The sequence below is a fragment of the Streptomyces sp. NPDC059718 genome (genome assembly GCF_042733315.1).
GTDB lineage: Bacteria > Actinomycetota > Actinomycetes > Streptomycetales > Streptomycetaceae > Actinacidiphila.
The window spans coordinates 1-55,271 of record NZ_JBHWGA010000053.1 but is presented as its reverse complement, the minus strand read 5'-3'; the positions used below and the strand labels follow the sequence as shown (position 1 = coordinate 55,271).

Below are 55,271 nucleotides of genomic sequence, written 5' to 3'. Positions count from 1 at the left end.
CCGGGACGACGCGGATCCACAGGTCGCGGTCGCCGCCCGCCCAGGGTCCGGCGTACTCGCGCTCCGCCAGCCGGCGCACGGCCCCCGGGTCGGTGACGGCGGAGGCGACACCGCGGACGAGCACGCTCCAGCCCTGGCTGAGGCCCTCGTCGACCTGGTCGACCTCGAAGGCGCACCTGGTGTCCGCGGCCGCCGCGGGCGTGGCCCCGGGATGGGTGCGGAAGGCGATCACGCCCTCGGCGACCGTGTAGTTGACCGGCAGGATCGCCAGCCCGTCGGGCGTGTCCAGCCCGATCCTGCCGACCCCGTGCGTGGACAGCAGCGCCCAGCACTCCCCGGGGCCGAGTTCCACCAGTGACGCCCGGCCCGCCGCGCGTCCCCGGCCGGGCGGCAGCTCCGCCTCGCCGCCGCTCAGCGCGGACACGCTCGTCCCCAGCGCCGTGGCCAGCCCGTGCAGGGTGGAGCTGCCCGGCGCCGCGGTCGGCTCCTGCTCCACGTACCGCAGATAGCCCGGGGCGATGCCGGCGCGTTCCGCCGTCTCCTCCAGGGACAGACCCAGTTCCTCCCGGCGGCTCGCGATCCGGCGCCCGATGTCCCCGGCCGCGGCGGCCGCGTCCTGCTGCGTCATGACCGGTCACGTCCTTCCGTACGTCGCGGATGCGTCCCCTCCAGGGTCCCGCGGCCGGCGCGGCGGCGCCGCCGAGACGGCGTCCGGGCCGGACCGACGGCACAGGTACGGCCGCCACCCCCGGCGACCGCGCCGGTACACGCCCCGTACGCTTGATCACAGCGGTGACCTGCTCCCACTGTCCCGGGCGGCGCATGCCCTCGCCCATGGGCCGGTCGGCCCCCGGACGGGCCCGGCGGGCCCCTGCCGGAGGCCCGTCGCCGGCGGGAAGCTGGGGGCGAACAGCCCACGCCCTTCGTCCCGTTCGCCAGGAGGCACGTCATGTCCCGTACGGTCACCGCCGGTCTCGACGGATCACCCGAGAGCCTGGCCGCCGCGGACTGGGCCGCCCGCGAGGCACTGCGCCGCGGACTGCCCCTGAGGCTCGTGCACGTCCACGACTGGCAGCCGTACACGTCCGCCTACGCCCCGCTGGCCGGGGCGGTGGCCGCGGTGGACCCCGACGTCCAGCGGCAGTGGGCCGAGTCCGTGCCGCGCGACGCCGCGGACGAACTCGCCGGGCGTCACCCGGACCTGGAGATCTCCGCCGGACTCGTGAGCGGGCAGCCCGCGGCGGCCCTCGCGGCCGCCGCCGAGGAGTCGGAGCTGCTGGTGCTCGGCTCCCGGGGCCTCGGCGCGCTCGCCGGTTTCCTCGTCGGCTCCGTGGCCTCCGCGACCGTCGCGCAGGCCGTCCGCCCCGTCGTCCTCGTACGGGCCGGTGAGACGGGCAAGGACGAGCACCGTCCGGACCTCGACGGGCTGGTCTCGGAGTACACGCCCTTCCGTGACGTGGTGCTCGGCATCGACCTCGCCCGTCCCCACGACGATCTGCTGGCCTTCGCCTTCGAGGCCGCCGTGCTGCGCGGGACGGGCCTGCGCGTCGTCCACGGCTGGAACCTGCCGGGCTCCTACGGTTACAACCCCGCGGCGATCGCCCTGGACCTGGAGCACGAGCTGACCGACGCCCAGGCGAAGGCGCTCACCCAGGCGCTGGCGCCGTGGCGGGCCAAGTACCCCGCCGTCGAGGTCCTGGAGCACTCCCTGGTCGGCGGGGCGGCGCACCATCTGGTCGAGGCGGCGGCCGACGCCTCACTGGTCGTCGTCGGCCGCCGTGTCCGCCACGCGGTTGCCGGCCTGCACATCGGCCCGGTGACCCATGCGGTGCTGCACCATGCCAAGGCGCCCGTGGCGGTCGTCCCGCACGACTGACGGTCGTCACGCCCGAGGCCGTCCCGGGTCAGCGGCTGGGGCGGCCCACCGCGTCGATGAGCGCCGTCTCCTCGTCCGTCAGCCGCAGCGCACCCGCCGCCAGGTTGTCCGCCAGGTGCTCCGGATCGCCGGTCCCCGGGATGGCGAGCACGTGGTCGCCCTGCGCGAGCGTCCACGCCAGCCGCACCTGCGCCGGCGAGACACCGTGGGCGGCCGCGACGTCGAGCACCGCGTCGCTCTCGGCACCGCCGGCGCCGGGCCCCTGCTCGCGGCCCCCGCCGGCGATGGAGAAGAAGGGCACGAAGGCGATGCCCTGGGCACCGCACTCCCGCAGCAGGTCATCGCTCTCGCGCGCGTCGACGCCGTAGCGGTTCTGGACGCACACCACGGGGGCGATGGCCCGTGCCTCGGCCAGGTGCTCGGGACGGACGTTGGACAGCCCCAGGTGGCGGACGAGCCCGGCCTCACGCAGCTCGGCCAGGGCGCCGAAGTGCTCGGCGACGGAAGTGCCGCCCATGAAGCGGAGGTTGACCAGGTCGAGGTGCTCGCGGCCGAGCTGCCGCAGGTTCTCCTCGACCTGGCCGCGCAGCTGGTCGGGGCGGGCGGCGGTGGCCCACTCCCCGGAGGCGTCCCGTGCGGGCCCCACCTTGGTGGCGATGACCAGGTCCTCCGGGTACGGCGCCAGGGCCGAGTTGATGAGCTCGTTGGCCGAACGCAGCCGTGAGAAGTAGAAGGCGGCGGTGTCGATGTGGTCGACGCCGAGCTCGACGGCGCGGCGCAGCACGCCGATCGCGTGGTCCCGGTCGCTGGGCGTGCCGAGGTGGAAGGCGGCGCTGCCGGTCAGCCGCATCGCGCCGAAGCCGATCCGGTTCACCTTCATGTCGCCGAGGAGCCAGGTGCCGGCGGCGGCCGCGGAGATCCTGCCAGTGGTCATGGGTGACTGTTTCCTTTCGCCGGCCTGGAGTATCCCCCGACGCCTTCCGTCGCCGGTGAGCGGGCCGGGACGGCCACCGCCACCCGCGAACCCCTGGTGCGGCGCACTGACCGCGCTTGCCGTCCCGCCTCCGTTCTTGAACGATTCAGTACATGACGGGGAGGAACATACGCGGCGGTGGCCACCGCGACAAGACGCCCGGCACCTGAAGCCGCTGTCCCGCCCTCGCGGGACGGCTTGCTGTCGCCCTGTCACCCCTTCTGCAAGGGTTTGTGATGGTCCGTCGGCAGCCTGGTCCCCGCAGGCAGTGGTTTGGCCTGCCGCTCTTGACGGTCTCCGCGGAGTCACCCTAGGTTGCCGCTGGCTCTAAAAACGATTCATTCGCTCTCAGGCCAGTGGCCGGGCATCGGGCTGCCCGGCAACCGCGTTCCACGGCCGCATGCCGCCGGACAACCGCCGACCGGTGGTACTCCTCCGCGCCCGGAAGGAGTTCCGAGAATGTCCGCACCACCTCCGTCCCAGCCGTCCCGCCGCAACGTGCTGACTGCCGGCATCGCCGCGGCCGCGACCCTCACGGCTGCCACGCAGGCCGTCCAGGCGACCCCGGCCGCCGCCGCGCCGAGCGCCCCCGAGCGGGCGGGCGACGTCCGGAGCGGGCCGACGCCCGCGGCGGGTCCGAAGCTCGACCCTCTGCCGCTGTCCGCCGTGCGCCTGCTGGACGGCCCGTTCCTCGACAACATGCGGCGCACCTGCGCCTACCTGCGCTTCGTCGACGCCGACCGGCTCCTGCACACCTTCCGCCGCAACGTCGGACTGCCCTCGTCCGCCGAGCCCTGCGGCGGCTGGGAGGCCCCGGACGTCCAACTGCGCGGCCACACCACCGGGCACCTGCTGTCCGCGCTCGCCCAGGCCCACGCCCAGACCGGCGACCAGGTCTACGCCGACAAGGCCCGCGTCCTCGTCGCCGCGCTCGCCGAGTGCCAGGCGGCCGCGCCCGCCGCCGGGTTCCACGACGGCTACCTGTCGGCCTTCCCCGAGTCGGTCTTCGACAGCCTGGAGGCGGGCGGCAAGCCCTGGGCGCCGTACTACACCCTGCACAAGATCATGGCCGGGCTGCTCGACCAGTACACCCTCAGCGGCAACCGGCAGGCCATGACCGTGCTGCTGGGGATGGCCGCCTGGGCGGACGCGCGGACCGCACCGCTGCCGTACGAGCGCATGCAGTCCGTGCTCAAGGTGGAGTTCGGCGGGATGAACGACGTCCTGACCCGCCTCCACCTCGTCAGCGGCGACCCCGCGCACCTGCGCACCGCCCGCCGCTTCGACCACGAGGAGCTCTACGCGCCGCTCGCCGCCGGACGCGACGAACTCGCCGGCCGCCACGCCAACACCGAGATCGCCAAGGTCGTCGGTGCGCCGTTCGGCTACGAGGCGACCGGGGAGCGCCGCTACCTCGACATCGCGCGCACCTTCTGGCACACCGTCGTGGAGCACCACACGTACGCCATCGGCGGCAACTCCAACCTGGAGTTCTTCGGGCCCCCGGACGAGATCGTCAGCCGTCTGTCGGAGAACACCTGCGAGAACTGCAACAGCTACAACATGCTCAAGCTCGGCCGGCAGCTGTTCCTGCACGAGCCGTCCCGCACCGCCTACATGGACCACTACGAGTGGACCCTGCACAACCAGATGCTGGGCGAGCAGGACCCCGACTCCGAGCACGGCTTCGTCACGTACTACACCGGGCTGTGGGCCGGTTCCCACCGGCAGCCCAAGGGCGGGCTCGGCGCGGCGCCCGGCAGCTACAGCGGCGACTACGACAACTTCTCCTGCGACCACGGCACCGGTCTGGAGACCCACACCAAGTTCGCGGACAGCATCTACTTCCAGTCCCGCGACGCGCTCTCGGTCAACCTCTTCATCCCCTCCGAGGCGGCCTGGCGGCCCCACGGGGCGACGGACGGGGTGACGATCCGTCAGCACGCCGTCTCCGAGGACACCGTGCGCATCACCGTCGCCGAGGGCGGCGGCCGCTTCGCGCTCAAGGTCCGCATACCGGGCTGGCTGGCGGACGGCCGGGGGCGGGCCGGGGTACGCGTGGCCGGACACCCCTACACGGGCCGCGTCGAGCCCGGCACCTACCTCACCCTCGACCGGCGCTGGCGGGCCGGGGACACCGTCGAACTCACCCTGCCCCGCGAACCCGTGTGGCGCCCCGCGCCCGACAACCCGCAGGTGCGCTCGGTGTCGTACGGTCCGCTCGTCCTGGCCGGCACCTACGGCCCGACGGAGCTGAACACCATCCCCGAGATCCGGCCGGAGTCCCTGCGGCCCGTGCGCGGCGGCGACGGCGCGTTCACCGCCGAGGCGGCCGGCGGCGCGGTCACCCTGAAGCCGTTCCACCAGGTCCACCACGAGAACTACACGGTCTACTGGGCGGTCGCCCCCGGCGCCGGCCGCGAGCGGGACGTCGCCCGCTACCCCCTCGACGAGGGCACCGGCACCAGCGCCGCCGACGCCACCCGGACCTTCGCCCCCGCGACGCTCACCGCGGGCGCCTCCTGGACCGCGGACGGGCCGGGCGGCCGGACCGCCGTCGCCCTCGACGGCGCCGGGGGCCACGTCGCGCTGGCCCCCGCCCTGCCCGCCGGGCTGTCCGAGCTGACCGTCAGCATGTGGGTACGGGTGGACGCCCTGGTCAACTCCGCCCGCGTCTTCGACCTGGGCTACCACAAGGACACCTATCTGTTCCTCACCCCGCGCACCGGCGCGGGACGCGCCCGGGCCGCCCTGAAGATCGCCGGCATGGAGGCCGAGGACGTCATCGACGCCGCCGCACCCCTGCCCACCGGCCGCTGGACCCACGTCGCGCTCACCCTCGGCGACGGCACCGGCATCCTCTACGTCGACGGCGCCGAAGCCGGCCGCAACGCGGCGATGGCCGCGAGTCCGCTGCTGCTCGGCACGACCACGCACAACTACCTCGGCCGTTCCCAGAACCCCACGCACCCCTACCTCACCGGTGCGGTCGCCGGCTTCCGGCTGCACAACCGCGCCCTGGCGCCCGCCGACGTCGCAGCCCTCGCGGCCCCCTGACACGGCCGGCGCGAGCGCCACGGCCCGCCCATCCGCCTGCACCCGCCCTCACCTCACGGAGTACCGCCATGCCTGAACTCCCCCTGTCCAGACGCCGTTTCGTGGCCGCAGCAGGGGTGACCGGAGCCGCGCTGGCGTCCGGCCTGCCCCTCCCGGCGTACGCCGCTGCGCAGCACCACGGCGCGACGGGGACGACCTGGTCGCCCGCCGACTTCGCCGACCCCGCCAAGGACAGCCGCCCGACGGTCTACTGGTACTGGAACGGCCCCGTCACCCCGGAACTCGTCGACGCCCAGATGGCGGACCTGCGGGACAAGGGGATGTACGAGGTCGTCCTCTTCCCGTTCGACAACGCGGAGATGCAGCCGGTCTTCTTCACCGAGGAATGGTTCGCGATCGTCGGCCACGTCCTGCAGACCGCAGAGAAGACCGGCATGCGGGTATGGATCTTCAACGACGACCACTTCCCCAGCGGCCGATCCGGCGAGTACATCGTCAAGGGCGGCCAGGTCGGCTCGCGCACCTACGAGCCCCGACCCGACCTGCGGCTCAAGGCCCTGTGGCGGTCCAGCGCGGTCGTCTCCGGACCCGCCACCGTCGACCTGCGCACCACCACCGGCGTCGGCGTGGACACCACCTCGCTGGTCGCCGACGCCGCGGTCCTGGGCGGCGCGGCCGTGCTGCGCAGGGGAGAGGGGTGGCGCGACTACACCGTCACCGGCAGCGGCCGGGCCGACCAGGTGTCCGCCGGAGTCGTCGTCCGCGCCGCCGCCGACGGCACCGCGGGCTACGCCGTCGAGTTCGACCAGACCGGCGTGGTCACCGTGTCGCTCCTCGCGAAGGACCGGGACCCCGTCGAACTCGCCCGCTCCACCCGCACCGACGGCTTCAACAAGACCAAGTTCCACACCCTCGCCGTGACCGTCAGCGGCTCCACCCTGACCGTGACCCTCGACGGCAAGGCCAAGGGCACCGTCACCGACACCACCCACCCCGCCGGCGGCGCCGGCGTCCGTGCCACCGGGACGGAGCGCGCCCTGTGGGCGAGCCTGGTCGTGACCGCGGCCGACGGCACCGCCCTCTACACCCGGACCGCCTTCGGCGACCCCGCCGCCGCGGGCGACTTCCCCGCCCGGATCCCGCCCGCCGGCGCCGCGACCCCCGCCGCGGCCGCCGCCCGCCCGGTCGGCGCCACCTCCAGCGACCAGGTCGTCGAACTCACCGGGGAACTCGGCGAAGGCCGCACCTGGCGCGTCCCCGAAGGCGACTGGCTGATCGACGTGTTCGGCGGCACCCCGCTGGTCGACGACTCCCAGGGCTACAGCCGCAGCTACGTCGACCTCCTCGACGACGAGCCGGTGGAGCTGTTCCTCGACATCGTGCCCGGCGAGTACCACCGCAGGTTCGCCCGCTACTTCGGCAACGTCATCCCCGGCTTCTGGGACGACGAGCCGTTCTTCGCCTCCGCCGAGGCGCACTTCAAGCGCCTCCCGTGGTCGCCCACCCTGGCCGCGGCCCTGCGGAAGACCGGCACCGAGCCCGGCACCGCCTACGCGACGGCCTTCGACGACCTCGGCCGCACCGGCCGCATCACCCGGGGCCGCTACTGGCAGGCCGTCTCGGACCGCTTCGCCGGCTACTTCCGCAAGCAGTCCCAGTGGTACGCCGAGCGCGGCGTCGCGCTCATCACCAACCCGCTGTACGACGAGACCTCGCCCTCCAAGCGGATCGTCTCCACCGGCGACCTGCACAAGGTCCACCAGTGGGCGCAGGTGCCCGGCGGCGACATCATCACCGCCGAGTACGTGGCCGGACAGCCCACCATGATCCCCCGCAACCCGGTCAGCGTCGCCCACCAGATGGGCCGCGACCGGGCCCTGCTGGAGTGCTTCGGCAACATGGGCTGGCAGGTCGCGCCCGACTTCGTGCGGGCGCTGGTCGGCGCCAACGCCGCCCGCGGCGTCAACCTCACCGTGCTGCACGCCCTGTGGACCGACGAGCAACGTGTCTTCTTCCCGCCGCCGTTCGGTCCGCGCGCACCCTGGTGGTGGGCGATGGAGCCGATCGCCGACTGGATCGGCCGCGTCATGGAGGTCGCCCGCGGCACCTCCGGCGTCCGCACCGCCCTGATCCAGCCGCAGCGGGCCGCCGAGCAGTGGCGCGGCACCACCCGCCAGGGCGAGGTCGACGGCGCCTTCACCGACGCGGCGTACGCGCTGGAGAGCGCCCAGGTCGACTTCGACCTCGTCCACGAGGGCGCCCTCTCCGGGGACCCGGAGCTGCTCGCCCACGCCCGCGTCCACCAGGGACGGCTCGTCGTCGGCGAGGCCGGCTACGACCTGGCCGTCCTCCCCGTCACCCCGACCCTCGACGCCGCCGCCGTCACCCGCCTCGAAGCCTTCGCCCGGCAGGGCGGCACCGTCGTCGCCGTCGGCACCCTGCCCCAGGAGGACGCCGGCGGACGCGACCGCACCCTGGAGCGCGCGCTGAACGGCCTCTTCGGCGACGCCGTCCCCGGCACCCACCGCGTCGGCGCGGGAACCGCCGTCCGTGTCGCGGACACCGCCGCCCTCGGGGACGCGGCGCGGGACGCGGGAGTCGCCGCGGCCGTCCTCGAACCGCGGGCACCGGCCGTACGGGTGCTGCGCACCACCCGCGGCAAGGACGTCGCCTTCCTCCTCAACAACGAGAGCGCCGCGCAGGTCGACACCGTCGCCGTGCTCCCCGCCACCGGCGCCCCCGAACTCTGGGACCCCGTCACCGGCACCGTGCGCCCCGCGCCCGTCCACCGGGAGCAGAAGCACGGTGGCATCCGCCTGCCGCTGCGGCTCGCCCCGTACGAGACCCTCGCCGTCGTCGTGCGCGCCGGCGCGAAGGAAGGTCCGCACCTCACGGACAGCACCCTGCCCGCCGCGTCCATCACCTCCGTCAAGGCCGCCGGTCAGACCCTGCGCGTCACCGCCGTCCTCGACGCACCCGGCGACCACGTCCTCACCGGCACCGACGGCGGCCGTACCTACCGGGGCACGGTACGCGTCACCGACCCGCTCGCCCCGCTCCCCGTGGACGGCGACTGGACGCTCACCCTGCAGCGCGCCGGAGCCACGCCGGTCACGGGCCCGCTGGGCAGCTGGACGACGGTGGAACCGCTGTTCTCCGGCAGCGGCACCTACACCACCGAACTCGTCCTCGACGCCGGGACCCTCGACGGCCGGGGCTTCCGCCTCGACCTCGGCCAGGTCAGGGAGGTCGCCTCGGTCACCGTCAACGGAACCGAACTGCCCCCGCTGCCGTGGGCCCCGTACACCACCGACGTGACGGAGCTGCTGCGCGCGGGCCGGAACACCCTCACGGTGCGGGTGTCCAACACCCTCTCGAACGAGCGCAACAAGCCCCTGCCGTCCGGACTCCTCGGCCCGGTGACCCTGCGGCCGTACCGCGAGGTCACCGCCACCCTGCGGCGGATCTGACGTGCCGTCCCCCGCAGCGACGAACCCGCAGCACCCGCCCACCGCACCGCCGTCAAGGAGCACCCGCATGCCCCGACCCCCGCGCGCAGGCACCCGGCGTACCCCGGCCCTCGCCGTCGCGACCGGTCTCACCGCGCTCGTCACGATCCTGCCCACCGCCGTCACCGCGGAGGCCGGCGCGCCCGCGTCGCTGACCGCGACCACCCTGCGCACCCAGAAGCTCACCCAGGCCCTCGGCATCGACGACACCACCCCCGAACTGAGCTGGGCCCTCACCGGCCGCTCACCGGGGCTCGTCCAGACCGCCTACCGGGTCCAGGCCGCCACCTCGCCCACCAGGCTCCGGCAGGGCCGCCCCGACCTGTGGGACTCCGGCAAGGTCGCCTCCGCCGTCCCGCAGACCGTCTACGCCGGCAAGCAGCTCGGCTCCCGCACCCGGGTCTACTGGCGCGTCATGCTCTGGTCCGCCGCGGGCTCCCACGGCGCGGACCACGCCGCCGACTGGAGCACGCCCGCGTCCTTCGAGACGGGCCTGACCAAAAACAGCGACTGGCAGGCCGACTGGATCACCAACACCGACTGGCAGCTGGGCAAGCGCGACGTCACCCCCGTGGTCGTCAAACTGCCCCGCACCACCGCCCGCTACCTCCGCCTGGACGTCACCCGCCTCGGCCTGCCCCTGCAGGAGGACTTCCCGGGCCGCACCTGGCGCCTGCAGCTCGGCGAGATCGACGTCCGCGACGCGGACGCCGGCACCTCGGGCCTCGCCAAGGGCGCCGCCGTCACCGCATCCGAGTCCAACACCCTCCGCAAGACCTGGGAACCGGCCCTCGCCGTGGACGGCCTACCCAACAGCGCCCTCCAGACCGCCGCCGGCTACTCCAGCGCCGCGCACACCGGACCGGACGTCTCCCAGCAGCCCGTGACGCTCACCCTCGACCTGAAGTCCGTGAAGACCTTCGACGAGATCGCCCTCTACCCCCGCGCCGACGTCCTCACCGACGACGGCCGCGTCCCCGGCTTCCCCACCGACTACACCCTCGCCACCGCCGACACCCCCACCGGGCCCTTCACCCAGGCCGCGGCCGTCACCGGCCAGCAGCCGCCGAAGCCCTGGCTGCCGTCCGGACTGCCCCTGTTCACCAAGGACTTCGCCCTGCCGAAGCACGTGCGCAGCGCCCGCCTCTACGTCTCGGGCCTCGGCATCTACGACGCCACCATCAACGGCAGACAGGTCGGCGACGCCGTCCTCGAACCGGCCAACACCACCTTCACCAAGCGCGTCCAGTACGCCACCTACGACGTCACCGACCTGCTGCGCACCGGCGGTAACACCGTCGGAGTCTCCCTCGGCAACGGCATCTCCAACGTCGTCAGCACCGCGGACCGCTACCGCAAGCTCTACGGGAACATCAGCGACCCCAAGCTGATCGCCCAGCTGGAGGTCACCCTCGCCGACGGCACCGTCCGCCGCATCAGCAGCGGCGACGACTGGCGGACCACGCTCGGCCCCACCACCTCCTCCAACTGGTACGGCGGCGAGGACTACGACGCGCGCCGCGCCGTCCCGCACTGGGACGAACCCCGCGGCAGCCGCGCCGGCTGGGACAAGGCCGTGACCGTCGCCGGTCCCGGCACCGCCGACGCGCCCGCCCGGCTCAGCGCCCGCGAGACCGAACCGATCCGGGTCGTCGAGACCCTCACCGGCACGGAAGTGCCCGGCGCCGAGGGCAGCCGGGTCTTCGACCTGGGCAGGAACATCGCCGGCTGGCCCGAGGTCACGGTGCGGGCACCCGCCGGCACCACCGTCCGCATCGTGCCCGCCGAGAGCCTGAAGGACGGTCACGCCTTCCAGTCCATCAGCAACGTCGGCGGGCCGCTGTGGGACAGCTACACCACCGGCGGCTCCGGTGCCGAGACCTGGCACCCCGAGTACGGCTACCACGGCTTCCGCTACCTGGAGCTGAAGGGCCTGCCCGCCGGGGCCACGGTGACCGTCCGCGGCAAGGTCCTGCACACCGACAACACCTCGGCCGGTGACTTCACCAGCTCCAACGACCTGGTCAACGGAATCCACTCCATCATCCGCCGCTCCATCGAGGGCAACATGATGAGCGTCCTCACCGACTGCCCGAGCCGCGAGAAGCTCGGCTGGCTGGAGCAGGACCAGCTCGTCTTCCCCACCCTCGCCGCGAACTACGACATGGAGTCCCAGCTCCGGAAGATCGTCCGCGACATGGCCGACGGCCAGACCCCCGAGGGCCTGATCACCTCCACCACCCCGGAGTACACGGCCCTGCCCGGCGGCTACCGCAACGACTCCAACTGGGGCGGTGCCTTCGTCCTGGTGCCGTGGCAGCTCTACACCACCTACGGCGACCAGGAGACCCTCGCCACCTACTACCCGCAGATGCGGAAGTACGTGACCTTCCTGGAGGAGAAGGTCTCCGGCGGCATCCTCGACTACGGCCTCGGCGACTGGTTCACCCCGGACACCACCTTCCCCCGCGCGGTGGCGGGCACCTACGGCTACTGGCGCGTCGTCGACGCCATGAGCCGCATCGCCGCGCTCCTCGGTGACCAGGACGCCGCGGCCGGGTACCGGGCCAAGGCCGACGCCAGCGCCAAGGCCCTCGCGGACAAGTACTACGACCCCGCGAAGGGCACCTTCGGCGGCGGCGGACACGGCGCGGAGGCGCTCGCCCTCGACATGGGAGCCGTCCCGGCCGACCAGCGCGACCGGCTGCTCGGCCACTTCGTCGCGAGCGTCGAGGCGGCGGACTTCCACCTGAACCTGGGGGAGATCTCGCTGCCCGCCGCCTTCCGGGTGCTCTCGGAGTCCGGGCACGACGACGTCGTCGGCCGGATCGCCACCCAGACCACCAGTCCCAGCTACGGCTACCAGGTGCTGCACGGCAACACCACGCTCGGCGAGAGCTGGGACGGCGGCCCCGGCCAGTCCCAGAACCACTTCATGCTGGGCGCGATCGACGCCTGGTTCACCGCCCGCCTCGCGGGCATCCAGCAGGCGCCCGGCTCCATCGGCTACCGCGAACTCCTCGTCGACCCGGCCCTCGTCGCCGGCCTCACCTCCGCCTCCGGCTCGTACCGCACCCCGTACGGCACCGTCAGCACCTCCTGGCGCCTGGACGGGGACGCGTACCGGCTGCGGCTCACCGTGCCCGCGGGCACCACGGCCGAGGTGCACGTGCCGGTGACCTCCGGTGAGGTGGCCGCGCCCCAGGGCGCCCGCTTCGTCCGCTCCGCCGACGGGGAGCGGATCTACGAAGTCGGCTCCGGCGACTGGACGTTCACCTCGACCTACCGCGCCGGCACCTGACCCCGGCCCGTACGACGCGCCCCGGCCGGCCGCACATCCCCATGCGGCCGGCCGGGGCGGCGGCGTTCAGCAGTGGTCCTCGACGTAGACCATGCGGCGGCCCGCCTCGGTCCGGAACTCATGGGCCAGGTAGCGGCCGGTCGCCCAGGTCCCGCCGGGGCCCTTGTACGCGCCCTTGACCAGGCCCCACAGCCCGGGACGTTCGGCCGCGGTCGTCGGCCGTGGGCTGATGCCGCCCATGTCCCCCCAGACGAGGGGGATCGCCGCATCCCCGACGAGCCGGCGGACGGCGCGCAGGTCCAGGCGCTTGCGGTGGAGAACCCAGCAGGTCCCCTCTTCGTCGACGAGCGTCACGGGGCCGTTCTTGAGGCTGTCGGGGTTCGAGGGGAATCGCCGCATGCGCCGAGTCTCCCAGCCGGTGGGCCGGTCGGCGAGGTCTATGCCCTCGCTGGCCGGGGCAGCAGCGACGCCGGGAGCAGGCCGAGCGCGGCGAGCCCGGCGAGGAGGACGAGGGTGGTGCTCATCGTCGGGCCCGGCATCCCGGCCGTGCCCGTCGTGCCGGCCGCGACCGCGATGCCGAGGGTCGGGCCGACGTTCATCGCCGTCTGCTTCAGGCCCCCGACGACCCCGGCGTACCCGGGTGGCGCGTCGCCGACGACGGAGGCGGTGGCGGTCACCATGACGGTGGCGAAGCCCGCGCCGAGCACGGCGAACGCGGCAGCCATGGCGGCCCACGCGCTGCCCGGCCCGGACCGCGAGAGCAGCGTGATGCCCAGGACGACCAGGAGCGTGCCGCACAGGGCGGTACGGCGCGGGCCGTAGCGGCGCAGCGCGGCACTCGCGGCGGGTGCGCCGAGCACCATGAGCGCCGTCAGCGGGAGCACCCTCAGGCCCGTGGCCAGCGGGTCGAGACGCAGCACGTCCTGAAGGTAGAACGTGGCCCGGAACAACGTGCCGAACAGCCCCGCGGTCGTCACCAGCAAGATGGCGACGGACGCCGTCACGGGTACCGAACGGGCCACCGCGCGGGGCACGTTGGGATGCCGTGCGCGCCGCTCGTACACGATGAGCACCGCGACGGCGCCCGCCACGGCGAGGAGTTCGAGCACCGTACCGGCACCCGTCCACCCCCGCTCGGGTATGCCCGCCAGCGCGTGCACGAGGGCCGCGAGCGCCAGCGCGAGCAGGGCCGCCCCGGCCGTGCCGACCCTCCCTCCGCCCCCGTCCGGCCGCGGCGGCACGGGCACCCGGACGGCGAGCGTGAGCACGGCGATCGCGAGCGCGAGGGGGACGTTGATCCAGAACACCGCGCGCCATCCCAGGTGCGCCACGACGAGCCCGCCGAGGACGGGACCGGCACCCGCGGCCACCGCGAGCGCGCTCGTGCGGACGGCGATCGGCCGTCCCAGCCGGTCCTCGGGGTAGGCCAGCCGCAGCAGCGCGAGCGTCGCGGGCTGCAGGAGCGCACCGAACACGCCCTGGGCCACGCGCAGCGCGATGACCCAGCCGACGCCGCCCGCGACGGCGATCCCGGCCGACGCCGCCCCGAAACCCAGCACCCCGGCGCAGAGCAGGCGCCGGTGCCCGTAGCGGTCCCCGAGCCGGCCCGCGAGCACGAGCAGTGCCGCCACCGCCACCAGGTAGCCCGTGCTGGTCCACTGGACCTCGGCGACGCCCGCACCGAGATCCCGCTGCAGGCTGGGCTGCGCCACCAGCAGGACGCCACCGTCCAGGGTGACGATCGCGGCCCCTGCGACGCTCGCCGCCAGCGCGAGCCGCTGCCGCGCGGGGGAGATCACGCGGGCACCGGCCCGAGGTGGGCGTCGAGGACGGCCGTGAGGAGTTGCTCGTGGCGCAGCGACTCCTCGTCCGGGTCTTCGGCGCCCAGGACGACCTGGAGGCTGCCCCAGGTCCACAACTGGACGAGCCCGTGCAGGTTCGACCAAAGGGCGGCGGCCGTCACCGGGGCGGGCGGCGCGGTGGCCACCACGGCGGCGTCCTGCTCGGCCCGGCACCGGGTGACGAGCTCGACGAGGGCCCCGAAGAGGGGCAGTGACGTCTCCCGCAGCCGCGGACCGCCGGCCCCCTGCGGCGCGCCGTCCAGCAGGTCGTGGCGGAACATCAGCTCGAACATGCCGCGGTGGTCCAGCGCGTACCCGACGTACGCCCGTGCGGCGGCCGCCAGTTGGGCACGCGGCGCTGCCGCGTCCGCGGTGGCGGTCGCGGTCGCGAAACGCGCCTGCAGGTCCTCGAATCCGCGCCGGGCGATCGCCGACAGCAGTGAATCGTGCGTGGGGAAGTGGCGCCGCGGCGCGCCGTGCGACACCCCGGCCCTCCGTGCGATCTCGCGCAGCCCCACCGACGCGGTGCCCCCGGCCAGCACGAGGTCCACGCCGGCATCGACAAGTCGCTCCCGCAGGGAGCCGCCATCGGTCATGGGGAGTGTCTACCAGTAGCCCGTAGACACTGTCTACGGCAATGGCCGCGAACAGCTCCAACCTCTGGTCCGTTTCACGGCCTTGTCGGTGGCGGCAGGCAGACTGTGATGCATGACCTCGGCGACCGCACAGGACTACGCATGGATACGTTCCTCTCCGCTGTTCGGCTACGCGCTGGAGTGCGGGTACACCCTGACCCTGGCGCGGGGTGTCACCCCGGGGGAGGTGCTGCGGGTGATGGGGGCGGAGCCGCAGGGCACATGTACGGGAGCCGACGCGCTGATCGAGCGGCAGGACGAACTGCGCGACCCGATGGACTACTGGGACGACTCCTTCGTCGCGGGCGCGTTCACCGTCCCGGGCGAAGGCGGCGACTGGACGCTCGTCCTGCACGTCGGAGAGGGGGGCACGGGGATGCAGCCGCGCTTCCTGGAGGCCCTGTCGACGGGCGGGCGCGCCGTGGTGCACTCCAGCAACGGAGGCAAGCCCATGGACTTCTTCCACTGGTATGAGGACGGGGAACTCCGGACCACGTTCGAGCGGCCCGCAGTCAGGGCTGGCAGCACCCCCGATGCCCTCAACTCGTCGATCCTCGAGGTCGGATGGGCACTGTCGGAGGACGAACACGGGACAGGCGGGGGCGTCGACACCAAGGCCGCGGCCTTTGCCCTCGCCGAGCGGCTGACCGGGGTCCGGGTGACGGAGGAACTGCTCCGGGACGCCGAATACCAGCTCGGTCATGTACCCGAGGAGCCCGCCGAGGAGTGGACCGGCATCGTCATCGACATCACCGACGCCCATGGGGAACGCTTTTACCTGGAAGTCACGCGTGACCAGGTGGAGAGCGCCTCGGCCCGTGCCCGGGCCGAGGCCGCGAAACCGATGGTCATCCGCGGGCCTTCGTCACCCGCTCCCTGACCCGTAGTGAGCCGTGCCTGGGCCCGTGAGCCCGGGCTGGGTGACGAGCCGTCGCTCCGTCGCGATCGCCGCGTGGTCGCTCACCGGCCGCCCTCCGTCCCTTTCCGCGCGCCGGAGAACTCGGCGCGAACGGCGTCCGTGTGCTCGCCCAGCGCCGGAACCGAACCCATCAGGGCCTCGCGTCCGCGTACCGTCACCGGCGGCAGCAGCCCGCGCAGCGGGCCGGACGGCGTGCCGAACTGCCGCCAGCGGTCGCGGGCTTCTAGCTGTGGGTGGGCCGCGAACTCCGCGACCGACCGCAGCCGGGCGTTCGCGATCCCGGCGCCGTCCAGGCGCTCCAGGACCTCGTCGGCTGTGAAGGCGGCGAAGTGCTCCTCGAGGATCGCGGTGAGCTCGTCGTCGTGGGCGTGGCGCAGCGGATTGTCCGCGAACCGCGGATCACGGACCAGCCCGGGCCGCTCCAGCACCTTCTCGCACAGGGCGACCCAGTCGCGGTCGCTCTGCACGCTGACGAAGACCTCCCCGCCGTCGCCCGCCCGGTAGTGGCCGTACGGCGAGATCGACGGGTGCCGGGCGCCGCTGCGGGTCAGCGGCGCGCTCCCGTACAGGCCGTGGAAGAGGGGCTGCCCCAGCCACTCGCCGAGCGCGTCGAGCATCGCCACGCCGAAGGCGCTGCCCTCGCCGGTGCGTTCACGCTCGTACAGCGCGGTCAGGACGCCGGTGTACGCGTACATCCCGGCCGCGATGTCGGCGATGGAGATCCCGGCCCGCGCGGGGCTGCCCGGCGTGCCCGTCAGCGACACCAGCCCCGACTCGCACTGCACCAGCAGGTCGAACGCCTTCTTCGCCGCGTAGGGCCCGTCGTCGCCGTAGCCCGACACACCGCACCAGATCAGCCGCGGATGCCGCGCGCGCAGCGCCTCCGCGCCCAGGCCCAGCCGCTCGGCGGCACCGGGGGCGAGGTTCTGCACGAAGACGTCGGCCTCCGCCAGGATCCGGTCGAGCAGAGCGCGGTCGCCCTCCTCCTTGAGGTCCAGGACCACGCTCTCCTTGCCGCGGTTGCACCAGACGAAGTACGCGGACTCACCCTTGGCGGCCTTGTCGTACTCCCGCGCGAAGTCGCCGCCCGGCCGCTCGACCTTGATCACCCGTGCGCCGAGGTCCGCCAGCTGACGGGTCGCGAACGGCGCGGCGACGGCCTGCTCCAGGGAGACGACGGTGACGCCGTCCAGTGGCTGCCGCTGTGCCCCGTGCTGTGACGGTTGCTGTGGCTGCTGCAAGGCTCGCGCTCCTTGTCTGTGCGGTCGGGAACGGTCAAACGTCCACGGTCGTGCCCAGTCCCTCCGCACGCGCGACGGCGTGGACGACATGGGCGGCGGCCACGTCCAGCGCCGCGTGCCCCGTGGACTTGAAGACGGTCAGCCCGCCGGCCTCGCCGCGTCCGGGGTGGTCACCGGCGAGCACGGAGCCGAGCAGGACGACCTCGCGGCCGGGGGAGAGCCCCTGCAGTTCGTGGGCCCCGGCCGGGGGAGGGGAGCCTGCGGCGCCGGGCCACTCGGCGAACAGCGCGGCGGGTGTAGGCGGGATCGACAGCAATCACGCTGAGACCGGACTCGGCGCACATCGACAGCAGCCGGGCGCGGAGTTTGCCTGTGGGAATGCTGGAGACGAGTTGTCGGAACCGCTTCCTGCGGCCGTGTTTCTCGCGAGTCCTGGAGTTGGTGAAGTCCAGGTCTTCGATCGCGATGGCCTGCACGCCTGTGCTCTTGGCCCAGTGCAGGAGGCGGGTGAGGGCGTGGCGGAGCTGGGCATCACGTCGGGTGGCCGACCCGGACATGTTGTAGTCGAAGCGGGGAGGTGCGCCGACGGGGTTTCCGTACTCGTCGAGCTGCCACGCGGCGAGGTGATCGGCGTTCATGTCCACCCCGACCGCGCCATCGGCCCGCAGGATATCGAGGGGGACGACGGGCAGGTCTTTGCGGGTCCAGGACGCATCCAGGTACCAACGCCCGGTGTGGGCGTTGAGGTGGATGCGGTAGGCCACGGCCCGGTTCGTCGAGACACGGTCGCGCCACTCCTCGCCCCGATGTGGGAAGCCGACTCGGGCAGCGAGGGTATACCGGCCGTGCTTCGCGTTGGCTAGGTGGGCCAGCGGAGCGGGCAGCTTGATCGAAACTTCGCCGTCCGGGGTGACGCGGATCGTCTCGTTGCCGTACCGCTTTCCGGACTCGCCGTCAGCCGCCAGGAACCAGCGGGATGCCTCCCAGTGCTTCTTCCATGCAGCCTCGGTCAGATTCGCGGCGGTCAGGTTGTGCCGGGTGTTCGCCAGTTTCCGGCCTCCGCGCACTACCTTGACACGCCCGGTTTCCCGCTCGGCCGACAGGCGGCCGTAGGTGGCCTCAAGGATCGCCAGGCGCCGAGACTTGTGGAACCACTCATGGCGGGACCGGTATCCGCCTGGTCTGCCACGGCTGCCCTTCTCCCCGACGGGGAGAGACAAGCGATGCCGGATCATGCGGGTACCCGCATCGAGTGACTGCAGGTGCGCTACTTGAGCGCGCCGGGACAAGCCCCACTGGTCATGGGCGTTGGCTGCGATCGATCCGGCCCACCGGGACGACGACTGAGCAGTCAACTCCCGCTTGCGTTCGGCCCATGTATCCGTGGAGTGGTCCAGGCCGTCCCGGCACCTGCGGGCCAGATCACGCGAGGCCAGCGCGCCTAGGTGCGTGCCCACCATCCGCAGCATCTTCTCGTCCTCGGCCGTGAGGCCCCCCAGCCGGTCACGGATGGTGACGCCGGACGGTCCGTCAGCGACGTACGACCGCGCGATCGCGCGCAGCGGCATGCGCTGATCAGCCATGCTCGGCGGCCTCCAACGCCTTACGAGCGCGGTTCTTCGCCAGGCCGATGTCGCTGACCGCTTCGGGTGTAGCGTTGCCCTCCACCCTTACGGGGATCGTGCGTGGTCCCAGCCGCTCCGCCAGAACCGGCAACGTGCCCTGACGAAACGAGCGATACGCCGTATGGGGACTGGCCCCCTGCGCTTGTGCCCAGTCCATCAGATTCACGCAGAGATCATAACGGCCTATAAGGCAGCTATGTGCGCTCCTGCATACTTTAGAACGAGTGGTTCACAACCCCCGGAGAGTGCGAGTGGCCTCTCAGCAGCCCCTCACCTATGAAGCGTTCGTCGAACTCGCGACCGCCGACCCGGCTGTCGTCGGACTCGTCCTCAAGGGCTCACGGGCCCACGAGGGCATGACCACGGAACACTCCGACCACGACCTGTACGTCGTGGTCGCCGACGGCGCGACGACGGCTCTCACGCGCTTCGCGGGGCACCGCACACCGGAGCTGGACCTCGTCATCGTCTCCATCGAGGAGTTCCGCGCCGCCGGGATGCCGGGGTTCGAGCGGTACGCGCTCGCGCGCGCCCGGACCGTGCTCGACCGGCTCGGGGGCGGGATCGCTGGGATCGTGGCCGCCAAGGCGCGGCTCGACGCCGGCGAGGCGTCCCGGGACGCGGGCCGGTGGCTCGACGCCTACGCCAACTCCCTCTACCGCTCGGTCAAGAACGACCGCGACGGACACGCGCTCGCGGCGCGGCTCGACGCCGCCGACAGCATCGGGTTCCTGCTGGAACTGCTCTTCGCCCTCGACCGGCGCCCCCGCCCGTACAACAAGTACCTGGAGTGGGAACTCGCCCGGTTTCCCCTGCCCGGCTGGGACGCCCGCATGCTGCTCGACGCCGCGGAGACCATCTCGGCGACCGGGGACGTGTCCGCGCAGCGGGAGCTCTTCGCCCGCGTCGAGGCGGCGGCCCGCCGCGCCGGGCACGGCGCCGTGCTGGACGCGTGGGGCGAGGACCTGGCACTGATGCGACCGCGGGAGGCCTGACAGCGGCGGCGCACGGAACGGGGCGTGCCCGCGTCGTGGCCGAGCCTTCGGGCAGGGGGGAGGCGGCCGGCGCGTCGAGCGCCCGCGCGGCTGACCGGATCGCTCCGGCGACCCCCAGGGGTCAACCGCCGCACACGGCGGCGGGTTCGCGCACCATGAACACGTCGACCGGATCCTCGGTGTCGACGGTGAACCCGTGCCGCTCGTACAGCCGCCGGGCCGCGCTGCCCCGCAGCACGTTCAGCCTGACCGGGACGCCGTCCCGGTCGCACCGCTCCAGCAGCTCCCGCAGTACGGCCGTGCCGATGCCGCCGCCCTGCAGACGCGGGTCCAGGTAGAAGTGCTCCAGCCAGTGGGCGTCCCCGGCGGGCCGCAGGGCGACGCAGCCGGCGACAGCGCCGCCCACGTCGATGACCCAGGTGTGCTCCGGCGCGAAGGCGTCCCGCAGGCGCTGCCGCACGCGGTGCTCGTCGTACCGCCCGAGTCGCTCCAGGTCGGCCCGCATCACCACGGCGCGCAGCTCCGCCACCGCCTCGACGTCCGTGGCCGCAGCCGGCCGTATGTCCCAGTCCGCCATGATCGAAAGGCTATCGCGTCCCGCGCGGGGGCCCTACGCTGCGGTGATGCCCGATCACGTGCCCGAGGAGCTGCTGAGCGTCGCCGCGGCCCTGCTGCCGGGACGCGACCTGCGCGGCGCGGCCCTCGCGGTCGGTGGCTCGCACCATGTGGTGCTGCTTCCGGGCGTCGCGGTCGTGCGCGTCGCCAGGAACCCCACCGCGGTCGCGGCGCTGTCCCGGCGCATGGAGCTGCTGCGCCGCCTGGGCGCCCTGGACCTGCCCTTCGCCGTGCCGCGCCCGCTGTCCGACGTGGTCCCGGTGGCGGGGCACACCGCTGTCGCGCTGTCCTGGGTGGGAGGAACGCCCGCACCACGGGGCGGGGGCGGGGAGCCGGAACACCTCGCGGGGCTGCTGCGGGCACTGAAGGACGTGGACTGCCGCGACCTCCAGGGCCTGCTGGGCGCCGCGCACGAATACGCGGGCGGCGACCGGTGGGCCGAGATGATGGAGCGCGACGTCGTCCCCCGGTTGCCGCGCACGTGGCGGTCCGAGGCGCGCCGCCGCGTGGGCGCCGCCCTGGACCTTCCCCCGGTCGAACCGTCCCTGGTCCACGGCGACCTGGCCGGCGGCAACCTGCACTGGAGCGACGACGGCCGCGTGGTCGGCGTGCTGGACTGGGACCTCGCCCAGCCGTTCGACCCGGCCGTCGACGCCGCCTGCCTGGCCTGGCACGGCTGGGACAAGGTGGCGGCGGCCGTCGACCGGCCGACCCTGCACCGCGCGTGGACGTGGTACCTCACCTTCGGCCTGGAGCAGGTGGCCTTCGCCCTCCTCAACGGGGAACCGGAGGACGTCGTCGAGCGACACGGCTCGCTCACGGCCGCCTGGCTGGAGCGCACGGCACGGATGACGCGACCCGGCGGCTGACGCCGTCTCAGGGGACGATGGCGTCCACGCAGCCCCCGTCGACGCGGACGGCGCCGCCGGTGGTGGCCGAGGCGAGGTCGGAGCTGAGGTAGACCACCATGTTGGCGATCTCCGCCGGCTCGATGAGGCGTTGCAGCAGCGACTGCGGGCGGTGCTCGCGCATGAAGACGCGCTGCGCCTCCTCCCAGGGCAACTCGCTGCCGACGAGCCCCTGGACGAACTCCTCCACCCCCGCGGTACGGGTCGGGCCGACCAGGACCGAGTTCACCGTGACGCCCGAACCCGCTGCCTTCTTGGCGAAGCCGCGCCCGAGGGCGAGCATCGCCGTCTTCGTCATGCCGTACTGGATCATCTCGACGGGGATCGCCACTCCGGACTCGCTGGAGATGTACTGGATGCGGCCCCAGTCCCGCTCCAGCATCCGCGGCATGTACATCCGGGTCAGGCGGACGGCGGACAGGACGTTGACGTCGAAGTACCGGCGCCACTCGGCGTCGTCGATCTCCAGGGCGTCCCTGGCGCCGTAGACGCCGAGGTTGTTGATGAGGATGTCGACGTCCGGCACGGCCTCGCGGGCCCGTTCGGCGCCCTCGTCGGTGGCCACGTCGGCTCCGACGGCGACGAACTCCCCGTCCGGCACCTCGTCCCGCAGCTGCTTGAGGGCCTGGTCCACCCGGTCCGGGTCGCGGCCGTTGACGCCCACGCGCGCTCCCGCCCGTGCGAGCCCGGCCGCGATGGCCGCTCCGATGCCCTGCGTCGATGCCGTCACCAAGGCGGTCCGTCCGGTGAGGTCGATGCGCATGTCCGCTCCCTGGGGCGACCCGGTCGACGATCACGGCGGCACGACCGTGCTCCTCCCAGTCTCCGCCAGGCGGCATCCCGCCGCTCGGCGAGCGACTGCCGTCGTCACCGGGCCCTGACGGCACGCCGCTCGGCGAGGAAACGGTGGACGGCCCAGGCCGCGCCGGCCGCCGCGGCCGTCCAGACCAGGGCCTCGGCGACGGCGATCGCCGGGGTCACCGTCACATGCGGCCGGGGCGGCAGCACGACCATCTGGACGGCGGCACCGACCGGCACCGTCAACGCGGCCAGGAGGCCGGTCAGGCCGGGCCGCCGGATGGCCGCGCCCGTCATGCCGAGGAACGGTCCGAAGAACACCGCGACCACCGCCCAGAGGAGGACATCGTTGCCCGCGTTCACGAGGAGGTGGTCCATCGCGGAGTACGTCGCCGTGGCGGCGATCAGCGACAGCGGTCCGGCCGGCACGCCGCCGGCGGGGGTCCCGGCGAGAAGGCCCGCGGCCAACGCCAGCGCGGCCCACGACCAGCCCGCGTCCAGCAGCAGGCTCAGCACCTTGGCCGCTCCGCCCCAGAGGGTGCCGGTGATGGGGGCCCCGAGTCCGGAGTACGGCGAGGACAGCGCGTTGACGAGCGAGGTGACCGCCCCGAAGACGGCCCCGACCGCCACACCCCCCATGATCTTCATGGCGGGAGGTTACCGAACGCGCCCTGCGCGCACGGCTGTTCGGCGATCTTCGCCCCGTCGCTCAGCCGCCCCGCCGCTCAGCCGGCGGAGGCCTTCCGGAGGGCGGCGAAGACCGCGCGGGCCTCGGTGCCGTCCGGCTGCTGCCAGCGGGCGTCGACGTGACCGAGCGCGCCGTCCGCGGTGCCGTCGGCAGCGGCGGGGCGCAGGGCGCGCGTCACGCGGAGGACCAGGCGCCCGGCCGGTCCTGCGTCGACGGTGACGTCGGTCGTGGCCTCCGGGCCTTCGGCCACGGATCCGGTGACGGACACGGCGGCGTCCACCGGTCCGGCGTAGTGCCGGGCGACGGTCGGGTCGGGAGTGTCGCTGAGGCTCTGGGCCTGTGCCTCGGTCTCACCGCGCACCAGGGCGGTCAACTGGGCCACCACGACCGGGTCGTGCGCGCCGTCGTAGATCCAGCGCTTGCCCAGCACCCCGTGCTCCGTGGTGCCGATGAGCGCGTCCTCGGCGCCGGCCAGCGGCGCGCCGCGGTAGCCCATGGGCACGTGGTACGCGGCGCCGTCCTGGTCGGTGACCACCATGAACTCCACCCCGACCTCGCCCAAGGGGTCGTCCAGGCGGAAGCCGCCTGCCTTCACGAGCTCGGGCGCCCGCCCCGCGCCCGCGTACCAGGGCTGCCGGGGGAGCCACTGCGTGAGCAGCTCCAGCTTGGTCGGCGTCAGCGTCGTGTGGTGGATGAGCGACATGGCCGGTGCAGCCTTCCCCTGAGTCCGAACGTGCGGGGGACATCGTCCCATCCGGGTCCGACACGTGGTCGTCCAGTCGGGTGACGATCGTCCCCCGTGCGGCCATACATCGGTATGGTGACCGTATGGCGAAGCAGAAGGTCACCATCACCCTCGACGAGGACACCGTCGCCGCGGTCGACAAGCTGGCCGGTGGCCCCGGCGGCAACCGGTCCGCGTTCATCGAGGCGGCCGTCACCGAACGGCTCCAGCGCACCGAACGCGCCCTGCGCGCCGTCGACTGGCTCGCCGCACGGGCCCGTCAGGACCACCCCGGCGAGTGGGAGGCCGCCCTCGAGGCCGTCGCCTCCGCCGACGCGCGGCGCGGCTTCGAGACCGCTCCTCCCGCGGACCCGGGTCAGGCGGCGTGAGCGGCGGGTACATCCTCGACCACACCGCCGTCCGGGCCCTCGCCCTGGGGCGGCCGTACATGGTCGCCCGGGTCATCCGCTCGGCGCAGACCGCGGTGCCGCTGTACGTCCCGGCGGTGCCCTTCGCGCAGGGCCTGACCGAGTCGGTCCTCGGCGAGGTGTACGAACGCCTCCAGGACGCCCTGGCGGCGCCGTGCTTCGTCTTCCGGGCGCTCGGCGAGGCCACCTGCTGGTCCGTCGCGCAGATCGCCCACGAGCGCGCGACGGACATCGCCACCGCCCACGCCGCGCACCTGGCGCTGTCCACCGGCCTTCCGGTGCTCACCCAGCAGCCCGACGCCTACAAGCGCGTGGACGCCCGGATCGACACCGAGCAGATCGTCTGACCCGCCCCGTCGCACGCTCCTGGACCGCGTGACCAGGGCGTTCCGGGCCGCTCGTACCGTCCCGCGTGAATCTCCACGTCTCGACCGCCGCATCGTGGGTAAGTGTGGGGTGAAACGTCCGAAATGAGTGGGGATGGTTTAGATGGCCTCTACGCGACCGAGTATCGAGCAGCACCCCGACCTGCTGGCGCTGCGCGCGGAGTACGAACGGACGACCGCCACCAACCGGGGCCAGGCGATCGAGGCCATGGGCCTGGTGACCGGCACCTACCTGGCGGCGTCCCCCTGGATCGTGGGCTTCAACGGCCTGTCGACGATAGCCGTCGGCAACCTGATAGCCGGCATCGCGTACGCCATGCTCATGGGCGGCGTGGGCAGGGCGTTCGAGCGCACGCACTCCATGGCGTGGGCCGCCGCCATCATCGGCCTGTGGACGATCATCTCGCCGTGGTGCATCGCGGGGAACGTCAGCACGACGCGCACGATCGTCAACAACGTGGTGGTCGGCGTCATCGCTCTGGCGCTCGCGCTGGCGGCGTCCTCGATGCGGCCGGGCACGGGCCGGGGGAAGTCCTCGGACATGAGGGGCCCCACCGGAGGCTCACGCATCTGACCGGCTCCCGCCGAATCCGCCCGCCGGGCGAGCCTTCTGCACGGCTCGCCCGGTGGTACGCGTGCGGGGGCGTCCGGTGCCCGGTCCGGATGCCCCTGCCCTCAGCCGACGGAGGACCCGAAGGTGACGGGCAGCCGAGAGGGGCCGCGCAGCACACGCGGCCGCCAGTGCAGCTCGTCGGGCGGAACGGCCAAGGCGAGGCCGGGCAGACGGCGCAGGGCGGTGCCGATGGCGATCCTGCCCTCCAGCCGGGCCAGCGGCGCCCCCAGGCAGTAGTGGATGCCGTGCCCGAAGGCGAGGTGGGCGTTGTCCTCCCGGGTGATGTCCAGGCGGTCCGGGTCGCCGAACCGCGCCGGGTCGCGGTCGGCGATGGCGGAGGCGACCACCACCGTCGCGCCGCGCGGGATCGCGACCCCCGCGATGGTCAGGTCCTCGCGGGCGAAGCGCGCGATGCCGGGGTTGACCGGCCCGTCGTACCGCAGGAACTCCTCGATCGCACCGGGCAGCAGCTCCGGGTCCTCGCGCAGCATGCGCAGCTGGTCCGGGTGGGTGAGCAGGGCCGCGATGCCGTTGCCGATGAGGTTGACGGTGGTGATGTACCCGGCGACCAGGAGCAGGAAGGCCATCGAGATCAGTTCGTGCCGGTCCAGCCGCTGCTCGTCGTCGTGGGTGGCGATCAGCGCGCTGAGCAGGTCGTCCCCGGGGTGTGCCCGCTTGGCGTCCAGCAGGGCGGTGAGGTAGCCGTGCATCTGTTTCCAGGCCGCCTCGATCTTGGCCGGGTCCGGCGGCTGGGGGCCCTGGAGGACCATGTCGTCGGTCCACCGCTGGAAGTCGTAGCGGTCGGAGACGGGCACGCCGAGCAGTTCGCTGATGACCGTGACGGGTAGCGGCAGCGCGAAGTCCTCGACCAGGTCGGCGCGCCCGGCCGGGACGATCGCGTCGAGGAGCTCGTCGGTGACGGCCTGGACGCGCGGCTCCAGCTCGGCCACGCGGCGGGCGGTGAACGCCTTGGAGACCAGCCGGCGCAGCCGGGTGTGGTCGGGCGGGTCGGCGCGCAGCATCGTGCGGATCATCGACTCGCGCTCGGTGGTGGGCAGTCGCGCCATGAGCCGCGGGTCCGCGGCGTCGCGGACGTCGCTGCTCAGCCGTGGATCGGTCAGGGCCGCCAGGCCGTCCTCGTACCGGGTGACCAGCCAGGCCTCCAGCTCGCCCTGGATGACCGCGCGGCGTACCGGGCCCTCCTGGCGTAGCTCCTGGTACAGGGGGAAGGGATCGGCGACGAAGGCCGGATCGGTGAAGGGCAGGGTGACCGGCTGCTGGCTCATCAGGCCTCCGGGAGTGCGTGGCACCTCATGACGGCATCAATGTGCACCGTTCAAGGATAATATGTCCCGTTATATCGGGGCCGGGATGCGGATGACGGCGGAGGGCGGGCTGCGATGGAACGGACCACGTGCTGCGTGGTGGGCGGCGGCCCGGCGGGCATGGTGCTCGCCCTGCTGCTGGCCAGGGCGGGGGTGGAGGTCACCGTCCTGGAGAAGCACGGCGACTTCCTGCGCGACTTCCGCGGCGACACCGTGCACCCCTCGACCCTCGCCCTGCTGGACGAACTCGGCCTCGCCGAGCGCTTCGCCGCCCTGCCGCAACGCCGTGTCACCACCGTCCAGTTGCCGATCGGCCCCGGGCGGTCCCTGGTCACCGTCTCGGACGTCGGCACGCTGCGGGGCCCGTACAACTACGTGGCGATGGTGCCGCAGTGGGACCTGCTCGCCCTCCTCGCGGACGAGGCCCGCCGCGAGCCGACGTTCACCCTGCGCATGGGCACCGAGGCGACCTCCTTCCTGGAGGAGCGCGGCCGGATCACCGGCGTGCGGTACCGCACCGCGGACGGCGCCGGTGGCGAACTGCGGGCCACCCTGACCGTGGCCTGCGACGGCCGCGGGTCACTGGCACGGTCGCGGCCGGAACTGGGCCTGCGGGAATTCGGCTGTCCGATGGACGCGTGGTGGTTCCGGGTGCCGCGGCACCCGGGCGACCCCCAGGGGCTGGTGGCGGGAGTCGGCGACCGCTTCCTCACCGCGATGATCGACCGGGGGGAGTACTGGCAGTGCGCCGCGCTGATCCCCAAGGGCAGCGACGCCGACCGCCGTGCCGCGGGCCTCGACCGGTTCCTCGCGGCGTACTCGGCCGCGGTGCCGTGGCTGGGCGACCGCGTGCGCGCGGTGCGCTCCTGGGACGAGGTGAAGCTCCTCGACGTGCGCTGCGACCGGCTGGAGCGCTGGCACCGCCCGGGGTTGCTGTGCATCGGCGACGCCGCCCACGCGATGTCCCCGGTGTTCGGGATCGGCATCAACCTCGCCGTCGAGGACGCCGTCGCCACCGCGCGCCATCTCGTGGAGCCGCTGCGCCGCGGCAGCGTCGGGCTGCGGGACGTCCGCGGCGTACAGCTCCGCCGGTGGCCGACCACGGCCGCCACGCAGGCCCTGCAGCGCCTGGCCCACCGCCGCTTCGTCGCCCCGGTGCTGGCCGGACGCTCCCCGCTCGGCGACGCCGACCGCGCGGGGCGGCTCGCCGGCCTGCTCAACTCCACGCCCTGGCTCAAGCGGGTGCCGGCGTACTTCATCGGCTACGGCGCCCTGCGCGAGCGCCCGCCGGCGGCGTCGGTGCGGTAGGTGCGGTGTCCCGGCCGGCCCGCCGGGCAGGCCCGCAGACGGCAGGCCGGCCCGGCGCCAGGCGCGACCGCTCCGGGTGTCCGGGCTCAGGCGGTGGCCCTGGCGGCGTTGCGGGCGATCGCGTCGACGACCGCCGGCCACACCTGCTCCGGCAGGTCGTGGCCCATGCCCGGGATCAGCAGCAGTTCGCTGCCGGGGACCGCGGCCGCCGTCGCCCGGCCGCCGCTGTGGTCGATCAAAGGGTCCTGCTCGCCGTGCACGACCACCGTCGGTACCGCCACCGACCGCAGGCCCGGCGTGCGGTCCGGAGAGGCGAGGATCGCGGCGTACTGGCGCACGTAGCCCTCCGGGCGGTACGCGCGGTCGTAGTCGGCGGTCATGCGCTCGCGCAACTCCCGCGGAGCCGGCGGGTAGGCGGGGGAGCCGATCACGGCCGACCTGCGCACCCCCTCGTCGATGACGGCCTCGCGCGTCAGGGGGACGCCGTTCGAGCCGGGCATCGCCGCGACGGCCTCCGCCGAGGCGCGGCCCACCGACCGATCGCCGGTGGTGGACATGATCGAGCACAGCGACAGCACCCGGTCGGGGTGGTCGATCGTCAGCTGCTGGGCGATCATGCCGCCCATCGAGGCGCCGACGACGTGCGCGGCCGGGATGTCCAGCGCGTCCAGCAGCCCCACGGCGTCGTCCGCCATGTCGCCCAGCAGATAGGGGACGCTGGAGGGGTCGCCCGACAGTACGGCGCCGATGTCCGGGACGGGGTGCTCGTCGAGACCGGTCGACAGGCCCGCGTCGCGGTTGTCGTAGCGCACGACGAAGAAGCCGCGGTCCGCGAGCGCGGAGCAGAACTCCGGCCGCCACAGGGTCATTTGCGCACCGAGGCCCATGACGAGCAGCAGCGCCGGATCGCCGGCGCTGCCGAAGGTGTCGTACTCGAGCTCTATACCGTTGGACTTCGCGCGCGGCATGCGGGGCTCCTTGGGGGCTCGCGGGGGATCGGCTCATACCGTCCAGTCGGTACGATAGCTGCGCCGTCCCCGCTCGGCACCCCCACCGGCGCGGCGCCCGCGCCCTCGTGGGAGAGGCGTCCGCGTGGTGAAGTGAGGGCCCATTACATTACACTTATGTAATGTAATGCCCGCAATCGATGGCATGGGGCCGTGTCCGGGCACAGAGAGGACCGCGGATGAGCGGCGACGACCGCACCGGAAGCGCCAAGGACGGCAAGGGGGCCGACCGCGGCGCCGGCTCGCGGGCCGGTGGCCGGCCGCGGGACCCGGCGATCGAGGAGGCGATCATCCGGGCGACGCGCAAGCGGCTGGTCGCCGACGGGTACGCGCAGATGACCATCGGGGACATCGTCGCCGACGCCGGGGTCACCCGGCCCACGCTGTACCGCCGTTGGGCGAACAAGTACGACCTGGTCGTCGACGCCCTCCGGTACGGACTGCGCGCCCAGCGCGAGGCGTACCCGGACGTCGACATGGACGCGCTGACCGCGGTCGAGGCGTTCCGTGAGGCCGTGCGCCGCCTCGACCCGCGGTACCACAACAAGGGCGCGATGGCCCTGCACGGCAACTTCATGGCGGAGGTCGAACGCGCGCCCGGCCTGCTGGAGCAGCTGCGCGAGCACGGAGTGGGGCCCCGGTGCGACGAGTTGGCGCAGACCCTGCGGCGGCTCCGCGAGCGCGGCGAGGTCCGTGAGGACGTCGACCTCGACACCGTCGTGACCCTCTGCTTCGGCAGCTACTTCGCGGACTACCTGCGCACCGGCGGTTCCGGTGCGGACATCCCGGACCGCCTCGTCGCCACCGTCTGGCCCGCCATCGCGGTGCGCCCCGCCGGCTCCGCCTGATCCGGCCGGGCGCGGTGCTGCGGGCCGGGGCGGTCCGCGGCGCGGGCGGGTGGTATCCGTTCGTGTTACAGTAAACATCTGTAACGTAACTGCCGCTCGCGCCCTGGGAGTTGACCGGTGGACGTCTACGAAGCGCTCTACACGACCCGGATCATGCGGCGCATGAAACCGGACCCCATCCCGATGGAGAGCCAGTGCCGGATCCTGGACGCCGCGATCCGGGCGCCCAACGGCGGCAACACACAACGCTGGCACTTCCTCGCCGTCGACGACCCCGGGCTCAAGGCACGGCTCGCCGAGCTCTACGCGTCCTGCCGGCAGCGGGAGTACGCCGACATCGAGGCCGGCAGGCTCGGTACGGCACCGCACGAGGACCCCGCACGGCGGGCGCAGTCCCTGGGGCGCATCAAGAGCTCCGGGGACCACTTCGTCGAGCACTTCGCCGAGATACCCCTGCTGCTCTTCGTCTTCGCGGTGGACGACCACGGCGGCGCGAACATCTACCCGGCCATCTGGAGTTCGCTGCTGGCCGCGCGGGCCGAGGGCATCGGCAGCGTGCTGACCACGGTCCTGCGCTACGAGGCCGACACCGTGTGCGACCTGCTGGGCGTGCCCACCGCGGACGGCTGGCGGATGATCGCGATGCTGGCGTTCGGATATCCCCTGGGCCGCTGGGGGGTCGCCGCCAACCGGCGTCCGGTCCACGAGGTCTCGTCGCGCAACCGGTGGGGCGCGTCGTTCGGGGCCCGGGTGCCCGAGCCCCTGTGGCCGCCGGACGCGGACGGTGCCCGCATCGAGCCGGACGACCCGGCTTCCTGAGCGGGACGGCGCAGCCACGCGTCAGCCGGCGGGCAGGCACTGCACGGCCACCAGCGCCACGTCGTCGTTGAGCCGCCCGTCCGTGTGGCGGAGCAGGTCCGCCAGGACTTCCTGGAGCAGGGATTCCGGGTCGCACAGGGCTGTGTCACGGGGGATCCCGCGGTCGGTCACGGAGTAGAAGGCGCCCGAGCGGTCCCGGGCCTCGGCGAGGCCGTCGGTGTAGAGCAGGAGCAGGTCGCCCGGGGCGAGCGGGAAGAAGGCCACGCGGTACGCGGCGGGGTCGAGGCCGGCCAGCCCGAGCGGCGGCGCGGGCGCCGGGCCCGCGAGGGCGGTGATGCGGCCGTCACGCAGCAGCAGGGGCAACGGGTGCCCGCAACTGACCGTGCGCACGAGGCCCCCGCCGGCCGGGAACTCCACCAGCAGTGCGGTGATGAACCGCTCCGGCGCGTCGGCGTCGGCCTCGGACGCCTCGGCCACGTGCCGGCGCACGCTGCCCTCCAGGGCCGCGGCCAGGCCGGGCAGGGTGGGGTGCTGGTGCACCGCCTCGCGGAAGGCGCCGAGCAGCGCCGCCGTGTCGTCGAGCGCCTGCAGGCCCTTGCCCTTGACGTCACCGATGAGGAGCCGGGTGCCGTACGGCGTCCGAGCCGCGGCGTACAGGTCGCCTCCGACCTCGGCCATCGTCTCGGCCGCCCGGTACACCGAGGCGACCCGCAGGCCCTCGATCCGTCGGGGGAGGGGCCGCAGGACGACCTGCTGCGCCGCCTCGGAGACCACCCGCAGCCGGCTCGCCTCCCGGCGGTTGCGGTCGCGGGTGCCGCAGAAGGCGACGAGGAACCCGGAGACCACCAGCAGGGCGGCGACATGCGTCGGCAGGATGGGGGAGCGGAGCAGGCCGTCGTGGACGTCGCAGGTCACCGCGGCCACCAGTGACAGCGCGGCCACCGCGGTGGTGGCGCGCGCCGTCGAGATCGCCGCCATCAGGGCGGGCGCGGCGATGAGCAGGGAAGCCAGGTGCACGTCGGAGGGCGCGAGGAAACCCATCGTCGTGATGATCAGCACGAGTGCGACGGGGGTGCCGACCTCGGACAGCCGCCATCCCCGCCACGCCCGCCAGGACCGCTTGATGGGCTCGTGCACGGGCCTCGCCTCCTCGGCCGGCCCGCCGCCCCACGACGGGGGAGACGGGTCGCAGCGGAAAATTCATTACAGATAGGAACTGTAACGCTGATCGACGTGCGGGGATTCGGACCGGTGTTTCGTTACAGCTATTGACTATAACGAAACTCGCCGCCAAGCTGGCATCGACGGGGTGCGACGGCCACCCCGGGCGCCGGGAGGACGGACGGATGGATCACCAACGCGAGCTCGTCGAGCGCAGCATCCCGTTCCTGGACGCGGTCAGGAACCGCACCGCGGGCAAGGAACTCGAAGGCTGGCTGAACGACACCCACGGTCCGCACAGCGAGCTGTACGGACACCTCTCGCGCCTGATCAAGCTCGGCGTCGAGGAGGGCTGGGCCGCGAACGCCGAGATCGACGGCCCGAACTACCGGCGCAGCCTCATCGCACCGCCCTCGGCTGAGACGCAGTACTTCAGCATCACCGCTGTGTACATGAACAGCCAGGCCCGCTACCGGGGCCAGTACCACGCCCACCCCTACGGCGAGATCAACCTCGTGGCGCCCGTCGACCGGGACGCGCAGCTCGCCGGTCCCAGCGGCTGGCAGGGGCCGGGCTGGACCGCCCCCGCCCCCGGCAGCCACCACTACCCCGAGGTCCGCGGCGGCGCCCTCATCGCGCTGTTCTACCTGCCCGCCGGGCGCATCTCGTACGACGTCACCGCGCCGCGCGGGCACTAGGGTGCGGGTGTGGATCCCGGGGAACTCCGACGACGTCAGGCGACCGCCGGGCATGTACGGCGGCACGCCGCGCCCGATGATCCGGCGACCATCCCGGCGCGCCCGGTCGGCGCGGCCGAACTGCCCGGCGCCGCCGCGGTGACGGGCGGCCACGGGCTGCTGCGGCATCCCGGCGGCGTGCACCACGCGCTGCTGCACCAGGACGACGTCATCGTGCTGGTCGACCTGGAGGCCGCGTTCGCCGGCCGGCCGGCCGTACTCGCCTCCGTCGCGGACCCCTGGCCCGGGTGGCGGAACAGTGCCTGCGCGGCGCGTGCCGACGGCGGCCTCGTCGTGCTCTCCGGGCAGCGCTCGGTGCTGGCCGTGGACTCCGACGGCCTCACCCGATGGGAGTACCGGCACGGCTGCTGGGGCGACGGGCCCCACCGGCACGACAGCCCCGAGCCGTGCCCGGGCCACGCCAGTGGATCCGTGCAGGTCGGCGCGGACGGCCGGCTCGTCTGGGCGCACGTTCTGCCGGACATCGACCACGGGGACCCGGAGGCCGACTCGTACGAGCAGTGGGTCGTCCTGGACGCCGCCGGCGGCACCGTCCTCGGCCACGCCCGGGTCGAGGGCGGCTCCCAGGGCTCGCACCAGCTCCCGCACCCCGACGCCTCCCGGATGATCCTCGCGACAGGCCAGGGCCAGGACGGCTCCCCGGCCTACGCCGGCCACTGGGACGGGTCGGCGCTCACCGTCGGGGAGGTCGGCGACGGCTTCCGCGTCCCCGTCGCCGTGCACCCCGGCGGCCGGGCGTTCCTGAGCACACCGCACGGCCACGACCCGCTCCTGCTGCACCGCTTCCCGGACGGCCGTGTCCTCATGGACCGGGACGCCGCGGACCTCGCGGGCGACGACGGGAACACCGGCGACGACGGGCCCGAACCGGCCTGGGACTTCGTCGCGGGCTTCGTCGACGGACACACCGTGATCGCCGGTGCCTACGACGCCCGCCACCACCGGGAAGCGTCCCGGCACTGGCTGCTGGACGCGCTGACCCTGCGCCCGCTCGGCCCGGTCGCCTACCCGGACCAGGATCCGGACCGGGATCCGGACCAGGGCGACCACCCCGTCGCGCTGGGCGACGGCACCTGGCTCACCCTGGCCGCGGACGGCACCACCCTCAACCGCTGGGCCCCGCACCGCGCGTGACCAGCGGGGCCGGTCCGACCCCGCCGGGTCCGCGCAGGTCGGCGGCCCTACCATGTGCGTCATGCACACAAGTGGGCGAGCGGTGAGCGCCCGGCCGTACGCACCCTGGCGGTGAACCCATGCAGCAGAACGTCCTGGACCCGGCCGAGACGGCCACCTCGTTCACGGAACTGCTGACCCTGGAGCGGCTGGAGGAGAACCTCTACCGCGGCTTCTGCCACGCCGGGATGCCGCTCCGGGCCTTCGGCGGCCAGGTCGCGGCGCAGTCGCTGATCGCGGCGGGCTCGACCCTGCCCGCCCCCGACCTGCTCGTCCACTCCCTGCACGGCTACTTCATCCGCGCGGGCCGCACCGACCGGCCCATCGTCTACGAGGTCGACCGGACCCGGGACGGACGCTCCTTCGCCACCCGGCGGGTGGTCGCGATCCAGGACGGCGAGGCCATCTTCAGCCTCTCCGCCTCCTTCCACCGCCCGGAGGACAGCGACGAGCACCAGGCGGACGCGCCCGAGGCGCCCGGGCCCGAGGGACTGCCCGAACTGTGGGAGCTCGGGCGTGCGCGCCGGAGAGCGTCCGTCTTCGAGGCCGTCCTGGAGTCCCGCTGCGTGGGCGACCCCGACAAGGGACTGCCCAGCATCGGGCAGGGACCGCGCCAGCAGTTGTGGGTCCGCACCCGCGACGCCCTGCCAGGGGGGCCGTTGCTGCACGCCTGCGCCCTGACCTACTTCTCCGACATCCGGCTGCTCGCGACGGCCGGCCTGCCCTACGCCGACCACCCCGGCGTGCGGCAGGCCGCATCGCTCGACCACGCCGTGTGGTTCCACCGGCCGTTCCGCGCCGACGAGTGGCTGCTGTTCGCCATGGAGAGCCCGACGTACGCGTCGTCCCGGGGCCTGGCCCGGGGTCAGTTCTTCACCCGGGACGGCCGCCTGGTCGCCTCCGTCGTGCAGGAGGGGCTGTACCGGCGGCGCCCGCCCCGCTGAAGGGCCGCCCTCCGAGGAAGGAACGACACGATGCAGCAGCAGCAGCCGACCGACCGTCCGACCGCCGACGCCTGGGAGGCCCTCGGCGGCGCCCCCGAGCGGGCGGAACACGTGGCGTACCGGGAGGTGGCCGGGGTGCTGCCCGCCCGGCTGCCGGTACGCCGGATGGCCCGGGCCACGGTCGGGGTCTGCTCCCTCGCCGCCGCCGAGCTGCTCGCGCTGCGCTCCGGCGGGGCGCCGCCCCCGGTGCTGGTCGACGAGGGGGCGGTGGCCACCGCGTTCGTGAGCGAGCGGCATCTGCGGATCGACGGCCGGGCGGCCACGTCCTTCGCTCCGCTGTCCGGCTTCTGGCGCACCGCGGACGGGTGGGTGCGCACCCACGCCAACTACCCGCACCACCGTGTCCGGTTGACCGCCGCCTTCGGCCTTCCCGGCGGTGGCGAAGGCGGCGACGAGGAGGCTCTGGCCCGACGGCTGGCGGACGAGCTGGCCGGGCGCACGGCCGCGGAGGTCGAGGAGACCGTCTACGCGGCGGGCGGACTGGCCGTCGCCGTACGGGACCCGGGCCCGGCGACGCAGCCGCTCGTGGAGACCGAGCGCACCGACGACGCTGCGGTGCGCCCCCTGCCTCCGGCGGGGCTGCCCGCGGCGGGCGTGCGCGTGCTCGACCTGACGCGGGTCATCGCCGGACCGGTCGCCACGCGCACGCTGGCGCTGCTGGGCGCGGACGTGCTGCGGGTGGACAACCCCCTTCTGCCGGAGGACGAGTCGGCCCACGCCGACACCGGCTTCGGGAAGCGGTCGGCGCGGCTCGACCTCTCCGGTCCCGACCGGACGGTCCTCGAGGAACTCCTCGCCTCCGCCGACGTGGTCGTGACCGGCTACCGCCCCGGCGCACTGGACCGATTCGGCCTCTCGCCGGAGGCGCTGCGCGAGCGACGGCCGGGGCTGGTCGTCGCCCAGCTCCGCGCCTGGGAGCGGTCCGGTCCCTGGGCGGGGCGGCGCGGCTTCGACAGCCTGGTGCAGGCGCGCTGCGGCATCGCCTCGACCGAGGCCGGACCGGACGGCCGCCCGGGCGTCCTCCCCGCCCAGGCCCTCGACCACGGCACCGGCTACCTGCTGGCCGCGGCGGTCCTGCGCGCCCTGGCCGACGCCCGCCGCCACGGCGGCGGAAGGCTGCTGCGGCTGTCGCTGACGGCCACGGCCTCCTGGCTGACGCACGGCATCGGCCCGGCCGACGCGCAGAGCGGAACCGGATCCGCGTCCGGTGGGGACGACGACCCCGCCCGCCGGCTCGCCGTCACCGACTCCGCCTACGGACGCCTGGTCCACGCCCTCCCGCCCCTGGGCTACCAGGGCGCCCCGGCGGACTGGACCCGCCCCCCGGGGCGCTGGGGCACGGATCTTCCGGTCTGGCGGTGAACCACACGGACCCCGGGTGAACCCTTCGCCCGGGGGCGGGCGGTGGCCTGCCCCGCGCGCGGAGTGCCCGGACCGCCACTACGATGCCCCGGCTGGAGATGATCAAGGGGAGGGGCGGCATGGAGACAGGCCGGGGAAGACCGTGCCCGCAGTGCGGGCAACGGCTGACGGAGGACGACCGGTTCGTCGTCTGGTGCGCGGCGTGCGACTGGAACGTGCGGGGCGGGAACGAGGACGACGAGGAGCACGACGGCCCCATCGACGCGTTGCGCCGGCGCCTGTCGCGGGCGTACGGCGAGGAACTGTTCGCCAGGATGACCTCGGAACGGCCGCCGAGGCCCGGCCGGGGCGCGGCGTACGTCGGCGCCTACGCGATCGCCGGCCTCGTGCACCTGCTGACACTGGCCGTGGCCGGCGCCGGTGTGTGGCTCCTGGTGACGGGCCGGCGGGCGATCATCCCCGCCGTGCTGGGCGTCCTGTTGCTGGGCCTGGCATGGCTGATGCGTCCGCGGCTGGGGCGGATGCCACGTCACGGGGACCGGCTGCACCGGGCGGACGCGCCAGCGCTCTACGCGCTGCTGGACGAGGTGGCCGACGCCCTCGGAGCGCCACGGGCGGACGTGGTCGTGGTGGATGCCCAGGTCAACGCCTCTGTCCAGGCGGTCGGCCTGCGCCGTCGCAAGGTGCTGACGATCGGACTCGGGCTGTGGGAGGTGCTGACCCCGCAGCAGCGGGTCGGCCTGCTCGGCCACGAGTTCGGTCACTTCGTCAACGGCGACACCAGCCAGACGCTCGTCATAGGTTCCGCTCACCGCACGCTCGTCGAGTGGTACGTGCTGTTGCGTCCGCAGCAGGACACCAGCGGCCTGGGAATGATCGAGATCGCCGCACGACTGCTCATGTTCGTACCCGCTTCCGCCGTGCTGCTGCTCCTGCACGTCCTGGCACACCTGACCCTGCGCGCCAGTCAGCAGGCCGAGTACCTCGCGGACGATCTCGAAGCGCGGATCGGCTCGACGGAGGCTGCCATCGGGGGGCTCGACGTCCTGCTGCTCGCCGATGCCGTCTCCTTCTGGCTCGACCAGCAGTACGTCACCGCCGGCACCGTGCACCGCGCCACACGCGGCGCCGACAGGGAACCCGACGAGGCGGTCTGGGAACGGCTCAAGGAGTACGTGGCGTCGATTCCCGCGTACGAGCTGGAGCGGCGGCGCCGGCTGTCCGCCCTGACCGCCCACACCGAGGACCAGACGCACCCGCCGACCCACCTGCGCCGCGCCGCCGTGGAGCGCCGGGAGCACCATCCGGCCGCCGTCGTGCTGGACGTCGCGCGGAACAAGGAGGTCGACGCCGCGCTGGACCCGGCCCGCCGCCGGCTCGGCCGGGAGGTCCTGCGCGGCTGAGCGACCCCGGGTTCAGGCCCGGCCGCCCCGTTCCAGGGGGATCCTCTCGCCCGCCTCGACGGCGAACGGCAGCCGGTTGCCGGCGGGCGGGAGGGGGCAGGTGGCGAGGTCGGTGTACGCGCAGGGCAGGTTGGCCGCCCGGTTGAAGTCCAGGCTCACCCCGCCCCCGGCGTCCGGCGGGTCGATCTGCAGGGAGCGGTTCGCCGCGTAGGTGGTCACCCCGGACGTCGCGTCCGTGAACAGCGCCATCAGTGCGCCCGGCCGCGAGCCGTTGAAGACGGTGAGCCGGTAGGTCGCGCCGTCCACGTCGAACTCCACCTGGCCCGGGGAGTCGTAGACGTGCTCCAGGCCCTCCACCGTCGCTCCCACGGTCACCGGGCGCGGGGCGTCGTAGGGCACGAACCGGCCCGCGCGGACCCAGCGGGGATCGGGCGCGTAGGCGGGCGTCCCGGTGAAGCCGGTACGCAGCGGGTTGTCCGGGTGGCGTGGGCGCAGGATGTCGTGCCCGCCGCGCTTGGCGACCTCGATGACGGCGTCGCCGAAGCCGGCGTGGACACCGTCGCGCTCGCCGATCACGCCGAAGTCGTACCAGCCGCGCACCGGCGCACCGTCGACGGTCAACTCCTCGCCGTCGCCAAGCTCGACCACCACGTGGCCGTCGGCGACCGACCAGGTGCCGGGGGCGTCCTCGAAGCGTTCCGGTCGCGGTCCCAGCCAGCGCAGGCTCGTGATCGCCAGGAAGCCGTGCGGACCGGCGAGCACCTCCTCCTTGCCGCGGTGCCAGTGCTCCCACTGCTCGGTGAAGCCGGTGCGTTCGACGTCCTGAGCGGTCATGTCCGCAGCTCCCTCGCGTGGCGGTGTACTTCTCCGCTCCGTACAACCGCCGCGGCCCGCGAGGTCATCCCGGCTGCCCCCGACGCGGCGGCCCGCCCGGTCGGCGTGCGAGGACGACCGGGCGGGCTCCGCTTCCCAGGCTGCCCCGTGGGCGATCGCCGCGCAGGCCGGAGGCCGTCGCGATTGCGCCGGACGGGGTGGGGGGGCGCCGCGTGTCGTGAGCGCGGCGTCAGGACGGGCAGGGGTCAACCTCCGTGCCGCGTAGGGAGGGTGCGCGCGGGGGACTTGCGCCCCTCGCGTACGGACGTCGGATCAGGGGGTGACGAGCTGCCGCACCGCCTCCACGACGACCCTCCTGCGCTCCGGTGCCGGGACCAGGGAGCGGACGTCCTCCCCTTGGCGCTGCCACATGTTGGCGACGACGAGGACGAGGGCGAGGAGTTCGCCCGCGCCCATGCGGTCGGTGACGGAGCCGCGCCGCTGCGCGTCCTCGACCGCGGCGACCTTGTCGGCCATGGACGCGGCCACGACGGGCCGGACCTCGCGGCCGTCGCCGCGCTCCAGGGCGTACCAGGCCACGAAGCGCATGACCTCGGGGTGGTCGAGGCCCGCGTCGTAGAGGCGGCCGGCGTAGCCGGGCAGGTCGTCGGCGTCGAGGGGGATGCCGGCGACGGCCTGTTCGACGACGGCGTCGTAGACGGCCTCGAACAGGCCCTCCTTCCCGTCGAAGAAGGAGTACGTCAGGCCGGGGCTCACCCCGGCGCGTCCGGCGATCCGGTCGACCCGTGCCCCGGCGACGCCGTACTCGGCGAACTCGGTCAGCGCCGCCTCCAGCAGCAGCCGCCGCTTCAGCTCCGGATCACGTGTGCGCATGCACGCATCCTCGGCTATTGAACGTTCATTTGACAACTCGGCCAGGGGCGGGGCACTGTCAAGCTACTAAATGAACGTTCACTTGATAGGAGTCCGGGCATGCCCGCCACCACCGCCCCCACCCCCCACTGGACCCCCGACGCCATCGCCGACCAGCGCGGCCGAACCGCCCTCATCACGGGAGGGAACAGCGGCATCGGCCTGGAGACCGCGCGCGTGCTCGCAGGCCACGGCGCCCGCGTGATCCTCGCCGGACGCAGCCAGGACACGCTCGAGGCGGCGGCGGCCGCCCTCGCCGCGGAGCGGCCCGGCGCCGACGTCGGCACGGTCGTCGTCGACCTCGGCAGCCTCGCCTCGATCCGGCGGGCGGGCGAGCGGCTGGCCGCGGGGCCGGGGGCGGTCGACCTGCTGATCAACAACGCGGGCGTCATGAACGTGCCCGAGCGCCGCACCACCACCGACGGCTTCGAGCTGACCTTCGGCACCAACCACCTCGGCCACTTCGCCCTCACCGCCGGGCTCATGCCGGCCCTGCTCCGGTCGCCGGCGGCCCGCGTCGTGACCGTCAGCGCCGTCGCCGCGCGATGGCGCAGCGGCCGGCTCGACGACCTCAACAGCGAGCGCCGGTACGGAGCGATGGGCGCCTACGCCAAGTCCAAGCGCGCCAACGTCGTGTTCACCCGGGAACTGGCGCGCCGCCTGGCGGGCACCTGTGTCGAGGCGGTCGTCGTCCATCCCGGTTCGGCGATGACGAACCTGCAGCGGCACAGCAGCGGCCCGCTCGCCAGGATGGTCGTCGCTGTCGCCTCGCGGGCGCTGATGGGGTCGCCCGAAGGCGCGGCCTGGCCGTCGCTGTACGCCGCCACCAGCCCCGACGTCCGCAGCGGGCAGTTCCTCGGCCCCGCCGGACGCGACCAGACCTCCGGAACCCCCGTTCCGGTGCGGCTTCCGCGCGGTGCGGACGACCCGGCCGAGGGCGAGCGGCTGTGGACGCAGAGCGAGCGGCTGACGGGCGTACGGTTCCCCGCCTGAGCGCCGCCGCGCCGCATCGTCCGCCCGCCGCCGCGTCGCCCGCCGCGGTCCGTCAGCCCGGCGGGTCCTCGCCGACGAGCCCGTCGACGGACTCCCGGATGAGGTCGGCGTGCCCGACGTGCCGCGCGTACTCCTCGATGAGGTCGACGAGGATGCGCCGCAGGCTCGGTGACCGCCCGTCAGCGGTGGTGTAGCGGCCCAACTGCCCGAGGTCGCCCACCGCCAGGGCCTCGCGTACCACGCGGCGGGAGCGGGCGACCGCGTCCTGCCAGAGCGCCGTGAGCTGTTCGGGGCCGTCCTGCGCCGCGGAGCGCCAGTCCCACTCGGGGTCGGCGCGCCAGTCCACCGTGTCCCACGGCGCACCCGGCTCCCGCCCGAGGAACTTCCGGGAGAACGAGGCGTCCTCGCAGTGCGCCAGGTGCTTCAGCAGGCCGCCCAGCGTCACCGACGAAGCACCGACCGTCGCCCGCAGGCCCGCCGCGTCCAGGCCGCCGCACTTCCACGCGAAGGTCGCGCGCTGGCGCTCCAGCGAGCCCAGCAGCGTCGCGGCCTCACCCCCGGCGAGCGGCGGCTCTGGCCCCCCGGCCGGGCTCCGGCCGATCTCCCACGCGTCGTCGGTCACGGCAACCGAACCTACCGGGCGCGGGTGCCGCCCGAGAACCCGTTCCCCCGGTGAACTACCGTGGCCGGCCATGGACACCGACGACTGGCTCGCGGACACCCGGACGTCTTACGACACCGTCGCCGAGGACTACGCCGACCAGCTCCGCGGCCTCCTGGACAGCGCACGCTCCAGCGCGGCCCGGTCGGCCGGTGCGCCGTGTGCGGGGAGCACGAGCGCGACCGGGAGGGCGAGCAGCGGCCGCAGGCGCTGGACCACCTGCTCGCGCGTGACGCCGTCCCGCAGCCGGTCGTTGATCTGCAGCCCGCGGCCGAAGTCGACCAGGGTGTCGCCGGGGATGACGGCCCGCAGACGGCCGTCCCACAGGACCATGTCGTTGTGCTCCCTTCCGGCGAACGCCTCGATCCCCGCGGGGAGTCGGTCGCCCTCGGCGTACAGGTGGCCACGGCCGCCGTCGCCGGTGTGCAGCCAGGCGAGGTCGGGGCTGCCGTCACCGGCCTGTTCACGCGTGACGCCGAACTTCCGTACGAGGTCGTCGGCGGTGTCGGGCGGGGGAGTGAACACCGGCGCGTCGAGGCGCTCGACCAGAATCCGCGTGTCGCGCTCGTGCCAGGGAGCGGTGAGCACCACGACCGGCTCCCGGTCGGCGGCGAGCGCGAGGAGCCCGGGCGGCACGGACAGCGGGTCGAGGAGGAGCAGCCGGGTGCCGTCGTCGACGGCGTACGACGACACCTCCCGCGGCCACCGCTCGTCCGGCGTCCACTCCGGGTGCGGCGTCTGCCAGTGCCAGACGCCGGTCGCGACTTCACGCATGCGTGGACCCTACCGGCGCACCCGGCCCGGGCGCCGGGGTCAGTGGTCCGCGGCCGGGCCCAGGTTCCGGGTGAAGAAGCCGGCGAGCTTCCCGACCGCGGGGTCGACGTACCGCTCCCGGTCGTAGAGGTCGACGTGACTCGCGCCGTCGATCCACTGCAACTCCTTGGGGCCGGTGGCGCGCTGGAACGCGTCGACGCTCATCCAGGCGGTGACCGCGCGGGACCCTACGACCATCAGCAGGGGGCGCGGGCCCATGAGCGGGACGGCGGCGAAGGCGTCGAAGGCCGCCATCCTGTCGACGCTCGACCAGGTGAAGAAGTCGGCCGCCCGGGGGTGCCGGGCGCGCGGGGTGCGGTAGTAGTCGAAACCCTCGACCCCGTGTTCCCCGCCCAGCGCGCGGGCCTGGTCCGCGGTGTCGGGGAACAGGGTCAGGACGGGCGGCTCCTCGCCGCGGGCCTCGGCGGTACGTGCGCCCGCGGCGGCCTCCAGCATGCCCTGGAACACGGCCGCGTCCTGGGTCCCGTCCGCCCCCAGGCGGAACTGGCGGGAGACGTCGACCGCGCTCACGGTGCCGACGGCCTTGATCCGCCGGTCACCGGCCGCTGCGGGGAGGACGTAGCCGCCGGAGGCGCAGATGCCGAGGGCGCCGATGCGCCCGGCGTCGACGTCGCCGCGGGTGGTGAGGTAGGAGACGGCCGCCTTGAGGTCCTCCACCCGCTGGGCGGGGTCCTCCAGGCCGCGGGGTTCGCCGCCGCTCTCGCCCTGGTGGGCCGCGTCGAAGGCGAGCGTGACGAAGCCCTTCTCGGCCAGGCGCCGGGCGTAGAGGCCGGCGGCCTGTTCCTTCACGCCGGTGCCGGGGTGGCCGACGACGATCGCGGGCCGCGGGCCCTGCGCGTCGGGGGTGTAGACGTGGCCGGCGAGCGGGATGCCGGCGCTGTCGAAGGTGACGGTGGTCTTGGCCACAGGGTGCTCCGTGTTCGCTGTCGTGGCGGGCCGCGCCTGTTCGGCGGGCCCTCTGCCGCCCGGAACCGTGCCGGGCACCTCTCGACCATCCGTCCCGGCCGGGGTGGGCAAAAGAGGCGGGTTCCTGCCGGGGAAGAAACGTGCCCCCTCACAGCAGGGGCAGCGCGCGGGAGAATGGGGCACATGACTGCGGCATCTGGCCCTCGCGAACTCGGAGCCTTCCTGAAAGCCCGCCGGGCGCAACTGGCACCGGACGAATGCGGTCTGCCGCCGGCGGATTCCGGGCGCAAGGTCGCGGGCCTGCGCCGTGAGGAGGTCGCGCAGCTCGCCGCGATCAGCGTCGACTACTACACGCGGCTCGAGCAGGGCCGCGTCCGGGCGTCGGCTTCGGTCCTCGCCCCGCTGGCCCGTGCGCTGCGCCTCGACGACGACCAGCAGAGGTACCTGTACGAGCTCGCCGGCAAGGCCGACGCGCAGCCGCGGCGCCGCCGTCCCGCGCAGGGCGTGCGGCCCGCGATGCGGCGTCTGCTCGACCAGCTCACGGCGACGCCCGCCGTCGTCCTCGGCAAGCGGCTGGACGTCCTGGCCTGGAACGACGCCGCCGCGGCCCTGTACACCGACTTCTCGTCGGTCCCGCCGGGCCGGCGCAACTACGTGCACCTGCTCTTCACGCACCCGACCGTCCGCGGCATGCACCGGCAGTGGGAGCACGACGCCCGCGACGCCGTCGCCGCCCTGCGCATGCAGGCCGCCGCGGAGTCCGACGATCCCGAACTGGCGCGTCTCGTCGGCGAGTTGTCGGTCCAGGACGCCGACTTCCGCACCTGGTGGGCGGAGCACCGCGTCATCACCACCAGCTACGGCACGAAGCACTACCGGCACCGGCTGGTCGGTGACCTCACGCTCGACTGCGACACGTGGAGCAGTCCCGACGGCTCGGGTCAGCGCCTCATGGTGCTGACCGCCGAGCCCGGCAGCCCGTCGTACGACGCGCTGCGCATCCTGGCCTCGTGGACGGCCGGGCAGCCGGGCGCGAACAAGGCCGGGGACCGGGCACGTTGACGGGGCGGGATCGACCCGCCCCGGCCAGGGTGCCTCTGAACCTGCGTCAGCCATCCGCACCTGATGCACCGGACGCACCGGCGACGGACGCCCGGACCTGCCGGGCGAAGCCCGCGACGGTGTAGTCCGCGGGAAGGCCGTCGATGAGCACGAGGTCGGAGATCGCGTTGCGGGTGCGCAGGGGCAGGATCTCCTGGTACTCGGGCGAGTCGTACCAGTTCCGGGCCGAGGCCCGGTCGGGGAACTCCAGGAGGACGGCCAGGCCGGGCCAGGCGCCCTCCACCACGGTCGGCTCGCCGTTCGCGAGCCACCTGCCGCCGTAGGGCCGCAAGGTGGCGTCGACGCGCTCCAGGTAGGTCAGGCCCTCGTCGTTCGGGATGCCGCCGGGGATGCGCAGGTGGTTGATCAGGTACGTGCTCATGTCGGACCTTCCGGGGTGGGTGCCGTCGCCGGTTGTCGTGACCAGGCGACGTGACGGACCGGCCGGATCGCCGTGCGACGCGCCGCACGGACGCCGGAATGCGTCCCCGCGGGTGAGGTGGCTGGCCCCCCCACCCCCAGGAACAGCGGGGCACTGCCACCCGCGCCCCACGCCGCGCACAGTGGAGGGCGGCCGGAGCCGGCCGGTTCGTCATCCCCCCACATCCATGCACGGAAGGTGCGACACATGAGCAATGCACGGAATCTCCCCGGTGGCGCGCTGCGGCTCGCGGACGACCTCGTCATCAGCCGCATGGGCTACGGAGCCATGCAGCTGGCCGGTCCCGGTGTCTTCGGTCCCCCGAAGGACCGCGACCAGGCCCTCGCCGTGCTGCGTGAGGCGGTCGAGCTGGGGATCACCCACATCGACACCAGCGACTTCTACGGTCCCGCGGTGGTCAACGAGCTCATCAGGGAGGCGCTGCACCCCTACCCGGACGCCCTGCGCATCGCCACCAAGGTCGGCGCACGCCGCGACGGCACCGGCGGCTGGATCCCCTCCCTGGAACCCGACGACCTCAAGGCCCAGGTGCACGAGAACCTCCGGCGCCTGCGACTCGACGTACTCGACGTGGTCTACCTGCGCCTCGGCTCCGTGGAGGGCACCGGCGACGACCCGATCGCCGAGGAGTTCGGCGCCCTCGCGGAGCTGCGCGAGCAGGGCCTGATCCGGCACCTCGGCCTCAGCGGGGTCTCCGGCGCCCAGCTGACCGAGGCGCAGTCCATCGCCCCCGTCGTGGCCGTGCAGAACCTCTACAACCTGGTCAAGCGGCAGGACGACGCCCTCGTCGACCGGTGCGCCGCCGAAGGCATCGCCTTCGCCTCCTTCTTCCCGCTCGGCGGCTTCACCCCGTTCCAGTCGGACGAACTCGCGGGCGTGGCGGCCCGGTTGGGCGCCTCGCCGCAGCAGGTCGCCCTCGCCTGGCTGCTCCGCCGGTCGGCGACCACCGTCCTGATCCCCGGAACGTCCTCGCTCGCGCACCTGCGCGAGAACGTCGCCGCGGCCGCCCTGGAACTGCCCGCCGACGCCGTCGCGGAACTCGACGGCATCGCCGGCTGAACGGCGCCCCGCTCACGCCACCCCGCCCACCCCCCGACACGTCGGCGCGCGGTCACCCGCGCGTCGCGAGCACCAGCAAGGGAGCACCCCATGACCATCACGCTCGTCACCGGCGGCAACAAGGGCCTCGGTCGCGAGACCGCCCGCCGTCTGATCAAGCTCGGCCACACCGTCTACATCGGCTCCCGGGACGCCACCCGCGGACGGGCGGCCGCCGACGAGCTCGGCGCGGAGCTGCTCCTGCTCGACGTCACCGACGACGCCTCCGTGACCGCGGCGGCCGAGGAGCTGCGGCGCCGCGAGGGCCGGCTCGACGTCCTGGTGAACAACGCGGGCGTCTTCGAGGGCATGGTCGGCGCCGAGGAGGCCTCCGGCGCCCACATGGCGACCGTCCTCGACGTCAACGTCGTCGGCCTGGTGCGCGTGACGCACGCCTTCCTCCCCCTCCTGGGGGAGTCCGCCGCGCCGGTCATCGTCAACGTCAGCAGCGGGCTCGGCTCCTTCGGCACGGTCCTCGACCCCGGGAAGAACGAGTCGCGGTACGTCACGCCCGTCTACTCCGCGTCGAAGGCGGCGGTGAACATGCTCACGGTGCAGTACGCCAAGGGCCTGCCCCACATGCGCGTCAACGCCGTCGAGCCCGGGTTCAGCGCCACCGACCTGCACGGTCTGAGCGGGCACGGCATCCAGACCCCGGAGGAGGGCGCCGAGGCGATCGTGCGCTGCGCCACCGTCGGCCAGGACGGCCCGACCGGCACCTTCGGCGACCTCACCGCGCAGTTGCCGTGGTGATGACCTGCGCGCCGGCCGCCGAGGCCGGCGCGGAACCCACGGGCGGTGGGGGCCGCCCGTGGGCCATCCGCCCGCGCCTGGGGTGAGCCGGGGTTCCGGTCCGGCCACGGCCGTCCGGCCCTCGGACGGGAACGAGGTGCGCGCGCGGCGCGCAGTAGCATGCGAGGACGGCCCCGCCGCACGCACCGCCCACCGATCCGGAGATACCGACGCGCACATGGTGACCATCGCCTACCAGGGAGAACCCGGATCCAATTCCGCCGCCGCGGCCCGCAGGCTGTATCCCGAAAGCCGGGAGCTGCCCTGCACGACGTTCGAGCAGGCGCTGGAGGCGGTCGCGGTGGGGAGCGCGGAGCTGGCCGTGATCCCCGTGGACAACTCCGCCGCCGGTCGCGTCGCGGACGTCCACCACCTGCTGCCGGAGGCGGACCTCTCGATCATCGCGGAGTACTTCCTGCCGATCCGCTTCGACCTGATGGGCGTGCCCGGGGCCACGCTGGAGGACGTCGCGTGCGTCCGCAGCCATGTGCACGCCCTGGGGCAGTGCCGGAAGATCATCCGCGAGGGCGGCTGGCAGACGCTGGTGAGCGACGACACCGCGGGCGCCGCCCGCGAGGTCGCGGAGCTCGGCGACCCGCGGCACGCGGCGCTCGCCCCGCCCGGGGCCGCGGACCTGTACGGACTGCAGGTGCTGCGCGGCGGCGTGGAGGACACCTCCGACAACACCACCCGCTTCGTCGTCCTCTCCCGCGACGCCGCGTTCCCGCCGGACTCGGGCACGCCGATGATGACCAGCCTCTTCTTCTCGGTGCGCAACATCCCGAGCGCGCTCTACAAGGCGCTCGGCGGCTTCTCCAGCAACGCGGTGAACCTCACCAAGATCGAGAGCTACCAGGTGGGCGCGGGGCTGAAGGCCAGTCGCTTCTACATCGAGATCGAGGGCCACCCGGAGGAGAGCAGCGTGGCCCTCGCCCTGGAGGAGCTGCGCTTCTTCTCCTCCGAGGTGCGGATCATGGGCGTCTACCCGGCGCATCCGCACCGCTCCCTGGACCACGACTGACGCAGGATCCGGCTCCGCGGCAACAGGACTCCGCCGATGGCGGCGCAGGACCCCGGCCGCGGAGGTCGGACCGCCGCGTCGTAGTCCCGCAGGCATCCCGCCGGTGGCTCCAGGTCCGCGTCCCGCCAGTCGGCGAAGCGGCTCGCGTGGGCGGCCCGGCGTCGTTCGTCCGCCCGTTCCAGCAGTCGCACACCCCCGCGGGGCAGCTTTCACCCCGACGGCCCATGGCCGTGACCCGGTCGGCATACGCGGCCGGGCCTGTCGCCGCCGAGCCGTGAACACTCAGGTGCCGTAGGGCCCCCGCCCTGAGCACCGAGGAAAGCGAGATACGGCATGGCGGCAACTCTGGATTCCCGCTCGCGGCGTCGCATACGCCGCGCCCACGTCGCCGCGGCCGGCTGCGCCCTGGCCTTCTGCGCGTCCGCCGCGGCCCCGGCGGCCGCGGACGGGGACACGACCGGGACGAAGCCGACGGTGGTCCTGATCCACGGGGCGTTCGCGGACGCCTCCAGCTGGAACGGGGTGATCGAGCGGCTCGAGAGCCGCGGCTACCCCGTCATCGCCCCCGCGAACCCGCTGCGCGGGCTGTACAGCGACTCCACCTACATCGCCTCCGTACTGGAGAGCATCAAGGGCCCCATCGTCCTGGCAGGCCACTCCTACGGCGGCGCGGTGATCAGCTCCGCCGCGGCGGGCAACCCCCAGGTGAAGTCGCTGGTGTACGTCTCCGCGCTGATGCCCGACGTCGGTGAGAGCGGGATGTCGCTGTCCGAGCGGTTCCCCAGCGCGCTGGGCACCGCCACCAAGTCCGTGCCGTACCGGGCCGGCGGGGGAGTCAGCGGCACCGACCTCTACCTCAAGCGCGACAAGGTGCACCCGGTGTTCGCCGCCTGCCTGCCGGAGAGCCAGGCGAACCTGCTGGCGGTCACCCAGCGGCCCGCGGCCACCACCGCGTTCTCGGAGAAGGCCAAGGTCGCGGCCTGGAAGACGATCCCGTCCTGGGCCCTCGTCGGCCGCCAGGACATGACGATCAACCCGGACCAGGAGCGCTTCCAGGCGGAGCGCGCCCACTCCCACACCGTGGAGCTCGACACCTGTCACGTGTCCCTGATCGCCCGGCCCGACGCCGTCGCCGACCTGATCCTCCAGGCCGCCACCGCCGCCGAGTCCGGCCGCCCGGCGCTGGCCGACACGGGGTCCGGCGAGCACCGGCCGGGCGTCGGCGCTCTGGCGGGCGCCGCCGGGGGCGCGTTGGCCGCCGGCGCGGCCGCCTTCCTGGGCGCCCGTCGCCTGCGGCGCCGTTCCGGCTGAGGGGCCTGCCGCGAGCCGCGCCTGACGTCAGTGGCCGTGGCCGCCCGTCCCGCCGCCGTCCGCGTCGGCATGGCCGTCCTCCGGACCGGCCGTGACCGTGAACGCGGCGGTGCGGACCGTTCCTCGGTGCTTGAAGTCCAGGAAGAGCCGGTACGTGCCCGCGCTCGGGGCCGTGGCGGTGAAGGAGACGTCCGGCCCGGGCGCGGTCGCGCCGTCGCCCGGGGCGCCGCCCGGGTGCACGTGCAGATACGCCAGGTCGCCGGCGCGCAGGGCGACCAGGTGGCCGTACGCACCGAGGTACGGCTGCAGGTCGGTGACCTCGCGGCCGTCCTTCGTCACCGTCAGCCGGAGCTCCCGCGCGGCGCCGGGTTGCAGGCCGCCGTGGAGCGTCACGGTGTAGCCGTCCACGGTCGCCGTCCGGGAGACCGGCGCGGGGCTGCCGGGCCGGTGGTCCCCGGCCACGGAGAGGTCCGCGCCCAGCGTGAGGTTCCGGCTGCCCTTCGCGGCGGGGGTGAAGTCGGCGAAGATCCGGTGGTCCCCGGCGCGGGGGAGGCTGACGGGGGTGCTCCACGTGCCGTCGGCGGCCCGGACCGGATGCAGATGGCGGTAAGACGTCAGGTCGCGCGAGACGACGATCAGGTGCAGCTCCTTCTCGTGGGCCCGCCGGTACGAGGTGAGCGGGTGGCCGTCGGCGTCACGTATGAGGAAGCGCAGTTCGGCCGGGCGACCGGAACCGACGTGTGGCGTGCGGAGGTCGAGGGTGTAGCCCGCCTCGCTGACCGCCAGGCCTCCCGCGGGCTGGGCGGCGCCCACGTCGGCGCCCTTGTCGGCGCCGGTGTCGTGCGCGTGTCCCGCTTCCGGCGCGTTCGCGCCGACCTCCGGTGAGCGGACCGGGTCGAAGGCCGCACCCACGCCGTAGGCGGTGCCGAACGAGGCCGCCAGGGCGACGGCGAACGCGGTGATCTTCGTTCCGGTGTTCAAGGCTGCTCCGTGGGTGCCGTGGCATGGGGACGCGTGCCGGTTGGGCGCGTCGACCCACGCTATACCCCCTGGGGGTATGTGCCAAGGCGCGTGGGGGCATTGCGACAATACGGGGTGGGGGTATGTGTGGCCGTGGCCGTCAGGCGGGCGCCAGGACCTGTTCGGTCCAGATCGTCTTGCCGCGCGGATGGTGACGGGTGCCCCACTGCTGGGCGAGCTGCGCCACGAGGAGCAGACCCCGCCCGCCCTCGTCGTACGTGCGGGCACGGCGCAGGTGCGGGGTGGTGTTGCTCGTGTCCGTGACCTCGGTGATCAGCACCGTGTTGTTGTGGATCAGGCGCAGCTGGATGGGCGGCTTGCCGTAGCGGATGGCGTTGGTGACCAGCTCGCTGACGAGCAGTTCGGTGGTGAACGAGGTCTCCTCCAGGCCCCACGTCGTCAGCTGCGACGTGGTGTGGTGGCGGGCGTGCGCGACGGTGGCGGGGTCGTTGGGCAGCTGCCAGGTGGCGATGTGGTCGGAGGGCAGCGTGCGGGTCCGGGCGACCAGGAGGGCGATGTCGTCGGTCGGGCGGTGCGTGATGAGGGTGGTCAGGACCCGGTCGCAGACCGTGTCCAGCGACGAGGCCGGGTGCGCGAGGGCCGTGAACATCTTGTCCAGGGACTGGTCGATGTCGTTGTGGTGCGGGTCCAGCAGCCCGTTGGTGTAGAGGGCGAGGACCGTGCCCTCGGGGAGGTTCGTGGTCATCGTCTCGAACGGGAGCCCGCCCAGCCCCAGCGGGGGGCCGGCGGGGACGTCCAGGAAGTGGACGGCGTGGTCGGGGGTCACCACGGCGGGCGGAGGATGTCCCGCGCGGGCGAGGCTGCACTGGCGCGTGATCGGGTCGTACACCGCGTACAGGCACGTGGTGCCGATCCCGCCCGCGGTCTCCGCGTCCTGGTCCTCCCCGGCGTCGTCGGAGCAGAGGTGGATCACCAGGTCGTCGAGGTGGGTGAGGAGCTCGTCCGGTGGCAGGTCCACGTCGGCGAGGGTGCGCACCGCGGTGCGCAGCCGCCCCATCGTGGCCGACGCGCGGATGCCGTGCCCGACGACGTCGCCGACCACGAGGGCGACACGGGCGCCGGACAGGGGGATCACGTCGAACCAGTCGCCGCCCACCCCGGCGTGCGTCGTCGCGGGCAGGTAGCGCGTGGCGATGTCCAGGGCGGCCTGCTCGGGCAGGGTGTGCGGCAGCAGGCTGCGCTGCAGCGTCATCGTCGTCGTGCGCTCGCGGGCGTAGCGGCGGGCGTTGTGGATCGCGGTGGCGGCCCGGTGGGCGAGCTTCTCGGTGAGGGTGAGGTCGTCGTCGGTGAAGGGCACCGGGTTGCGGTGGCGGCTGAAGACGGCCAGCCCGAGGGTGCCGCCGCCGGCCGTGAGGGGGATCGCGATGACCGAGTGGGTGCCCGCCTCGCGGATCCACGCGGCCCGGGGGTCCTGGGCGGCCCAGCGGGCGAGGGTGGCCTCGGTGATGTCGTACAGCGCGGCCTTGCCGGTGTCCAGCGTCTGCGCGGGAGGGGACCCCGGGGGGTAGGTCGCGGTGTCGCCGAGGGCGATGAGGGCCTCGGGGGTGCCGGGCAGGATGGACCTGGCGGCGGTGCGGGTCACCGTCACCGGACCGTCCGACCCGGCGGCCCGGGCGCCGGTGGAGGGCTCGATCAGGTCGACGGCGGCGTAGTCGGCGAGCTCGGGCACCACGAGGTCGGTGAGCTCCTGGGCGGTGCGGGTGGTGTCCAGGGTCGTGCCGATGCGGGTCGCGGCGTCGTGCAGGAGCTGCGAACGGCGCCGCACCTCGGGGTCCTCCGCGGCCGGGTGCGTGGTGAGCACCACCCCGCGCACCGTCCCCGCGGGGTCGGCGAGCGGGGTGAGGGTCGCATGCAGCGCGTGCTCCCCGTCGGCGCCGTCACCCGCGCCGGTCCCGTCCCGCGCCCGGTCGGTGTCCCCCGGCGCGGTGCCCGAGCCTCCGTCGTCTCCGGCGGCGGTGGAGCCTTCCGCGGTGAAGGGGGCCGGGGCGTGCTGCGGGCGTCCGCTGGTCAGGACGCTCCGCATGTGGGCCTCCGTCTGCCGGGCCGTGTCACCGGGGGCGAGGTCGGGCAGCCGTAGGCCGCGCATCTCGGCCTCGCGCAGACCCAGGGTGTCCTCGAAGGCGGCGTTGGCCCGCGTCAGCCGCAGCCCGGTGTCGAAGACGGCCTGCGGGCAGGGGGACTGGGTGAACGCCCAGCCGCACACCGCGTCGTGCGCCGGCGGGTCGCCGGGGGTCCCGGGGACCGCCGCGACGACGAGCCAGCCGCTCCTGTCGTGCCCGTCGCCGTTGTGCCCGGGCCCGGTGTCGTCCGGCGGCCGGCCGGAGGTCTCGCGGTGGTGGGCGAGCAGGCGCAGGCGCAGGGTGTGTCCGTCCCGGTGGCGGAGCGCGAGGGTCCCGGCCCAGCGCGGCGTGGAGGGGGGCGGCGCGTGCGGCGGGGGTCCGGCGAGCAGCAGCGTGGCGGGATGGCCGATGATCTCGGCGGGCGTGTGGCCGAGGAGATGGTGGGCCTGGGCGCTCCAGCCGGTGACGATCCCGTGGTCGTCGAGCGTGGCGGAGGCGGTGTAGGCGGTCCCGCCGTCGGTGCCCAGGGATTCCGGCTGTCCACCGGCGGCGGTGGGAAGTGGCTCCATGGCTGTCATCTCGCCCTCGCTAGGTTCTTTCCCCCGCGGGGGCGGGGGAACCGGGCTCGGCCAGGGCATCCACTGACCAGCATCGTGCCTGTGACGGGTGAGCACCAACGCAACGGGCGGGGCGGGCGCCGGGCGAGGCCCCGGGAGGCGCATCGGCAGGGGCATCGGGAGGGGCGCCCCGGCATGAGAGCATCGCGGGCATGTTCCCGGAGACCTCCCGGCTGCGCGTACGGCGATTCCGCCCCGGTGACGCGCCGGCCCTGGCCGCCTACCGGTCCGACCCGGCCGTCGCCCGCTACCAGGGCTGGAGCGAGCCGGTGTCCCCTCAGGCGGCCGCGGACCTCGTCGCGCGGTTCGCCGCGGGGGATCCGGAGGAGCCCGGCTGGTTCCAATACGCGGTGGAGCTCGCCGCCACCGGCGAGCTGATCGGCGACATCGGCGTGTGCCTGCACGACAACCGGATGCAGGCCGACCTCGGTTTCACCCTCGCCCGCGCGCACCAGGGCCACGGCTACGCCACCGAGGCCGTCACCGCGCTGCTGGACCGGCTCTTCACCGTGAGCGGCCTGCACCGCGTCTCCGCCGAGTGCGACGCGCGGAACACCGCCTCGGCGCGTCTGCTGGAGCGTGTCGGGTTCCGGCTGGAGGGCCGTCGCCCGGCCCACACCTGGATCAAGGGGGAGTGGACCGACGACCTGCTGTTCGGTCTGCTCGCCACCGACTGGGAGACGCGTCCCCCTGGCACCGGACGCGACGGGGAATGACGACGGGGAATGACCGCTTCCGGTTCACGGTTGGACCAGGCGCGGGAGACCTGCCACAGGACTCCACGGGGACGCGGAGCGGTCCGCCCCCACGGAGTGCCCCCGAGCAGGAGAACGGCCCCGCTTCGATCCGGCGCCGGCCTGGCCCCCCTTCCCGGCCGGCGCCGATCGTGCCAAAGGACACCGGGGTGCCGGCCGGCCCCCGGACACCCCGTCACACCGCGTGTGGCCGTGCCCGGTTGAGCCCGGGTGGGTCAGCCCGGCTCGCAGGAACCCCTCGACGGGTGTCTGATGTGGTCAGCGGCCCGGGGCCCCGGAGTGGCCCCCGATGAACGGCCCCGGGCCCGCTTCGTGCGTCATGCCTCCGCCCCGGGCGATTCCGCCACGGGAGGAGCCTCCTGACGGATCGTCATGCAGCGATGGGCTGCCGGGCCTCACTGATCGCCCAGGCGGCGTTGACCAGGCCGATGTGGCTGAACGCCTGCGGGAAGTTGCCGAGCAGTTCACCGGTGGCCGGGTCGATCTCCTCCGCCAGGAGGCCCACGTCGTTGACGTACGCCGCCGCCCGGGCGAAGACGTCGCTGGCGCGTTCGGCCTGGCCCGACAGGGCCAGCGCCTGGGCCAGCCAGAAGGTGCACAGCAGGAAGGTGCCCTCCTCGCCGGCGAGGCCGTCCACCCCCTCCGCGGTGCGGTACCGGTAGACCAGCCCCGCGGCGTCGGTGAGCCTCTGCTCCGTCGCGTCGATGGTGGCGCGGATCCGCGGGTCGCCGGCGGGCAGGAAACCGACGATCGGCATCATCAGGTTCGACGCGTCGAGGGCGGTCGAGCCGAAGTACTGCGTGAAGGCGCCCGCCTCCTCGTTCCAGCCCTCCCGCAGCACGGTCCGGTGGATCTCGTCCCGGGTCCTCCGCCAGGCCGCCACCTTGTCCCGGCGCGCGCCCAGGCGGTCGGCGAGCCGCACCGCCCGGTCCAGTGCCGCCCAGCACATGACCTTGGAGTACAGGAAGTGGCGGGGCTCGCCACGGACCTCCCAGATTCCCTGGTCCTTCTCGGTCCAGCGCTCCGCCGCGGCGTCCGCGCACGCGACGAGGAAACGCCGCGTGTCGTCGTCGATCCGGTGCAACTGGTCCGCGAGGCGGTACGCGGCATCGAGGAGCTCGCCGTAGACGTCGATCTGCTGCTGGCACCACGCGCCGTTGCCCACCCGCACCGGCCGGCTGTTCCGCCATCCTCGCAGGTGGGGGAGGGTGCGCTCGCTCAGGTCGTGCTCTCCGCCCACGCCGAACATGATCTGCAGTGTCCGGTCCTCGCTCAGCGACGGCGCGGCGGTCGCCAGGAAGGCGAAGAAGTCGTGCGCCTCGTCGGGGCAGGCCGCCACCCACAGGGCCTCCATGGTCAGGCAGGCGTCCCTGACCCAGGTGTAGCGGTAGTCCCAGTTGCGCTCGCCGCCCACGCCCTCCGGCAGCGAGGTGGTCGCGGCGGCGATGATGGCGCCGCTGGGCTGGAACGACAGCGCCTGCAGCACCCGGCCGCTGTGGTGCACCAGGTCGCGCCAGGGCCCGTCGTAGGCCTGGTGCATGTCCGACCACGACTGCCATGCCGCGATCGTGGAGTCCAGGCGGCCGGACAGCTCCTCCTGCGTCCAGACACGGGCCGGGGGCTCCTCGAGCGTCGAACGGTGCAGGCCGAAGCAGACGGACTCGCCGGCCCGCAGGGTGAAGGCGCCGTGGGCCGCGGCGTCCGCGAAGTCCATGCGGTACGGAGTGGTCAGCACCAGCCACTCGGCCCCTCCCCGGGACGTGACCCCGCCCTCGGTCCCCGACAGGATCGGCGCGACGAGTCCGTACTCCGGTCGCGGGCGGTACGTCGTCTCCACCGGCACCTCGCCCTCGGCACAGGTCAGCCTGCGGGCCAGCAGGTGCGGTGCGCCGGCCCCGAGGCTGTGCTCGTCGCCGTCCGGGCCGGTCAGCAGGGCGTCCGTGAGCGTGACCGTTCCCGAGGCGGTGCGGAAGGCGGACTCCAGCACCATGGACCGGTCCACGTAGGTCCGCGTCGCCTCGTACGGGACCGACGGCCGGACCGACCAGTGACCGGCCGCGCCGTCCAGCAGCCGCGCGAAGACCGAGGGGCTGTCGAACCGGGGGAAGCACAACCAGTCGACGGAGCCGTCCCGGCTCACCAGCGCTGCGGAGTGCCGGTCGGAGATCAGTGCGTAGTCTGCGATCGCGGTCGAACTCATGGCGGCTCCCACGGACGGTGGCTCAGCGGACCGGCCGGCCGTTGCCGTACGCCGCGCGCGGCTCGAACGCCGCGCCCCGCGCCGCGAGTTCGGCCGGGACCCTCCCGATGTCCCCGGCCTGCCACGACATCCGGGCGGAGGTCCAGGCACAGGCGCCCGCGGGACCGGCCGTCACGTGGCCCCTGGCCGGACCGGCCCCGCCGTCTGCGTCCATGCCTCCAGTGTGCCGCGGCCGGCGACGGGCGACCGGGTGCGCGGGTGTGCGGGGGTCCGTGGTGTCTGGATTCGCCGGTCGGGGGGTGTGGGGGGATGCTGGTGTATATGAGTACGCGCGTTCCTGCGGATTCTGTGGCTCGGGCGGAGTTGCCCGGGTGGTCGCCGATGCTGGCGGTG

At 73.8% G+C, this 55,271-nt stretch carries 51 protein-coding genes (1 of these 51 running past the window's edge); 25 read left to right on the top strand and 26 right to left on the bottom strand.

Annotated features, from left to right (window positions below; all coding sequences use genetic code 11):
• A protein-coding gene (locus ACFV3E_RS38800) for a helix-turn-helix domain-containing protein (RefSeq protein WP_500540039.1) crosses the window boundary here: on the bottom strand, positions 1-628 show its 5' portion. 35 nt of this gene lie to the left of the window's left edge; only the first 628 of its 663 coding nucleotides appear in the window; its start codon is at positions 626-628; its stop codon lies beyond the left edge, outside the window.
• A 321-nt stretch (positions 629-949) separates the two neighbouring features.
• On the opposite strand from ACFV3E_RS38800, the gene ACFV3E_RS38795 reads away from it, so the two are divergent.
• Positions 950-1,876: a universal stress protein gene (locus tag ACFV3E_RS38795; protein WP_500540037.1), complete on the top strand. Its 927-nt coding sequence runs from the start codon at positions 950-952 to the stop codon at positions 1,874-1,876.
• 28 nt (positions 1,877-1,904) lie between these two features.
• On the opposite strand, the gene ACFV3E_RS38790 is transcribed toward ACFV3E_RS38795, so the two are convergent.
• A complete protein-coding gene (locus tag ACFV3E_RS38790) occupies positions 1,905-2,810 on the bottom strand; it encodes an oxidoreductase (RefSeq protein ID WP_500540035.1) in 906 nt (301 codons plus the stop codon).
• A gap of 498 nt (positions 2,811-3,308) precedes the next feature.
• Between ACFV3E_RS38790 and ACFV3E_RS38785 the strand changes: the two genes are divergently transcribed.
• From ACFV3E_RS38785 to ACFV3E_RS38775, 3 genes are all read left to right on the top strand, one after another.
• Positions 3,309-5,906, top strand: a complete 2,598-nt coding sequence (locus ACFV3E_RS38785; RefSeq protein WP_500540034.1) for a glycoside hydrolase family 127 protein — start codon at positions 3,309-3,311, stop codon at positions 5,904-5,906.
• A gap of 68 nt (positions 5,907-5,974) precedes the next feature.
• Entirely contained in the window at positions 5,975-9,376 is a 3,402-nt protein-coding gene (locus ACFV3E_RS38780; RefSeq protein ID WP_500540030.1) for a glycosylhydrolase-like jelly roll fold domain-containing protein, read from the top strand.
• Positions 9,377-9,443: 67 nt separating this feature from the next.
• The gene (locus ACFV3E_RS38775; RefSeq protein ID WP_500540028.1) at positions 9,444-12,716 is read left to right on the top strand and encodes a family 78 glycoside hydrolase catalytic domain; all 3,273 of its coding nucleotides are present in this window, start codon (positions 9,444-9,446) and stop codon (positions 12,714-12,716) included.
• 66 nt (positions 12,717-12,782) lie between these two features.
• Here the strand turns inward: ACFV3E_RS38775 and ACFV3E_RS38770 are convergent, their stop codons facing one another.
• The 3 genes from ACFV3E_RS38770 to ACFV3E_RS38760 are packed head-to-tail and all read right to left on the bottom strand — an operon-like array spanning position 12,783 to position 15,153.
• On the bottom strand, positions 12,783-13,115 hold the full coding sequence (locus ACFV3E_RS38770; RefSeq protein ID WP_500540026.1) for a hypothetical protein: 333 nt from the start codon (positions 13,113-13,115) through the stop codon (positions 12,783-12,785).
• A gap of 38 nt (positions 13,116-13,153) precedes the next feature.
• Positions 13,154-14,515 carry an MFS transporter gene (locus tag ACFV3E_RS38765; RefSeq protein WP_500540024.1) on the bottom strand — a complete coding sequence of 454 codons (1,362 nt, stop codon included), beginning with the start codon at positions 14,513-14,515 and terminating at the stop codon, positions 13,154-13,156.
• Positions 14,512-15,153 (bottom strand): TetR/AcrR family transcriptional regulator, encoded by a 642-nt coding sequence (locus tag ACFV3E_RS38760; protein ID WP_500540022.1) that lies wholly within the window; start codon positions 15,151-15,153, stop codon positions 14,512-14,514. The genes ACFV3E_RS38765 and ACFV3E_RS38760 overlap by 4 nt, the downstream gene beginning before the upstream one ends.
• 112 nt (positions 15,154-15,265) lie before the next feature.
• Here ACFV3E_RS38760 and ACFV3E_RS38755 point away from each other — a divergent pair, with 112 nt between their 5' ends.
• Positions 15,266-16,072, top strand: a complete 807-nt coding sequence (locus ACFV3E_RS38755; protein ID WP_500540020.1) for a DUF6461 domain-containing protein — start codon at positions 15,266-15,268, stop codon at positions 16,070-16,072.
• A gap of 80 nt (positions 16,073-16,152) precedes the next feature.
• Here ACFV3E_RS38755 and ACFV3E_RS38750 read toward each other — a convergent pair whose 3' ends face one another.
• From ACFV3E_RS38750 to ACFV3E_RS38735, 4 genes are read right to left on the bottom strand one after another with little or no spacing between them, the layout of a single operon-like run.
• Positions 16,153-17,352, bottom strand: coding sequence for a CaiB/BaiF CoA transferase family protein (locus ACFV3E_RS38750; RefSeq protein WP_500540018.1), 1,200 nt, complete (start codon positions 17,350-17,352; stop codon positions 16,153-16,155).
• A 34-nt stretch (positions 17,353-17,386) separates the two neighbouring features.
• Complete coding sequence (locus tag ACFV3E_RS38745) at positions 17,387-17,536, bottom strand: hypothetical protein (RefSeq protein ID WP_500540016.1); 150 nt, start codon at positions 17,534-17,536, stop codon at positions 17,387-17,389.
• Positions 17,523-18,935 (bottom strand): nuclease/transposase family protein, encoded by a 1,413-nt coding sequence (locus tag ACFV3E_RS38740; protein WP_500540014.1) that lies wholly within the window; start codon positions 18,933-18,935, stop codon positions 17,523-17,525. Before ACFV3E_RS38740 ends, ACFV3E_RS38745 begins: the two co-directional genes overlap by 14 nt.
• Positions 18,928-19,143, bottom strand: coding sequence for a hypothetical protein (locus ACFV3E_RS38735; RefSeq protein WP_500540012.1), 216 nt, complete (start codon positions 19,141-19,143; stop codon positions 18,928-18,930). Before ACFV3E_RS38735 ends, ACFV3E_RS38740 begins: the two co-directional genes overlap by 8 nt.
• Positions 19,144-19,228: 85 nt before the next feature.
• On the opposite strand from ACFV3E_RS38735, the gene ACFV3E_RS38730 reads away from it, so the two are divergent.
• Positions 19,229-19,972, top strand: coding sequence for a hypothetical protein (locus ACFV3E_RS38730; RefSeq protein ID WP_500540010.1), 744 nt, complete (start codon positions 19,229-19,231; stop codon positions 19,970-19,972).
• Between the two features lie 121 nt (positions 19,973-20,093).
• Here the strand turns inward: ACFV3E_RS38730 and ACFV3E_RS38725 are convergent, their stop codons facing one another.
• A complete protein-coding gene (locus tag ACFV3E_RS38725) occupies positions 20,094-20,549 on the bottom strand; it encodes a GNAT family N-acetyltransferase (protein WP_500540008.1) in 456 nt (151 codons plus the stop codon).
• Positions 20,550-20,595: 46 nt separating this feature from the next.
• On the opposite strand from ACFV3E_RS38725, the gene ACFV3E_RS38720 reads away from it, so the two are divergent.
• Positions 20,596-21,456, top strand: a complete 861-nt coding sequence (locus ACFV3E_RS38720; RefSeq protein ID WP_500540006.1) for a phosphotransferase — start codon at positions 20,596-20,598, stop codon at positions 21,454-21,456.
• Positions 21,457-21,463: 7 nt separating this feature from the next.
• On the opposite strand, the gene ACFV3E_RS38715 is transcribed toward ACFV3E_RS38720, so the two are convergent.
• From ACFV3E_RS38715 to ACFV3E_RS38705, 3 genes are all read right to left on the bottom strand, one after another.
• Positions 21,464-22,258, bottom strand: coding sequence for an SDR family NAD(P)-dependent oxidoreductase (locus ACFV3E_RS38715; protein ID WP_500540004.1), 795 nt, complete (start codon positions 22,256-22,258; stop codon positions 21,464-21,466).
• Positions 22,259-22,362: 104 nt separating this feature from the next.
• Positions 22,363-22,941, bottom strand: a complete 579-nt coding sequence (locus tag ACFV3E_RS38710; protein ID WP_500540002.1) for a hypothetical protein — start codon at positions 22,939-22,941, stop codon at positions 22,363-22,365.
• 77 nt (positions 22,942-23,018) lie between these two features.
• Entirely contained in the window at positions 23,019-23,684 is a 666-nt protein-coding gene (locus ACFV3E_RS38705; protein ID WP_500540000.1) for a maltokinase N-terminal cap-like domain-containing protein, read from the bottom strand.
• A gap of 125 nt (positions 23,685-23,809) precedes the next feature.
• Between ACFV3E_RS38705 and ACFV3E_RS38700 the strand changes: the two genes are divergently transcribed.
• From ACFV3E_RS38700 to ACFV3E_RS38690, 3 genes are all read left to right on the top strand, one after another.
• Entirely contained in the window at positions 23,810-24,094 is a 285-nt protein-coding gene (locus tag ACFV3E_RS38700; protein WP_499509169.1) for a ribbon-helix-helix domain-containing protein, read from the top strand.
• The gene (locus ACFV3E_RS38695) at positions 24,091-24,480 is read left to right on the top strand and encodes a hypothetical protein (RefSeq protein WP_500328836.1); all 390 of its coding nucleotides are present in this window, start codon (positions 24,091-24,093) and stop codon (positions 24,478-24,480) included. The genes ACFV3E_RS38700 and ACFV3E_RS38695 overlap by 4 nt, the downstream gene beginning before the upstream one ends.
• Before the next feature lie 142 nt (positions 24,481-24,622).
• Positions 24,623-25,093 (top strand): SPW repeat protein, encoded by a 471-nt coding sequence (locus ACFV3E_RS38690; protein WP_499509167.1) that lies wholly within the window; start codon positions 24,623-24,625, stop codon positions 25,091-25,093.
• Positions 25,094-25,194: 101 nt separating this feature from the next.
• Here ACFV3E_RS38690 and ACFV3E_RS38685 read toward each other — a convergent pair whose 3' ends face one another.
• On the bottom strand, positions 25,195-26,418 hold the full coding sequence (locus ACFV3E_RS38685) for a cytochrome P450 family protein (protein WP_500539998.1): 1,224 nt from the start codon (positions 26,416-26,418) through the stop codon (positions 25,195-25,197).
• A 114-nt stretch (positions 26,419-26,532) separates the two neighbouring features.
• Between ACFV3E_RS38685 and ACFV3E_RS38680 the strand changes: the two genes are divergently transcribed.
• Entirely contained in the window at positions 26,533-27,765 is a 1,233-nt protein-coding gene (locus ACFV3E_RS38680) for an FAD-dependent oxidoreductase (protein ID WP_500539996.1), read from the top strand.
• 86 nt (positions 27,766-27,851) lie between these two features.
• Here the strand turns inward: ACFV3E_RS38680 and ACFV3E_RS38675 are convergent, their stop codons facing one another.
• The gene (locus ACFV3E_RS38675; protein WP_500539994.1) at positions 27,852-28,733 is read right to left on the bottom strand and encodes an alpha/beta fold hydrolase; all 882 of its coding nucleotides are present in this window, start codon (positions 28,731-28,733) and stop codon (positions 27,852-27,854) included.
• A 218-nt stretch (positions 28,734-28,951) separates the two neighbouring features.
• On the opposite strand from ACFV3E_RS38675, the gene ACFV3E_RS38670 reads away from it, so the two are divergent.
• Together ACFV3E_RS38670 and ACFV3E_RS38665 are read left to right on the top strand one after the other, a co-directional pair.
• Positions 28,952-29,620: a TetR/AcrR family transcriptional regulator gene (locus ACFV3E_RS38670; RefSeq protein ID WP_500539991.1), complete on the top strand. Its 669-nt coding sequence runs from the start codon at positions 28,952-28,954 to the stop codon at positions 29,618-29,620.
• A gap of 117 nt (positions 29,621-29,737) precedes the next feature.
• The gene (locus ACFV3E_RS38665) at positions 29,738-30,439 is read left to right on the top strand and encodes a nitroreductase family protein (RefSeq protein WP_500539989.1); all 702 of its coding nucleotides are present in this window, start codon (positions 29,738-29,740) and stop codon (positions 30,437-30,439) included.
• Positions 30,440-30,460: 21 nt separating this feature from the next.
• Here ACFV3E_RS38665 and ACFV3E_RS38660 read toward each other — a convergent pair whose 3' ends face one another.
• A complete protein-coding gene (locus ACFV3E_RS38660; RefSeq protein WP_500539988.1) occupies positions 30,461-31,576 on the bottom strand; it encodes a PP2C family protein-serine/threonine phosphatase in 1,116 nt (371 codons plus the stop codon).
• A gap of 209 nt (positions 31,577-31,785) precedes the next feature.
• On the opposite strand from ACFV3E_RS38660, the gene ACFV3E_RS38655 reads away from it, so the two are divergent.
• The 5 genes from ACFV3E_RS38655 to ACFV3E_RS38635 all read left to right on the top strand — a co-directional run bounded on the left by ACFV3E_RS38655 (position 31,786) and on the right by ACFV3E_RS38635 (position 37,300).
• Complete coding sequence (locus ACFV3E_RS38655) at positions 31,786-32,298, top strand: 4-hydroxylaminobenzoate lyase (RefSeq protein ID WP_500539986.1); 513 nt, start codon at positions 31,786-31,788, stop codon at positions 32,296-32,298.
• Positions 32,299-32,307: 9 nt separating this feature from the next.
• Positions 32,308-33,492 carry a hypothetical protein gene (locus ACFV3E_RS38650; protein WP_500539984.1) on the top strand — a complete coding sequence of 395 codons (1,185 nt, stop codon included), beginning with the start codon at positions 32,308-32,310 and terminating at the stop codon, positions 33,490-33,492.
• A 119-nt stretch (positions 33,493-33,611) separates the two neighbouring features.
• Positions 33,612-34,475, top strand: coding sequence for an acyl-CoA thioesterase (locus ACFV3E_RS38645; protein ID WP_500539982.1), 864 nt, complete (start codon positions 33,612-33,614; stop codon positions 34,473-34,475).
• A 30-nt stretch (positions 34,476-34,505) separates the two neighbouring features.
• The gene (locus ACFV3E_RS38640; protein ID WP_500539981.1) at positions 34,506-35,897 is read left to right on the top strand and encodes a CoA transferase; all 1,392 of its coding nucleotides are present in this window, start codon (positions 34,506-34,508) and stop codon (positions 35,895-35,897) included.
• 119 nt (positions 35,898-36,016) lie between these two features.
• Positions 36,017-37,300 carry a M48 family metallopeptidase gene (locus ACFV3E_RS38635; protein ID WP_500539979.1) on the top strand — a complete coding sequence of 428 codons (1,284 nt, stop codon included), beginning with the start codon at positions 36,017-36,019 and terminating at the stop codon, positions 37,298-37,300.
• Positions 37,301-37,312: 12 nt separating this feature from the next.
• On the opposite strand, the gene ACFV3E_RS38630 is transcribed toward ACFV3E_RS38635, so the two are convergent.
• Positions 37,313-38,134: a DUF1684 domain-containing protein gene (locus ACFV3E_RS38630; protein ID WP_500539977.1), complete on the bottom strand. Its 822-nt coding sequence runs from the start codon at positions 38,132-38,134 to the stop codon at positions 37,313-37,315.
• Between the two features lie 312 nt (positions 38,135-38,446).
• Positions 38,447-39,007, bottom strand: a complete 561-nt coding sequence (locus ACFV3E_RS38625) for a TetR family transcriptional regulator (protein WP_500539976.1) — start codon at positions 39,005-39,007, stop codon at positions 38,447-38,449.
• A gap of 99 nt (positions 39,008-39,106) precedes the next feature.
• On the opposite strand from ACFV3E_RS38625, the gene ACFV3E_RS38620 reads away from it, so the two are divergent.
• Positions 39,107-40,039 carry an oxidoreductase gene (locus ACFV3E_RS38620; RefSeq protein ID WP_500539974.1) on the top strand — a complete coding sequence of 311 codons (933 nt, stop codon included), beginning with the start codon at positions 39,107-39,109 and terminating at the stop codon, positions 40,037-40,039.
• A 52-nt stretch (positions 40,040-40,091) separates the two neighbouring features.
• Here ACFV3E_RS38620 and ACFV3E_RS38615 read toward each other — a convergent pair whose 3' ends face one another.
• The 3 genes from ACFV3E_RS38615 to ACFV3E_RS38605 form a co-directional block, all read right to left on the bottom strand.
• Positions 40,092-40,661, bottom strand: coding sequence for a DinB family protein (locus ACFV3E_RS38615; RefSeq protein WP_500539972.1), 570 nt, complete (start codon positions 40,659-40,661; stop codon positions 40,092-40,094).
• A gap of 129 nt (positions 40,662-40,790) precedes the next feature.
• Positions 40,791-41,474: a hypothetical protein gene (locus ACFV3E_RS38610; protein ID WP_500539971.1), complete on the bottom strand. Its 684-nt coding sequence runs from the start codon at positions 41,472-41,474 to the stop codon at positions 40,791-40,793.
• Between the two features lie 39 nt (positions 41,475-41,513).
• Complete coding sequence (locus tag ACFV3E_RS38605; protein ID WP_500539969.1) at positions 41,514-42,440, bottom strand: alpha/beta hydrolase; 927 nt, start codon at positions 42,438-42,440, stop codon at positions 41,514-41,516.
• A gap of 183 nt (positions 42,441-42,623) precedes the next feature.
• Here ACFV3E_RS38605 and ACFV3E_RS38600 point away from each other — a divergent pair, with 183 nt between their 5' ends.
• The gene (locus ACFV3E_RS38600) at positions 42,624-43,502 is read left to right on the top strand and encodes a helix-turn-helix domain-containing protein (protein ID WP_500539967.1); all 879 of its coding nucleotides are present in this window, start codon (positions 42,624-42,626) and stop codon (positions 43,500-43,502) included.
• A gap of 46 nt (positions 43,503-43,548) precedes the next feature.
• Here ACFV3E_RS38600 and ACFV3E_RS38595 read toward each other — a convergent pair whose 3' ends face one another.
• On the bottom strand, positions 43,549-43,923 hold the full coding sequence (locus ACFV3E_RS38595; protein ID WP_500539965.1) for a DUF1330 domain-containing protein: 375 nt from the start codon (positions 43,921-43,923) through the stop codon (positions 43,549-43,551).
• Between the two features lie 246 nt (positions 43,924-44,169).
• On the opposite strand from ACFV3E_RS38595, the gene ACFV3E_RS38590 reads away from it, so the two are divergent.
• From ACFV3E_RS38590 to ACFV3E_RS38575, 4 genes are all read left to right on the top strand, one after another.
• A complete protein-coding gene (locus ACFV3E_RS38590; protein WP_500539963.1) occupies positions 44,170-45,042 on the top strand; it encodes an oxidoreductase in 873 nt (290 codons plus the stop codon).
• Between the two features lie 90 nt (positions 45,043-45,132).
• Positions 45,133-45,834, top strand: a complete 702-nt coding sequence (locus ACFV3E_RS38585; RefSeq protein WP_500539961.1) for an SDR family NAD(P)-dependent oxidoreductase — start codon at positions 45,133-45,135, stop codon at positions 45,832-45,834.
• Between the two features lie 217 nt (positions 45,835-46,051).
• Positions 46,052-46,894 (top strand): prephenate dehydratase, encoded by an 843-nt coding sequence (locus ACFV3E_RS38580; protein WP_500539959.1) that lies wholly within the window; start codon positions 46,052-46,054, stop codon positions 46,892-46,894.
• 333 nt (positions 46,895-47,227) lie between these two features.
• Positions 47,228-48,205 carry an alpha/beta fold hydrolase gene (locus ACFV3E_RS38575; protein WP_500539957.1) on the top strand — a complete coding sequence of 326 codons (978 nt, stop codon included), beginning with the start codon at positions 47,228-47,230 and terminating at the stop codon, positions 48,203-48,205.
• A 27-nt stretch (positions 48,206-48,232) separates the two neighbouring features.
• Here the strand turns inward: ACFV3E_RS38575 and ACFV3E_RS38570 are convergent, their stop codons facing one another.
• Together ACFV3E_RS38570 and ACFV3E_RS38565 are read right to left on the bottom strand one after the other, a co-directional pair.
• Positions 48,233-49,186 (bottom strand): DUF8832 domain-containing protein, encoded by a 954-nt coding sequence (locus ACFV3E_RS38570; RefSeq protein ID WP_500539955.1) that lies wholly within the window; start codon positions 49,184-49,186, stop codon positions 48,233-48,235.
• A gap of 139 nt (positions 49,187-49,325) precedes the next feature.
• Entirely contained in the window at positions 49,326-51,875 is a 2,550-nt protein-coding gene (locus ACFV3E_RS38565) for a SpoIIE family protein phosphatase (protein ID WP_500539953.1), read from the bottom strand.
• A gap of 200 nt (positions 51,876-52,075) precedes the next feature.
• Here ACFV3E_RS38565 and ACFV3E_RS38560 point away from each other — a divergent pair, with 200 nt between their 5' ends.
• On the top strand, positions 52,076-52,639 hold the full coding sequence (locus ACFV3E_RS38560) for a GNAT family N-acetyltransferase (protein WP_500539951.1): 564 nt from the start codon (positions 52,076-52,078) through the stop codon (positions 52,637-52,639).
• 409 nt (positions 52,640-53,048) lie between these two features.
• Here the strand turns inward: ACFV3E_RS38560 and ACFV3E_RS38555 are convergent, their stop codons facing one another.
• Together ACFV3E_RS38555 and ACFV3E_RS38550 are read right to left on the bottom strand one after the other, a co-directional pair.
• Positions 53,049-54,878 (bottom strand): glycoside hydrolase family 15 protein, encoded by a 1,830-nt coding sequence (locus ACFV3E_RS38555; RefSeq protein ID WP_500539949.1) that lies wholly within the window; start codon positions 54,876-54,878, stop codon positions 53,049-53,051.
• 22 nt (positions 54,879-54,900) lie between these two features.
• Positions 54,901-55,092, bottom strand: coding sequence for a hypothetical protein (locus tag ACFV3E_RS38550; protein WP_500539947.1), 192 nt, complete (start codon positions 55,090-55,092; stop codon positions 54,901-54,903).
• Between the last annotated feature and the right edge of the window lie 179 nt (positions 55,093-55,271).

Excerpts from the sequence above, each read along its gene's own strand:
- ACFV3E_RS38795 (WP_500540037.1), top strand. The coding sequence starts at position 950 with ATGTCCCGTACGGTCACCGCCGGTCTCGACGGATCACCCGAGAGCCTG.
- ACFV3E_RS38790 (WP_500540035.1), bottom strand. The coding sequence starts at position 2,810 with ATGACCACTGGCAGGATCTCCGCGGCCGCCGCCGGCACCTGGCTCCTC.
- ACFV3E_RS38785 (WP_500540034.1), top strand. The coding sequence starts at position 3,309 with ATGTCCGCACCACCTCCGTCCCAGCCGTCCCGCCGCAACGTGCTGACT.
- ACFV3E_RS38780 (WP_500540030.1), top strand. The coding sequence starts at position 5,975 with ATGCCTGAACTCCCCCTGTCCAGACGCCGTTTCGTGGCCGCAGCAGGG.
- ACFV3E_RS38775 (WP_500540028.1), top strand. The coding sequence starts at position 9,444 with ATGCCCCGACCCCCGCGCGCAGGCACCCGGCGTACCCCGGCCCTCGCC.
- ACFV3E_RS38770 (WP_500540026.1), bottom strand. The coding sequence starts at position 13,115 with ATGCGGCGATTCCCCTCGAACCCCGACAGCCTCAAGAACGGCCCCGTG.
- ACFV3E_RS38760 (WP_500540022.1), bottom strand. The coding sequence starts at position 15,153 with ATGACCGATGGCGGCTCCCTGCGGGAGCGACTTGTCGATGCCGGCGTG.
- ACFV3E_RS38755 (WP_500540020.1), top strand. The coding sequence starts at position 15,266 with ATGACCTCGGCGACCGCACAGGACTACGCATGGATACGTTCCTCTCCG.
- ACFV3E_RS38740 (WP_500540014.1), bottom strand. The coding sequence starts at position 18,935 with ATGGCTGATCAGCGCATGCCGCTGCGCGCGATCGCGCGGTCGTACGTC.
- ACFV3E_RS38725 (WP_500540008.1), bottom strand. The coding sequence starts at position 20,549 with ATGGCGGACTGGGACATACGGCCGGCTGCGGCCACGGACGTCGAGGCG.
- ACFV3E_RS38720 (WP_500540006.1), top strand. The coding sequence starts at position 20,596 with ATGCCCGATCACGTGCCCGAGGAGCTGCTGAGCGTCGCCGCGGCCCTG.
- ACFV3E_RS38715 (WP_500540004.1), bottom strand. The coding sequence starts at position 22,258 with ATGCGCATCGACCTCACCGGACGGACCGCCTTGGTGACGGCATCGACG.
- ACFV3E_RS38710 (WP_500540002.1), bottom strand. The coding sequence starts at position 22,941 with ATGAAGATCATGGGGGGTGTGGCGGTCGGGGCCGTCTTCGGGGCGGTC.
- ACFV3E_RS38705 (WP_500540000.1), bottom strand. The coding sequence starts at position 23,684 with ATGTCGCTCATCCACCACACGACGCTGACGCCGACCAAGCTGGAGCTG.
- ACFV3E_RS38700 (WP_499509169.1), top strand. The coding sequence starts at position 23,810 with ATGGCGAAGCAGAAGGTCACCATCACCCTCGACGAGGACACCGTCGCC.
- ACFV3E_RS38690 (WP_499509167.1), top strand. The coding sequence starts at position 24,623 with ATGGCCTCTACGCGACCGAGTATCGAGCAGCACCCCGACCTGCTGGCG.
- ACFV3E_RS38685 (WP_500539998.1), bottom strand. The coding sequence starts at position 26,418 with ATGAGCCAGCAGCCGGTCACCCTGCCCTTCACCGATCCGGCCTTCGTC.
- ACFV3E_RS38680 (WP_500539996.1), top strand. The coding sequence starts at position 26,533 with ATGGAACGGACCACGTGCTGCGTGGTGGGCGGCGGCCCGGCGGGCATG.
- ACFV3E_RS38675 (WP_500539994.1), bottom strand. The coding sequence starts at position 28,733 with ATGCCGCGCGCGAAGTCCAACGGTATAGAGCTCGAGTACGACACCTTC.
- ACFV3E_RS38670 (WP_500539991.1), top strand. The coding sequence starts at position 28,952 with ATGAGCGGCGACGACCGCACCGGAAGCGCCAAGGACGGCAAGGGGGCC.
- ACFV3E_RS38655 (WP_500539986.1), top strand. The coding sequence starts at position 31,786 with ATGGATCACCAACGCGAGCTCGTCGAGCGCAGCATCCCGTTCCTGGAC.
- ACFV3E_RS38645 (WP_500539982.1), top strand. The coding sequence starts at position 33,612 with ATGCAGCAGAACGTCCTGGACCCGGCCGAGACGGCCACCTCGTTCACG.
- ACFV3E_RS38640 (WP_500539981.1), top strand. The coding sequence starts at position 34,506 with ATGCAGCAGCAGCAGCCGACCGACCGTCCGACCGCCGACGCCTGGGAG.
- ACFV3E_RS38635 (WP_500539979.1), top strand. The coding sequence starts at position 36,017 with ATGGAGACAGGCCGGGGAAGACCGTGCCCGCAGTGCGGGCAACGGCTG.
- ACFV3E_RS38630 (WP_500539977.1), bottom strand. The coding sequence starts at position 38,134 with ATGACCGCTCAGGACGTCGAACGCACCGGCTTCACCGAGCAGTGGGAG.
- ACFV3E_RS38625 (WP_500539976.1), bottom strand. The coding sequence starts at position 39,007 with ATGCGCACACGTGATCCGGAGCTGAAGCGGCGGCTGCTGCTGGAGGCG.
- ACFV3E_RS38620 (WP_500539974.1), top strand. The coding sequence starts at position 39,107 with ATGCCCGCCACCACCGCCCCCACCCCCCACTGGACCCCCGACGCCATC.
- ACFV3E_RS38610 (WP_500539971.1), bottom strand. The coding sequence starts at position 41,474 with ATGCGTGAAGTCGCGACCGGCGTCTGGCACTGGCAGACGCCGCACCCG.
- ACFV3E_RS38600 (WP_500539967.1), top strand. The coding sequence starts at position 42,624 with ATGACTGCGGCATCTGGCCCTCGCGAACTCGGAGCCTTCCTGAAAGCC.
- ACFV3E_RS38595 (WP_500539965.1), bottom strand. The coding sequence starts at position 43,923 with ATGAGCACGTACCTGATCAACCACCTGCGCATCCCCGGCGGCATCCCG.
- ACFV3E_RS38590 (WP_500539963.1), top strand. The coding sequence starts at position 44,170 with ATGAGCAATGCACGGAATCTCCCCGGTGGCGCGCTGCGGCTCGCGGAC.
- ACFV3E_RS38585 (WP_500539961.1), top strand. The coding sequence starts at position 45,133 with ATGACCATCACGCTCGTCACCGGCGGCAACAAGGGCCTCGGTCGCGAG.
- ACFV3E_RS38580 (WP_500539959.1), top strand. The coding sequence starts at position 46,052 with ATGGTGACCATCGCCTACCAGGGAGAACCCGGATCCAATTCCGCCGCC.
- ACFV3E_RS38575 (WP_500539957.1), top strand. The coding sequence starts at position 47,228 with ATGGCGGCAACTCTGGATTCCCGCTCGCGGCGTCGCATACGCCGCGCC.
- ACFV3E_RS38565 (WP_500539953.1), bottom strand. The coding sequence starts at position 51,875 with ATGGAGCCACTTCCCACCGCCGCCGGTGGACAGCCGGAATCCCTGGGC.
- ACFV3E_RS38560 (WP_500539951.1), top strand. The coding sequence starts at position 52,076 with ATGTTCCCGGAGACCTCCCGGCTGCGCGTACGGCGATTCCGCCCCGGT.
- ACFV3E_RS38555 (WP_500539949.1), bottom strand. The coding sequence starts at position 54,878 with ATGAGTTCGACCGCGATCGCAGACTACGCACTGATCTCCGACCGGCAC.
- ACFV3E_RS38550 (WP_500539947.1), bottom strand. The coding sequence starts at position 55,092 with ATGGACGCAGACGGCGGGGCCGGTCCGGCCAGGGGCCACGTGACGGCC.